The following is a 57,671-nucleotide window of genomic DNA, read 5'->3' as shown; positions in this document are numbered from 1 at the left end:
AACCGGCTCCGTGGCTGTACTGGGTCAGGCGAATCGGCTCGCTCATGGGGCACCTCGTCAAGTCTGGGACGGGGATTCTAGCAGAGCCCTCACGCCCCTGGTCGCGGCGTCCCCTGGTGGAACAGCATCTGCCAGCGCCCTTCGCGGCAGCGCCACAGCGAGCTGCGCCAGGCACTGCAGGCGGCCCGCCCGGGCGCTGCGGCGTTATGGCACAGGTAGGTGGCCTGGGCCAGGTCGGCTGCCAGCCGCTGCACGGTATGCAAGAATCCCGGGCTTTGGTTAGGCTTGCAGCACCCTGCCCGGGCCTGATTGCCCCACTACACACAAAAGCGCCACCCCAGGCCACCTCTGGCCGGGTAAGGCGCTGACGGAGCCACCATGAAGTTCAGCACCCAGTCCATCGCCCGCAAGCTCAAGTTCCACCAATTGGTGGTCTTCGAACAAGTGTTGCAAAGCGGCTCGCTGGTCCGCGCCTCCCAGGCCCTGAACCTCACCCAACCGGCGGTGACCAAGATCATCCATGAGCTGGAATCCTACTTCGAGGCGCCGTTGTTGATTCGCAGCAATCGCGGCGTGACTGCGACCGAACTGGGACACGTGGTGGTGCAGCGCGCCAAGTCCTTGCTGGCGGAATTGCGGGCCCTGACCGACGAGGTCAACGCCTTCCAGGAAGGCACCTCGGGCCAAGTGATGGTCGGCACCCTGATCTCGGCCTCCACCTCGTTGCTGCCCCGGGCCATTCAATTGCTCAAGCAACAAGCCCCTGGCGTGCTGGTATCGCTGCGGGTGGGGCAAATGGATCAATTGTTCCCGGCGCTCGCGGTAGGTGATGTCGACCTGGTGGTAGGCCGGGTCCCAGACGATTGGCAATGGCGCAGCGAAGCCCTGGAAGTCGAAGTGTTGTACCGCGAGGACCTGAGCATCGTCGCCGGTGCCCGGCACCCGATGCATCGCCAGGCGCCGGTCAGCCTCCAGCAATTGCACGCTTACCCCTGGGTGCTACCGACTCGCGACTCACTGCTACGCCGCACCTGTGATCGATTGTTTGCCGATAACGGACTGCCGACACCGGACAACGTCGCCGAATCGCTGTCGATCCTGACCAACATCACCCTGATGCAGGATCAGCGCACCGTGGCACTGATGCCATTCGAAGCCTCCCGACAATTCATCCAGGCCGGCATGCTCAAGGCCTTCGACCTGGGAACCGCGCTGCAATTCGGCGACATCGGCTGCTTCAGCTCCGCCCAGCGCAAGCTGGGACCCGCCGCCCGCTTGTTTCGCCAATGCCTGGATCAGGCCCGAAACGAATCCATCACCGAAGAGCACCCAGCCTGACCCAGTATTCCAAATACTAATACCCAATCATTTAATATTGATTATTCACTAATACCAGGTCTTCCTACACTCGCCCCGAAACCCACGTTTCGGAGGCTCAAGTGTCCACTCCCCTGCTGCGTCATTTCATCGACGGCGAGTTTGTCGCCAGCACCAAGACCTTTGCCAATATCTCCCCTGTAGACGGTCGCTTGCTGGGGCAGGTCTGCGAGGCCGACCGGCCCCTGGTCGAACGCGCGGTAGCCGCGGCCAAGGCTGCGCAATCAGGCCCCTGGGCACACTACAGCCCCAGCCAGCGCGCCGATCTGTTACTAGACATCGCCAACGGTATCCAGCGCCGCTTCGAGGCATTCGTCGCGGCCGAAGTCGCCGACACCGGGCGCCCGGTGCAACAGGCCCGGACCCTGGACGTGGCCCGCGCAGTACAGAACTTTCGCACCTTCGCCGAACTGCTGCGCCAGTCCGGTAGCGAACTCTTCGAAATGCGCAGCGCCGATGGCAACGACGTCTTCAGCTATAGCGTGCGCAAGCCCCATGGCGTGGTAGCGATCATTTCCCCCTGGAACCTGCCGCTGTTGCTGCTGACCTGGAAAGTCGCCCCGGCCCTGGCCTGCGGCAACTCGGTGGTGATCAAGCCTTCGGAAGAAACCCCATCCACGGCCACCTTGCTGGCCGAGGTGATGCAGGAGGCCGGAGTACCGGCCGGGGCCTTCAACCTGGTACACGGCTTCGGCCCGAACTCGGCCGGAGAATTCCTCACCACCCACCCAGACGTCGACGCGATCACCTTCACCGGCGAATCGCGCACCGGTGCCACCATCATGAAAGCCGCCGCCGAGGGCGTGCGCGAGGTGTCCTTCGAACTGGGAGGCAAGAACGCCGCAGTGGTGTTCGCCGACTGCGATTTCGACGCCGCGGTCGCCGGAGTGTTGCGCTCCAGCTTCACCAACTCCGGCCAGGTGTGCCTGTGCTCGGAGCGGGTCTACGTCGAGCGGCCGATCTATGAACGCTTCGTCGCCGCCCTCAAGGCTGGGGCCGAACAGTTGAAGATCGGTTATCCCGACGAAGACGGGGTGAACATGGGTTCGCTGATTTCCCACAAGCACCGGGACAAGGTCCTGGACTACTTCCAACTGGCCCTGGAAGAGGGCGCGACCCTGGTCAGCGGCGGCGCTGTTCCACAATTCGGCGATGCCCGGGACCAGGGCGCCTACGTCCAGCCCACCCTCTGGACCGACCTGCCGGATCACGCTCGCTGCCTGCGTGAAGAGATATTCGGCCCGGTCTGTCACATCGCCCCGTTCGACAGCGAGGAAGAAGTGCTGCGCCGGGTCAACGATTCGGCCTACGGCCTGGCCACGGCTCTCTGGACCCGCGACCTGAAGCGCGCCCACCAGCTGTCACGGCGTTTCCGCGTCGGCATGGTATGGGTCAACACCTGGTTCCTGCGCGATCTGCGCACCCCCTTCGGCGGCACCCGGCTCTCGGGCCTGGGTCGCGAAGGCGGCCGCCACTCCCTGGATTTCTACTCCGAGATCACCACCATCTGCGTCAACCCTTGAGGGCTTCAACATGCATGCTGACCTGATCGAAGCGGCACACCGCTTGCGCCAGGCCCAACTCGACGGCCAACCCTGCGCCCCGGTACGCGAGCTGATCGCCCGGGCCGCCGCGCAACAGCCGCAGTCCGCCCTGATCGACCTGGCCTACCAGGTACAGCGTTACAACAACAGCATGGCCATCGATGCCGGGAGTCGTCCGGTGGGCCACAAGATCGGCCTGACCTCCCGTGCCGTGCAAAAACAACTGGGGGTGGACCAGCCGGACTTTGGCCAGCTGTTCGCCGACATGGCGCGCGGCGACGGCCAACCCATCGCCTGGAGCGATACCTGCCAACCCAAGGTCGAGGCCGAAGTCGCCCTGGTCCTGGAGCGCGACCTGCCCCATGAGCGCCATACCCTGGCCGACCTGATCCGCGCCACCGCCTTCGCCCTGCCGGCCATCGAGATCGTCGGCAGTCGCATTGCCCAGTGGGATATCCAATTGAGCGACACCATCGCCGACAACGCCTCCAGTGGGCTGTTCGTCCTCGGCAGTTGCCCTGTGTCCCTGGACCGCCTCGACCTGGTGCGTTGCGGCATGAGCATGACCCAAGGCGGCGAACCCGTCTCGGTGGGCGTCGGCGCCGCATGCCTGGACAACCCCTTGAATGCCGCCCTGTGGCTGGCCGACACGCTGGTCCGTCTGGGCACGCCTCTGCGCGCTGGCGACATCCTGCTTACCGGCGCCCTCGGCCCCATGGTGGCGGTCAAGCCAGGACAGCGCTTCACCGCCCATATCCAGGGCCTGGGCAGCGTCAGCGCCGCCTTCGCCAGCGCCCAATAGACCGGAGCCCATCATGACCACAACCCTCAAGGCCGCGATCATCGGCTCGGGCAATATCGGCACCGACCTGATGCTGAAGATCCTGCGCCAGGCCCGGCACCTGCAACTGACCGCCATGGTCGGCATCGACCCCGCTTCCGACGGCCTGGAGCGGGCCCGGCGCCTGGGCGTAGCCACCACCCACGAAGGCGTCGAAGGGCTGCTGCGCATGCCCGAGTTCAGCGCCATCGACATCGTCTTCGACGCCACCTCGGCCGCCGCCCACCAACACCACGAGGCCGTACTGCGCCAGGCCAAACCCAGCATCCGCCTGATCGACCTGACCCCGGCGGCGATCGGCCCCTATTGCATCCCGGTGGTCAACCTGGAACAGCACCTGGACAGCCTTAACCTGAACATGGTGACTTGCGGCGGCCAGGCCACCATTCCCATGGTGGCTGCAATCTCCCGGGTCGCCCCCGTGCACTACGCCGAGATCGTCGCCTCGATTGCCAGCAAGTCTGCCGGCCCCGGCACCCGGGCCAATATCGACGAGTTCACCGAAACCACCCGCCACGCCATCGAAACCATAGGTGGTGCCGCCAGGGGCAAGGCCATCATCGTCATGAACCCGGCCGAACCACCCCTGATCATGCGCGACACGGTGCTGGTGCTATCGGCCGCCGCCGATCAGCAGGAGGTCGCCGCCTCCATCGCCGCCATGGCCGAAGCCGTGCAGGACTACGTGCCCGGCTACCGACTCAAGCAGCAGGTGCAATTCGACCCGGTCCCACCCTCCGCGCCGGTGCTGATCCCTGGCCTTGGGCACTTCAGCGGACTCAAGACCTCGGTGTTCCTGGAGGTCGAGGGTGCCGCCCACTACTTGCCCGCCTACGCCGGCAACCTCGACATCATGACCTGCGCCGCGCTGGCCACCGCCGAGCGCATGGCCCAGTCCATGCTCAATCGCTGAAGGAGCTTCGCCATGACCTCAACCCCCGGCAACAAGCTCTACATCTCGGATGTGACCCTGCGTGACGGCATGCACGCCATCCGCCACCAATACAGCCTGGATCAGGTCCAGGCCATCGCCCGGGCCCTGGATGCCGCTCGGGTCGACAGTATCGAGGTGGCCCACGGCGATGGCCTGCAGGGCTCCAGCTTCAACTACGGTTTCGGCGCCCATACCGACCTGGAATGGATCGAAGCCGCCGCCGACGTCCTGCATCACGCCCGCATCGCCACCCTGCTGCTGCCCGGCATCGGCACCGTGCATGACCTCAAGGCGGCCTATCGCGCCGGTGCCCGGGTGGTGCGGGTGGCCACCCATTGCACCGAGGCCGATGTCTCGCGCCAGCACATCGAATGTGCCCGGGAACTGGGCATGGACACCGTGGGCTTCCTGATGATGAGCCACATGACCAGCCCGGAGAACCTCGCGCTCCAAGCCCGGAAAATGGAAAGCTACGGCGCCACCTGCATCTACGTGGTGGACTCCGGCGGCGCCATGAACATGCAGGACATCCGCCTGCGCTTTCGCGCCCTCAAGGCCACGCTCAAGCCGGACACCGCCACCGGCATGCACGCCCACCACAACCTCGGCCTGGGCGTGGCCAACTCCCTGGTTGCCGTGGAGGAAGGCTGCCAGCGCATCGACGCCAGCCTCGCCGGCATGGGGGCCGGGGCGGGCAATGCGCCGCTGGAGGTGTTCATTGCCGCCGCCGACAAGCTGGGCTGGAACCATGGCACCGACCTGTATCGCCTGATGGACGCCGCCGATGACCTGGTACGGCCGCTGCAGGATCGTCCGGTGCGGGTCGACCGCGAAACCCTGGCCCTGGGCTACGCCGGGGTCTATTCCAGCTTCCTGCGCCACGCCGAAATGGCCGCCCGCAAATACCAGCTCAAAACCGTCGACATCCTGGTGGAGCTCGGCCGCCGCCGCATGGTCGGCGGCCAGGAAGACATGATCGTCGACGTTGCCCTCGACCTGCTCGCTGCCCGGGAGTCCCGCCCATGAGCCTTGATCTAGAACCCATCGCCCACGCCCTCGACCAGGCAGCGCGCACTGCCCGCCCGCTGCCCCAGTTCAGCCAGCACACGCCGTTCGACCTGGCGCAGGCCTATGACATCCAGCGCGCCTCCATGGCCCGCCGCTACGCCGACGGTGAACGCACGATCGGCCTCAAGCTCGGATTCACCAGCCGGGCCAAGATGGCCCAGATGGGGGTCGCCAGCCTGATCTGGGGCTGGCTCACCGACGCGATGCTGGAAGAAGATGGCGGCACCTTGGGCCTCGATCGCTATATCCATCCGCGAGCCGAGCCGGAATTGTGCTTCCTGACCCGTCGCGTCATCGACCGGCCCCTGACCCAGCTCGAAGCCGTGGACTATCTGGAGGCCGTGGCCCCGGCCATCGAGATCATCGACTCCAGGTACGAAGCGTTCAGGTTCAGCCTGGAAGACGTGATCGCGGACAACTGCTCATCGGCCGGGCTGGTGGTGGGCCCCTGGTCCCGGGATTTCTCGACCCTGGCCAATGCCGGGGTGCTGATGCGCCTGGACGGCGCGCTGGTGGAGGCCGGCTCCACCGCGGCGATTCTCGGGCATCCGCTGCGTAGCGTGGTGCAAGCCTCGCTCCTGCTGGCCCAGGCGGGTATCAGCCTGCCCGCCGGTAGCCTGATCATGGCGGGCGCAGCCACTGCCGCCGTGGCCTTGTCCCCTGGAGCCCATATCCAGGTGGAGATCGCCGGTTATGGCGAATGCGCCTTCAGTTGCAGCGGCCATTCCCGGGGAGAGCGCCCATGACCAGCAAGCGCGCCACCCTGGTACCCGGCAAGGCCCATCCCCGGGGACGTTTTCCCCATATCAAGCGCGCCGGCGACCTGTTGTTCGTTTCCGGCACCAGTTCGCGACGTCCGGACAACAGCTTCGAAGGCGTCGAGGTGGATGCCCTGGGCACCACCGCACTGGACATTCGCGCCCAGACCCGGGCCGTGATCGAGAACATCCGCGACATTCTCGCCAGCGAGAACGCCGGCCTGCAGGACCTGGTGGAAATCAGCGCATTCCTGGTGGACATGAACGACTTCGGTCCCTACAACCAGGTCTATGCGCAGTACTTCGACGAGCAGGGCCCGACCCGCACCACCGTGGCCGTGCACCAATTGCCGCATCCGCACCTGCGCATCGAAATCAAGGCGGTGGCCTATGCCCCGCTCAATCGCCGAGAACAATAACAATGGACAAACATCACTACAGCGCCCCACTTAACTTCAACCGCTGGCTCGATGAACACGCGCACTTGCTACAGCCGCCGGTGGGCAATCGCCAGATCTGGCAAGACGCCGACTTCATGGTCACGGTGGTGGGTGGCCCGAACCAGCGTACCGATTTCCACGACGACCCCATGGAAGAGTTCTTCTACCAGTTCAAGGGCAACGCCTACCTGAACATCTGGGATCGCGGCCGCTACGAGCGCATCGATCTGCGCGAAGGCGACCTCTACCTGATGGCACCCCACGTCATCCACTCCCCCCAGCGCCCGGAGCCCGGCAGCCTGTGCCTGGTGGTGGAGCGCCAACGGCCACCGGGAATGCTCGATGCGCTGCAATGGTCCTGCGCTCACTGCGGCACATTGATCCAGCGCCACGAGCTGCAGTTGCGGAGCATCGTCGACGACCTGCCGCCCCTCTACGAAACCTTCTACGCCAGCAGTGACCAGCAACGTCGCTGTACCGGCTGCGGCGAAATCCATCCGGGTCGCGACTGGCAAACCTGGCACCGCACGCTCAAGACAGTGACCTGCCCATGAAAATCGACATGCATTCGCACTTCTTCCCCGCCATCACCCAGGACGAGGCCGCGCACCTGGACCCGCTACGCGCGCCCTGGCTGCACAGGGATGGCGCCAAGGGCCAGATCATGGTCGGCGACAAGCCCTTTCGCCCGGTGCATGACGTGCTCTGGGACCCGGCCCGGCGTATCGAGCACCTGGATGAACAAGGCCTGGACATCCAGATCATGTGCGCCACGCCGGTGATGTTCGGCTACGACGCACCGATCGAACGGGCCCTGCCCTGGGCCCAGCGCATGAACGACCGGGCCATGCAGATGACCGTCGGCCATGAGTCGCGGCTCAAGGTCCTGGCCCAAGTGCCGCTGCAGGACCTGGAGGCGGCCTGCGCCGAAGCCAGCCGGGCACGGGCCATCGGTCATGTCGGCGTGCAGATCGGCAACCACGTGGGCAATCACGACCTGGATCAGGAGCACCTGGTGTCCTTCCTCGATCACTGCGGGCGCAACGACATTCCGGTGCTGGTCCATCCCTGGGACATGATGGGCGGCGAGCGCATGCGCAAATGGATGCTGCCATGGCTGGTGGCGATGCCCGCGGAGACCCAGCTGGGCATCCTCTCGCTGATCCTCTCCGGGGCCTTCGAACGCCTGCCTGAGTCCCTGCGTATCTGCTTTGCCCATGGCGGTGGCGGTTTCGCCTTTCTCCTGGGACGGGTGGACAACGCCTGGCGCCATCGCGACATCGTCCGCCAAGACTGTCCGCAGTTACCGTCGAGCTACGTCAAGCGCTTCTTCGTTGACTCCGCGGTATTCGACCCCGGCGCCCTGCAATTGCTGGTGGAGGTGATGGGCAGCGAGCGGGTGATGCTCGGCTCCGACTCGCCCTTCCCCCTGGGCGAGCAGCAGATCGGCAGCGGCGTGGCGCACCACCCGACCCTGGCCGAGGCCGACAAGTCGCGGATTCTCGGCGGCAATGCCCAGGCGTTCTTCAACCTGCACTGAGTCCGCGCCCCTCTCATTTCCGGCAGAACCTGCGTTACCGAGGAAGCCGGCACCAGCAGCCCTTCAACAGTGGCCCAGGGAACCTGCCAGGGCCAAGGGGCTGGCCATGGTCGAAAACCGGGTTGGCCGCAAGCCGGAGCCTGCCGTAGTGAGAGGGCTGCCTTAAAAAAATGCCCAAAAGCCCCATCCGGCGGTTCCCAGAGTCCGGGTTGGCGAGCGCTGCGCCCAGAACACCAACAATAAGGAGCCACCATGCACCAGCGTACGCAAAACCCTTGCGAGATCATCGATCGCAGCCCGGTTTCTGCCCTGCAGATACGGGTGTTGCTGTTGTGTTTCCTGATCCTTGTGATGGACGGTTTCGACACCGCGGCCATCGGCTATATCGCCCCGGAACTGATCCGGAACTGGGGCATCGAACGGGCGCAACTGGCCCCGGCCTTCGGCGCCGGATTGTTCGGCATGCTGTTGGGCAGCTTCTGCTTCGGGCCTCTGGCCGACCGCCTTGGGCGCAAGAGCGTGTTGCTGATCTGTGTACTGATCTTTGCCCTGGGCACCCTGGCTTCGGCCCTGTCGCCTTCGATCGAGGTACTGGCCGGCCTGCGCTGCATCACAGGCATCGGCCTGGGCGGCGTGCTGCCCAATTGCATTACCCTGAGTTCGGAATATTCCCCGACGCGACGCCGCATGCTGCTGGTGACCCTGAGCTATTCCGGCTTCACCCTGGGCCTGGCCCTGGGGGGTGGCGTGGCCGGGGCACTGCTGCCCACGGTGGGCTGGCAGGGCCTGCTGGTCATCGGCGGCATCGCCCCTTTGCTGCTATGGCCCGTGTTGTATTTTGCCCTGCCGGAATCGGTGTGCTTCATGGCCAACAACCCGCGCCATACCGTGGCCCTGCGCCGCATCGTCGAGCGGATCAGCGGTGAAACCGACTGGCAGCAGGTGCGCTTTGCCGGGGACGCTCCGGCCAGCCTGGGGCGCTCGCCATTATCGGCCCTGTTCAGCCAGGGCCAGATGCCCCGCACCCTGCTGCTCTGGCTGACCTTCTTCTGCTGCCTGCTGGTGTTCTACCTGCTGACCAGCTGGCTGCCCACGGTATTGCACGCCAGCGGCTATGACACCGCTGACGCAGCCCGGATCAGCGCGATGATTCCTCTTGGCGGGGTGCTGGGCGGTATTGCCATGGCGCTGCTGATGGATCGCATCGGCGCCCTGCGCATCCTGCCCTGGCTGTGCCTGGGCGCGGCGGCGGCCCTGGCCCTGACCGGCAGTCAACTGCACGGCGCTGTCGGCACCCTGGTCATCGTCTTCCTCGCCGGTTTCAGCCTCACCGGCACCCTGAACAATCTCAGCGTGGTGGCCGCTATCCTCTACCCCACCGCCTCACGGGCCACAGGCGTGGCCTGGGCCCTGGCGGCCGGGCGTGCGGGCTCGATTACCGGCTCGATGCTGGGGGGCTGGATCTTCAGCAATGCCGGGAGCCTGGAGCACTTCTTCCTGTGGATTGCCACTCCGGTCCTGCTGGCTGGGCTGGCGTTGGGGCTGATGAACCGCATTCGGCAAAAGCCACAAGCCGAGATCGAGCCCACGGCTTGAACCAGGCTCCAGCGGCCTCCTGGCCAGCGCCGCGATCAAGTCCGGCCCATGCTCGCGGCCGGTTCCAGCCATCGGCGCCCTGATAGCAAGATCCAGGGCTGTGCTGCGCGTAGAAATAGCAAGGCTGCGCTGCAGCATCACGGTCCGAGCAGTGCAAACCGGACTCGACCTGAGAATCGTGGCGGGGGAGCTCTGGCAAGGTGACCAGCATCTGGGCCTGGCCTCGCCAGAGCAGCGCAAGGACCTGCCCGAGATGTTGGTCATGGGTGCCGCGCTCGTCGAGAAAAAAGCCGCGGCAATCCCCTAGGCCCTCGCTGCGGCATCGACTCCAGGAGCCGACAATGCCGCGCTCCCTCGCGGGGCGACGGCATTGAGCGTTTCAGGTGTCTTCAGAAAATATCGATCGGGTAGTCGGTGATCAGCCGGAACTCATCCATATTGCCCTCGCCCTGGGCCACATTCGCCCGGTGCCAGGTCTGGCGCAGGCGCAGGCTCAGCTCCTTCCAGGGGCCGCTCTGCACCACATAGCGTGCCTCGACGTTGATCTCCCGGTGCACCCCATCCTTGCCATACATCCCGGCGTAGGCGCTGCCGGCCGGGGTGTGCGTGCCGTCGATCCCGGAGCCCCGCAGGTAACGGGTCATCAGGTTCAAGCCCGGCACGCCATAACTGGCCAGGGAGAGGTCGTAGCGCAGTTGCCAGGAGCGTTCGTTGGGCCCGTTGAAGTCCGAGTACTGCACCGAGTTGGGCAGGTAGATCGAGGCGCCCTGGTCGCGGCCGTTGCGACCGTTGCGATCCAGGTCACCGACCCCCAGGTAGTCGAACGGGGTGTTGCCATCGACGTTCTGCAAGGCAAGGGTCATACGGTGAGCGCCCAGGCCATAGAACACCGCAGCGCCCAGCGTGGTGTTGTTGATGGCCCCGGCCTTGGAGCGGCCAGTGTCGAGGGTGCGATACAGGTTGAGGTCGAAGCCGGCCTGCTGCCCTTCCCCCAAGTCGGTGCGGCCGTTGAGGTTGGCGTAGTACTGGTTCCAGATGTCCTGGAAGCGCGCAACGTAGAGGCTGGCACCCAGGTCCCGGGTGAACTGGTACTGGCCACCGGCGTAGTCCACCGAAGGGGTGGTGACACCGCTATAGAACGCCCACAGATCACCACTGCTGTTGGTGGTGACATGACCGGTGGCCGATGTGAAGTGCCCGGCCTGCAGCTTGAGCCGGTCAAGCTCCTGGCTATCCAGGGCAAAGCCGGTGGCGGTTTGCGGGATCAAGCGGTTGTGACCGATAGCGAACACCGGGGTATCCACCGATTGCTCGCCATAGCGCAGCACACTGTTGGAGACCTTGATCTTGAGCGCGGCACCGGCTTTGGAGTATTCGTCCGCCGGCTTGCCGTTGTCGTGGATCGGCAAATTGTAGGTGCCGGTCTTGCCGCCGGAGGCATCCAGCTTGAGTCCCAGAAAGGCAAAGGCATCCACGCCCACGCCAACGGAGCCCTGCGTGAACCCCGAACTGAAGCGCCCGATAAAACCCTGGGTCCAATCCTTACGATCCGCGCGACCATCCTGAATGCTGCGATTGAAATAGTAGTTGCGGGCCAGCACGCTCAGGTGACTGTCCTCGATGAAGCCCGGCTCGGCAGCCTGGGTTGTCCAGGGCAAGCAGCCCAATAGCGGCAACAGCAATGGCGATAGAGAACGCGAGACATGGGGCATGGCAAAACCTCTGGTGATTTATTGTTTTTGTCATGGGTGATGCAGTGCAGCCGCCCGGCTCCCTTGGGGGACATGGAGCCACCGGAACCGAGCGATCCAGGAAATGAAGGCTTGTGTGCCAGCGCGCTCGTCCAGCCGCTGCCCCTGGCCGCGTACGACTCGCAGGGCAACGGTGCTTTACAGCCTTCGCAGGTTCGCTAGCGTCTACAGAGGCAGTACCGCTCAGGGTTGTCGCAGCGGCAGCGGCTTGGGGGCTTGGGCGTCAACGGCCCGCTTGCCGCGAAACCGCAGGTAGTAGATCGACAGGATCAGCCCCAGGAAGGGCAACCCGCAGACCAGGGTCAGTAAGAACGGTTCGGTGAACAACGTCGTGACCATCACCGCCAACATCAGCAACAGGCCACCGAGGCTGGTCCAGGGATAGCCCCAGAGCTTGAAGGCCAGGGGTTCGCTGCCCAGCTGGCGACGGAAGCACAAGTGGGTGAGGAAGATCCCGGCCCAGGTGAACATGGCCCCGAACATCGCGATCGACATCATCAGCGTGAAGGCTTGCTCGGCATAGGCCAGGTACAACAAGGTGGCCAGGGCAATGCCCAGGGATGACAGCAACAGCGCTGCCAGTGGCACGCCATTGCGGCTCAGGCGACCAAAAATCGCCGGTGCCTGGCCAGCCCGGGATAGGCTGAACATCAGCCGGGTGGTGATGTACAACTGGCTGTTCATCGCCGACAGCGCCGCCACCAGGATCACTGCATTGATCACCCCACCGGCATAAGGGATGCCGCTGGCCGCCATGACCATGACAAAGGGGCTTTCCCCGCCGGTATTACGCGCCCAGGGCACGATGGCCAGGACCAGGGCGATGGTCAGCAGGTAGAACACCACCAGGCGCACCACGGTAATGCGAAACGCCCGCGTCACAGCGCGTTCGGGGTCCTTGGCCTCGCCCGCCGCTACCGCGATCATCTCGATGCTCAGGTAGCTGAAGAAGGCCACGATCACTGCGACCCAGGTACCCCAGACGCCATTGGGAAAGAAGCCCCGGTCATTACTGTAGTTGGCCAGGCCGATACCCGATTCCATGGGCGCGTCATACACCACCCAGGCCCCCAACAGGATGAAGGCAACGATGGCGCACAGCTTGAGCAGCGAGAACAGGTACTCGATGCTGCCAAATACCTTGACGCTGAAGGCGTTGGCCAGGATCAGCGCGAGGGAGAAGCCCAGCATCCAATAGCCTCCCGGCACATCCGGATACCAGAACTTCATGTACATCGCCGCGGCGGTGATTTCCGTGCCCACGGCGAACACGATGGAAGCCCAGTAGGCGTAACGCATGGCGAAGCCGAACCAGGGCGCCACATAAAACTCGGCGAACGAACCGAAAGACCCGGAAGTCGGGTGACGCACGGTCATTTCCGCCAGGCACCCCATCAGCAACAGCGCGATCACCGCGCCGATGCCATAGCTCACCAGCACGCTGGGCCCGGCGAAACCGATGGCAAAACTGCTACCCAGGAACAGCCCGGTACCGATGGCCCCGCCAATGGCGATCATCGACAATTGGCCGCTGCTCAAGGTTTGCTTGAGGCCTTTCTCACGGTCTGCCACTTGTTTGAAGGTGTGTGTTGTTTTTGTCATGACACGCTTGCTCCAAGGCTAGGCACTGGGGTCAGGTCACCGATTTACGGGCCAGGAACTGCGGCTGGTTCCACTCGCCGCTCACGAGGATTTCCCGCAGTGCCCCCACGCACTCCCACACCTCTTGGTAACGGTTGTACAGCGGTGCAAAACCAAAACGCAGGATGTCCGGTGCACGGAAGTCACCGACTATGCCCCGGGCAATCAGGGCCTGCATGACCGGATAGGCCTGGGGGTGGCTCAGGGAGACCTGGCTGCCGCGCTGTTCGGCCTGCCGGGGCGTGCACAGCGTCACACCCAGGCCCTGCAACTGCTGGTCGCAGAGAGTGATGAACAATTCGGTCAAGGCCTCGCTCTTGGCTCGCAGTACCTGCAGGTCGACCCCATCGAACGCTTCCAGGGCCGCTTCCAGGGCCAGCACTCCCAACTGTGGCGCAGTGCCCACCAGCATCCGGTCCAGGCTCGGATGCGGTTGGTATTCATGGGTGAAGTCGAAGGGTTTGGCATGGCCATGCCAACCTGTGAGCGGCTGGCGCAAATGAGGGATATGGCGCTCGGCCACAAAGACGAAAGCCGGAGCCCCGGGTCCGCCATTGAGGTACTTGTAGCCGCAGCCTACGGCAAAGTCGGCGCCCGCCGCATTCAGGCGGACCGGCATGGCCCCGGCGGAATGACACAGGTCCCAGACCACCAGGACCCCCAACTCATGGGCACGGGCGGTAATGGCCGCCATATCGTAGCGGCGGCCGGACTTGAAATTGACATGGGTCAGCGAGAGCACCGCCACTTCTTCACTCAGGGCCTCCATCACCTGCTCGGGATCGACGCACTGCAACTGGCACCCCGTCAATTCCGAGACCCCCTGGGCGATGTAGACATCGGTGGGGAAATTGCCGTTTTCCGCCAGGATCACCCGACGTTGCGGCTGCATGCGCAACGCGGCCACCAGCACCTTGAACAGGTTGATCGAGGTCGAGTCGGCAACGATCACTTCATGCGCCTGGGCACCGACCAGATGCGCAATGCGCGCTCCGGTGCGTTGCGGTGCCGGATACCAGTCGGCATCGTTCCAGGAGTTGATCAGCCCCTGGGCCCATTCCTCCTTGAGGACTTGCTCGATTCGCGCGGGCACATGGGCCGGCATCGCCCCCAGGGAGTTACCGTCCAGGTAGATCTTGTGTTGCGGCAAGGCAAAGCGCTGGCGACAAAAGGCCAGTGGATCGGACTCATCCAGTTGTTGGACCTGGTCCAGGCGACAGGGCGTGGAACTGCTCATGACTATCCCTCGGCATTTATTGTTGTGGCGCCTGGACGGCGACAACGGCCGCCAGGCTGCCCAGATCCTAGCCAGGGTTGCCATTACTGGATAATAGAAAAGAAGCCGGCGTGTATTCCTTAAGGTAATGGCCAGCCCAACGCGAGAATCATCATGAGCGGCGCCATCAGGTACGCCCCTGGCTAGCCGCAGCATAAGGCCGACTCGCTCGAGTGATAGCTAGCGGCAAGCAAGAACTCGTGGTCGTTCATTGCCACGGGTCGGCCCCATCCGGAACGTTGAGCAATCTCTCGGCGTTCGCACAGGTCTGCCCGGTTCAAGACTTGGCAAGCCAGCCGCGAGACAGTCTCGGCGGTACCGTATCCGTCCGCCCCCCCCCACACCGAACCCTGGCCCGTGCCTACTTGCCAGCCAATGAGAGCCTCAATGCCACCCGCAGCCCCTGCGCAGACCAGTTCCGCTCGATGCGCCCGCCAGCGACGATCGCTAGCTCATCGATCAGCTCGCAGCCATAGCCATAGCGAACCGGTGGGGCGGAAATCGCCGGCCCGCCCTTCTCCACCCAATCCAGGTTCAGCCAACCTTCCTGGCTGGCCCAACGTATGTCGACCCCGCCCTCGGCGATGCTGAGGGCGCCATGTTTCACCGAATTGGTCGCCAGCTCATGGAGCAGCAGCGCCAACAGGTTGGCCAGCGGCCCTGGGACGTGCTCGGCCGTACCGCTGAATCGGCATTGGCTGCCGAAAGGTTGCAGTACGGAACCGACAAAGGCCGCCATGTCCACAGCCTTGGCCCCCTCGCTATCCAGAACCAGGGTGTAGACCCTGGATAACGCCCGCAGCTTGTCGGCCGCAAGCTTGCCCAACCGGTCCAGGGCACCGGTGCTGCGGGCTTCCCTGTCAGCCATCATGACCACCGCATCGGCCACGGTGAAAAGATTCTTGATCCGGTGCAGCCTTTCACCCGTCAGCAGTTGTTCGCGCACCAGCGCCTGGTTCAGCTCCTGCTGCAGCAACACCTGTTCGGTCACGTCGCGAGACACGCACACGATGCTGTGCACCCGCCCCTGCCGATCAAGGGTGGGGGTCAGTACATTGTCCCAGTGGATGATCTTGCCGTGGGCATCGCTGTAGCCGGCAAAACGCGCGCAGAGCCCCGCCGCCGCCGAGGCCAGGGCCTCATGGGCAGCCTCGTGGGTCGCAGCAGGCAGCAGCGGTACCCAGGCCGTACCCCTGACCTGGGCCTGCGAGATCTGGAAGGCCACGCATCCGGCTTCACTCATGGCCAGGAGCACGCCATCGGGCGTCAGCACGTGGATGCAATCGCAAGAGGCATCCAGCATTGCCCGCTGTATATCGGCAACAGTGAGTTGCATGCCGGGAATTCCCTGCTTGTCCTGATCTTTCTGCATATACCTTGACTACCCGAACAGTGAACCTGGAGCAAAGCGCCAAGCTTTCACGCGACAGAAATATGACGAAGACTTTCCTGCAGCCAATCAATGTTCGAACAGCATTCACGGCATTTGCCGAAACTTGCTATAAGCAGCATTAATGTTGCCTGCCTGTAGTCCAGCCGATGAAACCACCACCTTCACTATAGTTAACCAATCCACCCCAAGGATATGGCGAGGGCAACTGAAAAACCGAATGAACACTCAAAAAAACTTATCCCGGAGTATCGAATAGCTCCAGGAGATGTCTCACCATCCAAATGCAGACTTGCATTTTTGACAGGCTACACCCGCCACAGAGCCATCCACGACAACTAAAATTCTTATATGTTGTCACTCGAAGTTCCCGAAAAACCCCTGGCCCGAGCACTTGATCGTTACAGGAAGACTTCGTGCACTTTAAAAATATGCGCTTTAAAAACATGCACTTTAAAAACAGCACCGAAAAGAGGGGGCATGGTGACGCCGGTATCGAGGTACCGACGATAACGGCCATCCGACGAGGCTGCCAGCCATGAAAATCCGCGTTCACAAGCAGGCGCGGAGCCTGGGGCCGTGCGGGCCGAAGCCTGGCTGGCCGGACTTTGTCCAAAGCAGGATCAGGCACGCCAACCCATATTCTGCGGGCGAGCATATTGCCGCTCTGCCAATAAGCGAATGAGTATTCGGGCCCTGTCTCTGGAACCGCTTGCAGCGATCAAATACTCAAATCCGACAATCGCTTGTCACGTCGCATCTGTGCCACCCACTTCATATCCTGGGCAGACTGTACCGAGAGTTGTCCTTCATCGAAGAGTCCATCGATATAACCATGGGCATAGGCCGCAGCCGCGCGGACCCGCATTGCATCAGGGGCATTAATTATCAGTTGCAGGACGGTCATGATCCTGACCTGACGCTGTTCATCACCCATGACTTCTATCCTGGCCACGCCCATGGCAAACCGGGGCTTATCATTAAACCCAACTACATTGCTTCGCAAATATCATATTCAAACTTAACCAGACCTGAATGAGTCCATCCCGGGCACACTCATCCTCCAGATATACTTACGCGCAGCTGTTACAATTTTATTTCAATACCAGGCAAGGTGATCGGAGCCCCCGACAACTTGCAACAGGTCAAGTCCAGCACACCAACGCTCAACTTTGGCGCTAGTTAATACCAATCAAGAACCAGTGCATTTTTAATATCGAGAAGAGCCTTCGGCCAACTAGCACGGCATATCAGCTTCGGCGCCGACAATGATTTCGGTCATGCCCGGCGAGCATGGCGACGCCCCGCAGCGTGCAAGAGCGCCGGCCCCCACCAATGGCGTCCCAGCGACAGTCGGCAACCCTGAATGGCCGCCAGGAAACGACAAAGCCGCCTCGCAAGGCGGCTGCCGAACACCCAAGACAGTCAGAAGTCGAGGGTGAAGTTGAGGGTCATGGCATGGTCCTTGGTTTTGTCGGACACCTGCCCCGAGTAACCGATGCCCAGCTTGCCGGCCGGGGTGATCTGGTAGTCCAGGCCAGCCTCCAGCAGCGCACTGTCCTTGGCGATCGGCACGCCCTGGGTGGTGAAGGAGGTGCCACCGTCGATGAAGGTCAGGTCGGCATCCGGCTTGGTGTCGCCATAGGCATGGCGCCAGCCCAGGCCCACCCGTGGCGTGAGCTGGTGCCCATTGCCCAAGGTGAGGCGCTTGCCGGCCCGTATGCCGACGGTGGAGAAGGTCACGTCCTGGCTGGCCTTGGCCTTGAGCGCCGCCGCACCGCCCTTCTCCTTGCCGGTGTTGCTGTCGTAGTTGACATAGGACAGCCCGACGAATGGCTCCAGGGCTACGCCTGCAGCGTCCATCGCATACCCCACCTCACCGAAGACCTGGGCGCTGCGGGCGTTGTAGTGCGCCTTGAGCCGATCGCTGTAGGTGCCGACATTGACGTCGCGCTTGGTCTCGATCCGATGCCAGCTGTAAGCCGCTCCCAGGCGTACGGCCACGGCATCGAACTGGGAGTTGAGGTAGGCACCCAGGTGCGTGCTGTCGACCTTGGCATCGGATTGCAGCCGGTGGGCCGACAGGTCGCTGCGGGTATAACCGGCAGCGACCCCGGCCCGCCAGGTATCGTCCAGCTGGCGGTCGCTGCCGAGCATGAAGCCCGAGAGGTTGCGGTCCAGCTTGGCGGTATTGCTGTTGCCGGCCATGTCACCCCAGGTGCCGAGTACCCGCATCCAGCCGACCATCTCGCCCTGGCAACCACTGCTGCTCAGGCGGTTCTCGCGGCTGGCCAGGACCTGCCGCGGGTCGTCCTGGGAGCTGGAGCAGCCAGGCTGGCGCATCCGGTCATTGAGGGCGTCGCGCACATACCGCGAGTCCTCCAGCAAGGCGCTGACGGTGCTGGCATGGATCTCCCCGGACAGGCTGTTGAACGCATCCACCGCCCCGGCGCGGTCCAGGCCGAGGATCTGGTCGTTCAACTGGTCGGCCGGATCGTCGTCATCCCCCGAGTAAGCCCCCAGGGCCGCGGCCACCGCACGCTGGTTAGAGGTCTGGGCGACGTCGACGAAGCTGGTCTGGTTGCGATTGACATTCAGGTTCACCTGGTTGGCGTCGTACACCAGCGAGGTGTCGAAGAACACCAGTTGCGGCAAGTTGCTGCCGCTGAAGGTACCGGTGATACCGCCACCGGCGTTGATCAGTGCATAGCTGGTGTTGGCGCCACCATAGTTCAAGCCAGTGACCTGCAGGTTGCCCGCCAGGTTGGCAGTGCCGCCGACCTGCAACGCCGGGCTGCTGGCCGAAGTCGGCGTCAACTGCAGGGTGCCGGTGCTGCCATTGCTGAAGTTGCCGGCGACCGCCAGCTTGCCGATTGGCCCGCCGGAACTCACCAGGCCATTGTTGACCAGCCCCCCGACGCTGCCGTTGCCAGCCAGGGTCGCACCATTGCTGACCACCACTTGCCCAGCCAGGGAAGCCGGGTCGTCGCCAATCTGCACGGTGCCCTGCTCCACCGCCAGGGTGCCGCTGAAGGGCTGGTTGCCATTGAGTTGCAACAGCCCCGCGCCTTGCTTGACCACGGTACCGGTACCACTGAGCAGGCCGTTGAACACGCCGTTGCTGTTCTGTGCGAACAACATCCGGGCGTTGACCAGCATCCGTCCCTGCAAGCTGGTGGTGTTGCCCGCCAGGGTGCCACCACTGACCGTGGTACCGCCGGTGTAGGTATTGGCGCCGGTGAGCAGCAACACCCCGGCATCGGTTTTCTCGATACCGCCGCTGCCCACCAGTGGTGCGTCGATCTGGGTCACCACCCCGCCGTTGATCCGCACCTTGGCCAGGCTGCCATCGCTGCCATTGGTGGGGCTCAGGCTGCCGTTGCTGCCAGCGACGAAATTGTAGCCGCTGTCGAGTACCTGCATGCCGGTGAAGCTCTGGTTGCCGGCCACGGTCACGGTGCCGCCCTGCCCGCCGAAGATCACGAACTGGTTGCCCGCGCCTTCGGTCTGGGTACCGGTGGGGTCGGTCCAGTTGGTCGAACCACCCCAGGTTCCGCTACCACCAGTGATGCTGCCGTTGGCCGTGGTCTGGCCGCCGTTCCAGAACTGCACCTGGCCTGGCGCACCCTGTACCAGCAGGTTGACCTGGTTGGCCAGGGCGGTCTGCAGGCTCAGGGAGCCCGGCAGCACGCTACCAGGCAGGGTGCCGTAGTCCAGGCCGTTATTGGTCAAGCTGCCGCCGTAGCGGAACAGCTGGTAGACGCCTACGCCGAAGTTTCCGGCATCGGTGATGTTCAAGGTGCCGTCCAGGGTCAGGTCGCCAGCCACGTTGACCACCGTGGTGGAACTGGTGGCCTGGCCCAGGCTGAAGTCCAGGTTGGTGCCGGAAGACAGCACCAGCCCGCCCACGGACAATGGCGTGGCACTGCCGCCGGCCTTGAGGCTGGCGCCATCGCCCAACTGTAGGGTGCCGTTGAGCTGGCCGCTGCCACCGATGCTGGCGCCATTGGCCACCTGCACATTGCCGCTGGCCAGGCTGCCGTCCACCAGCAACGAGCCGCCCTGCACCTGGGTGGTACCGGTAAAGCTGTTGTTGCCGGTCAGCAACAGCGTGCCGCTGCCTTGCTTGACCAGGGTGCCGTTGCCGCTGAGGTTGCCGGCATAGGTGCCATTGGCGTTCTGCTGGAACATCAGCGCGGCGTTGTTGAGGATCGAGCCCTGCAAGCTGCTGGCGTCGCCGCGGGTGGTGCCCGCGTTGAGCGTGGTGCCGCCGCTGTAGGTGTTGGCGCCGCTGAGCAGCAAATCGCCGCTGCCATTCTTCACCAGCGAGCCATTGCCACTGATCACGCCGCTGAGGGTCAGGGCCTGCTGGTTGGCCAGGTTCAACTGCGCGCCAAGGGTAATGGCGTTGGCCAGTTGCAGGGCCACCGGACTGTCGAGCTGGGCATTGCCGCCCACCGTCAGGGCTCCGGTGCCCAAGGCGCTGTTGTTGCCCAGGATCAATTGCCCGGCCTTGAGCAAGGTACCGCCCTGGTAGGTATTGACGCCGTTCAAGGTCAGGCTGGCGCTGCCGCTCTTCACCAATCCGCCGCTGCCACCGACCACGCCGCCCAGGGTCAGGGCATTGGAACCGCCGATGTTCAATGCGCCAGCCAGGTTCAGCCCATTGCCCAGGGACACTGCGGTATTGCTGTCCAGGGTGGTGCCATTGGCGGTGCTCAGGCCGCCTGTACCCAGGGCGTTGTCGGCCCCCACCACCAGGGTGCCGCCCTGTAGCGAGGTGCCGCCGCTGTAGCTGTTGTTGCCATTGAGCACCAGGGTGCCGCTGTCGAGCTTGGCCAGGGTACCGCCGCCAGTGAGCGTCACGCCGAGGGTAGCTGTGGCATTCGGATCGACCCGGATCGCGGTATTGCCGGTGCCGCCATTGACCAGGTTCAGCGCCCCGCCCACACCGCCGGCCAGGTTGTAGCCGTCGGTGACGAACTGCATGCCGGTGAGGTTCTGCGTGCCGTTCACGGTCACGTTGCCAGCGCTGCCCTGGAACACCGCGAAGCTGCCGGCCCAGGCCTGGTTCAGGCTGCCGTCGGCCAAGGTCCAGTTGCTGGTGCCACTGCCCCAGGTACCGGAGCCGCCGTCGATCACGCCGTTGCCCGTGGTTTGCGAGCCATCCCAGAACAGCACCGTGGTGTTGGGGGCGCTCACCAGCAAGTTGACCTGGTTGCCCACGGCGGTTTGCAATTGCAGGTCGCCCGGCACCACGCTGCCGGGCAGGGTGCCGAAGTTGAGGCCGTTGTCGGTGAGCGCCCCGGTGTAGTTGATCAGGCGATAGACGCCGGTGCCGAAGCCGCCGATATCGCTCACGTTCAAGGTGCCGTCCAGGGTCAGGTTGCCGCCGACATTGACCAGGGCATTGCCGCCTCCGCTGACTGGCGTGCCCAGGCCCACGTCCAGGTTGGAGTTGGCCCCCAGTACCAGCGAGCCCACCGACAGGCTGTTGCCGGAACTCAGCGCCAGGTGCCCGCCATCGGCCACGCTTAGGGCGCCGCCCAGGCTGCCGCTACCGGTCAGGGTCGCGCCGCTGTTGACCGTGACCGTATTGCTGGCCAGGGAGCCGCTGAGGTTCAGCGTGCCGGCGTTGACCTGGGTATTGCCGCTCAGGCTGCTGCTGCCGCCGAGATTGAGCGTGCCGCTACCGGTCTTGACCAGTTGTCCGGCACCGTTCAGGCCGCCGGCGAAGGTACTGCCCAGGTTGTCAGCGCCCAGGGTCAGGGTGTTGCCGCTGCCGATGGTCACCGCACCGCTGCCGCTGAGGCCGCCAAGGCTGGCGGAAGCGCCCAGGTCAAGGTTGGTTCCAGCCCCGAGGTTGACCCTGGCGTTGTTGCCCAGGGCCCCGCTGCCCTGGGTGATCAGGCTGCCGGACGACACGTCGAACAGGCCGCTGAAGCTGTTGTTGCCACTCAGGGTCAGGTTGGCCGCGCCGTTCTTGGTCAAGGTCCCGCTGCCGGCGATCACGCCACCCAGGGTCAGGTCGTTGGCCCCGGCCAGGGCCAGCCCGGCATTGACGTTCAAATCGTTGTTCAGCACCAGCGGCGCACTGTTGGCCAGGGTCGCGTTGCCGCCCACGGTCAGCGCGCCGCTGCCCAGGGCCGCGGCCTGGGCCAGGGTCAGGGTGCCGGCGTTGAGCAAGGTACCGCCCTGGTAGTTGTTGACGCCGCCCAGGACCAGGTTGCCCGGGCCATTCTTGATCAGCTGGCCGGCACCGCCGATGACTCCACCCAAGGTCAGGTCGTTACTGCCAGCCAGCGTCAGGTTGGCATTGAGGGTCAGGGCATTGGCCAGGCTCAGGGCACTGCTGGCGTCCAGGGTCGCGGCACCGCCCACGGTCAGGCCACCGGTGCCCAGGGCGCCGTTGTTGCCCAGGGTCAGGGTCCCGGCGTTGAGCAAGGTGCCGCCAGTGAAGCCATTGTTGGCGTTCAGGATCAGGTTGGCCGCACCGTTCTTGGTCAGGCTGCCTGCTCCATTGATCATCCCGCCAAGGGTCAGGTCGGCGGTACCGCCGATGCCCAGGTTGCCGGCCAGGTTGAGCACATTGGTGAGGCTGACCGCCGTGCTGGCGTCCAGGCTGGTACCCGCTGCTGCGTCCAGTGCACCACCGCCCAGGGCGGTGTTGCTGGCCAGGATCAGGCCACCGGCGTTGAGCGCGGTAGGCCCCAGGTAGGTGTTGTTGCCGGCCAGGGTCAAGCTGGCGCTGCCGTTCTTGACCAGGCTCCCGTTGCCGCTGATCACTCCACCCAGGGTCAGGGCATTGGAGCCGGCGATATTCAGTGCACCAGCCAGGGTCACGGCATTGCCCAGGGTCACCGCGGTGTTGCTATCCAGGGTGGTGCCATTGGCGGTGCTCAAGGCACCTGTACCCAGGGCGCTGTTGTTGCCCACCACCAGGGTCCCGCCCTGCAGCGAAGTGCCGCCGCTGTAGCTGTTGGCACCATTGAGTACCAGGGTGCCGCTGTCGAGCTTGGCCAGGGTCCCGCTGCCGTTGATCGCCACGCCGAGGGTGGCAGTCATGCCGGGATCGACGCGAATCGCCGTGTTGCCGCCGCTGCCATTGACCGCCGTCAACGAACCACCGGGGGCCCCCACCAGTTGATAACCGCTGGTGGTGAACTGCATGCCAGTGAAACTCTGCGCCCCGGCTACGGTGACCGTACCCGCAGCGCCCTGGAAGACCGCGAAGCCGTTGCCCCAAGTCTGGTTGAGGCTGCCGTTGACCGAGGTCCAATTGTTGCCGAGCGAGTCCCAGGTGCCGCTGCCGCCATCGACCACGCCGTTGGCCGTGGTCTGGCTGCCATCCCAGAAACGCACGTTGCTGCCGCTTCCCGACACCAGCAGGTTGACCTGGTTGCCGACGCTGGTCTGCACCACCAGGTCGCCAAGGTTGAAGCCCAATGGCACGCTGGCCACGTTCAGGCCCAGGTCCACCAGGCTGCCGGTGTAGTTGATCAGGCGATACACGCCCACGCCGAAACCACCGGCATCGCTGACGTTGAGCTGGCCGCCCAGGGTCAAGTTGCCGCCGACGTTGAGCAGCGAAGTGGTGGACGGCGCGCCAAGGTTGGCGTCCAGGTTGGCACCGCTGTTGAGCACCAGCGAACCCACCGACAAGGTACTGCCCGAGCTCAACGCCAGGTGGCCGCCGGAAGCGACATCCAGGGCGCCTTGCAATGAGCCGGCGCCAGCCAGGGTGCCGCCGCTGGCGACGTTGACCGTGCCGCTGGCCAGGGAGCCATCGACCTTCAGGGTGCCGCCGCTGACCAGGCTGTTGCCGGTCAGGCCATTGATGCCGCCCAGGGTCAGGGTGCCGCTGCCGACCTTGGTCAACTGCCCGCTGCCACCAAGATCACCGTTGAACACCGAACTGGCGTTGCCGCCGCCGACACTCAGCGCCACCCCGGGGCTGAGTTGCACCGAACCGCTGCCGGTCAACCCGCCAAGGCTGGCACTGGCGCCCAGGTTGAGGCTGGCGCCCGCGCTGAGGTTGGCCCCGGAACTGTTGCCCAGGGCGCCGCTGGAAAGCGTGGTCACACTGCCGGCCAGCACGTTCAAGGGTCCGCTGAAGGTGTTGTTGCCACTCAGGGACAGGTCCGCCAGGCCGTCCTTGATCAGCCCGGAACTGCCGCCAATCACCCCAGCCAGGATCAGGTTGTTGTTGCCGGCCAGGGTCAGGTCGGCATTGAGGGTCAGGTTGTTGCCCAGGGCCATTGGCGTGCTGTTGTCCAGGGTCGCGGCGCCGCCAACAGTCAGGGCGCCGGTGCCCAGGGCCCCGCTGTTGCCCAGGGTCAGGGTCCCGGCATTGAGCGCGGTGCCACCCTGGTAGGTGTTGATGCCGTTGAGCGTCAGGTTGGTGGTGCCGTTCTTGATCAACTGCCCCGTACCGCCGATGACCCCGCCCAGGGTCAGGTCGTTGCTGCCGGGCAGGGTCAGGTTGGCATTGAGGGCCAGGTTGTTGTTCAGGCTGATACCTGGTGCGCTGTCCAGGCTCGCCGCGCCACCTACGGTCAGCACCCCATTGCCCAGGGCACCATTGTTGCCCAGGGTCAGGGTCCCGGCGTTGAGCGTGGTGCCGCCCAGGTAGGTATTGACGCCGCTCAGGGTCAAGTTGGCGTTGCCGTTCTTGATCAAGCTGCCGATCCCGCCGACCACTCCGGCCAGGGTCAGGTCGGCACCGCCACCGATAGTGACCCCGCCGCCAAGGTTCACCTGGTTGCCCAGGCTCACTGCGGTGTTGCTGTCCAGGGTGGTGCCGGCGGCCGCATTCAACGCACCACCGCCCAGGGCATTGGCGTTACCGATGATCAACCGGCCGGCGTTGAGGGTGGTGTTGCCCAGGTAGGCGTTGGCGCCGTTGAGGATCAGGTCGGCGCTGCCATTCTTGATCAGGCCGCCGATCCCGCCGATCGCGCCACCCAAGGTCAGGGCATTGCTGCCGGCGATCGTCAGGTTGCCGCCCAGGTTCAGCCCATTGCCGATGCTGACCGCGGTGCTGGCGTCCAGGCTGGTGCCGTTGGCGGCATTCAGCGTGCCATTGCCCAGGGCGCCGTTGGCCCCCAGGATCAGCGTGCCGCCGTTGAGGGCGGTATTGCCCTGGTAGGTATTGGTACCGCTGAGGGTCAGGCTGGAAGTGCCGCCCTTGATCAGCCCGGCGCTGCCGCCGATGGTGCCGCCCAGGGTCAGGGCATTGCTACCACCCACCGTGAGGTTGGCGTTGAGGTTGATGGCATTGCCCACGTTCAGGGCACTGCCGGCATTCAGCGAACTGGCGCCGCCCACGGTCAGCGCACCGCTGCCCAGGGCCGTGGCGCTCCCCAGGGTCAGGCTGCCGGCATTGAGCAAGGTGCCGCCCTGGTAGCTGTTGTTGCCATTGAGGGTGAGGTTGGCGCCACCGTTCTTGACCAGGCCATAGGCACCGCTGATATCGCCATCCAGGATCAGCGGGTTGAGCCCGTCCAGGGTCAGGTCAGCGTTGAGCACTATGGCATTGAGCAGGTCCAGGCTGGTGCTGCCGGCGAGGTTCGCCGCGCTGCCCACGGTCAAGGTGCCGCTGCCCAGGGCGCCGCTGTTGCCCAGGGTCAGGGTGCCGCCGTTGAGCAAGGTTCCGCCCTGGTAGGTGTTGCTGCCATTGAGGGTCAGGTTGGCCGTGCCGTTCTTGGTCAGGCCCCCGGTGCCGGTGACCAGCCCGCCGAGGGTCAGCGCGTTGCTGCCGGCCAGGTTGAGGTTGCCGGACAGGTTCAGGGTATTGCCCAGGGACACCGCGGTGCTGCTGTCCAGGGTAGTGCCGGCGGCGGTATTGAGCACGCCCAGGCCCAGGGCCAGGTTGCTGCCCAGGATCAGCGAACCGCTGTTGAGGTTGGTATTGCCCAGGTAGCCGTTGTTGCCGGACAGGGTCAGGCTGGCCCCGCCGTTCTTGACCAGCCCGCCGGCACCGTTGATCTGTCCGGACAGGCCCAGGTTCTGGTTGCCGCCAATGGTCAGGGCCCCTGCCAGGTTGACGTTGTTGCCCAGGCTCAAGGCGGTGTTGGCATCCAGCGTCGTACCGGCCGCCGCGTTGAGGGTGCCGGTGCTCAGGGCGCCGGCATTGCCGACGATCAAGCGCCCGGCATTCAGGGCGGTGTTGCCCAGGTAGGCATTGGCCGAATTGAGGACCAGGTCGGCGCTGCCGTTCTTGACCAGGCCACCGGCACCGCTGACCAGGCCGCCCAGGGTCAGGGCATTGCTGCCACCCACCGTCAGGTTGCCGGCCAGGGCCAGGGCGTTGCCCAGGTTGATGGCGGTGTTGGCATCCAGGGTGGTGCCGCCGGCCGTACTGAGCAAGCCACTGCCCAAGGCATTGTTGTTGCCCAGGATCAGGCTGCCGGCATTGAGATTGGTGGTGCCGCTGAAGCCGGTGTTGTTGCCGCTCAGGGTCAGGCTGCCGGTACCGCCCTTGCTCAGCGCGGCACTGCCGCTGAGCACGCCGGACAAGGTCAGCGCGCCGACGCCACTGGTACTCAGGGCGTTGTTGAGCACCAAATTGTTGCCCAGGTTGACGGTACCCGGAGCGCTCAAGGTGGCCGCGCCGCCCAGGGTCACGGTGGAAATGCTGAAAGCCTGGTTGTTGCCCACCTGCACCGTACCGCCATTGAGGGTGGTGCTGCCGGTGTAGGTATTGGCGCCATTGAGGGTCAGTTGCCCGGCGCCGGACTTGACCAGCCCGCCGCCACCGGAAATCACCCCGCCCAGGGTGGTGTCGTTGCTGCCTTGCAGGGTCAGGCCGCCAGCACCCAGGGCGATCAGGTTGTTCAGGGTCAGGCCAGCGCTGCTGGCTTGCAGCACACCACCATTGGAGGTCAGCAGGCCGCTGCCGAAAGTCGCGCTGTTGTTGTACAGGGCCACCCCGCCATTGAGCGTGGTGTTGCCGCTGACCACCGGCCCCTGCAAGGTCCAGGTGCCGCTGTTGAGGGTCAGGTTGTTGAAGTTGACGTAGTTGGCGCTGGAAACCGTACCGCTGCCGGTGGTGCCGCCACCCACGCCCAGGGTGTTCTGCAGCAGCAGGCTGTTGGAACCACCAGCGCCGCCGTCGATCTGCCCGGTAGCAGCAAATGTCAGGTCTACCCCCAGCAGGCCGCCCAGGGCGATGCCGATCCCGCCGCCGCTGCTGACCGAGGAACCGGTCACTGCGGTGAAGCTGTTGGTACTGCCGGCCCCCAGGGACACGCCTCCGGTGATCTGCCCGGTGTTGGTGAAGTTGTTGCCAGCCGCCGAGGATTGGAACGCCACCCGGCCCACCAGGGTGCCGTTGTTGGTCATGTCGACCTGCGAGCCGCCCCGCACCGCCACCACCGGCGCATCGGCGGAGAGCAGGGTCAGGCCCAGCAATGCCGAGGAACCGATGCTGCCGTTGTTGACGATGGTAGTAACGCCGCCCGCGCCATTGTTGATGTTCAGCGCCATGCCGTTGAGCGTGCCCAGGTTCAGGCCGAGGATGCCGGAGGTGCCGTTGAGGGTACCGCTGGCTGCGTTGTTGATGTTGACGGTCGCGGCGCTGCCATTGCCGATGACCGCACCATTGCTGAGCAGGGTCACCAGCCCGAGCAGGGCCGGGTCGATAGTGCCACTGTTGTTCAGGGTGACGTTATGGCCGGTGAGGCTCATCGCCGTGCCGCCGAGCAGCGAGTTGAAGGTCGCGCCACTGTTGACGTTGACCGTCAGGTCGTCGGCCGAGGTGGCGAAAGCGTTGGTGAGGACCGCCGTGGCATTGCCGCTGCAAGTGACGATGCTGCCGGCGCTGGGGTTGGCCGGCGAACAAGCGGCCATGGCGGCCGGGCTGGCCAGCCCCCAGAGCAGGCCGGCCAGGCCCAAACGGATCGCCAGGGGCAAAGGCGAAAGACTGACCAGCACATCCTTGGCGCGAGCGTTCACATGCAGCTCCTTCCTTGAGAGCAGGCTTTTTCATTACGTAGGAACGCGTACTACCCGGAAGCTTCAGATCCCTCTACTACACGCAGCAACCCGCAAAAACCTGACCGATGGTTAAGTTTCCCTGGCAGTAACCTAGACGACGCCGCAAAGCTTGCCCAACCCAGGCGCACCATCAAATAGCATTAATACCTTGGTAAGGTGCATCGATTAATCTCGGTAAAAATCAGGGAAAAAGCGTTTATTTTCAGCGATCCTTGGTGTTTTAAAATTTTTACAACACTGCACAGGCCGCTGCGTCGCACCCTTAGGGTGCCCCCATTCACCCCTTCCTTCCCAAACAGGCCGGTCACGTCGATCCTGTAGCAAAAAGACCAGTTGGTACGACACATGCAAACGTTTGCGCACCAGGGAATCCAGGCCATTCGCCGATGATTACCCAAACCTGATCTCACCCCGCACGAACAAGGATTTTCAATGCTCGTTACCTCCAGGCGTGCCGCGCCTTCGTACCCACGCAGCGTTTCCCTGCTACTGGGCATCGTTACCGGACTACTCAGCCCTGCCCTGATGGCCCAACCCGCCACCCCGGACGAATCGGCCCAGGGCGAAGGCCTGAGCAAGGACGTACAACCGGCCAAGCCCGGCGCCTACCTTTCCGACTGGTACAACCAGGACCTGATGCTGATCGGCAGCAAGGACATCAGCTTCGGCCCACGCCCGGCGGACGACGTCTACCTGGAATACGAATACTTCGGACGCAAGGGGCCGTTCGAGCTGTATGGCTACATCGACCTGCCGAAGATCCTCGATATCGGCAACAGCCACGACAAGGGCATCTGGGACCACGGTTCGCCGCTGTTCATGGAACACGAACCGCGCATCTCCATCGACTACCTGGCCGGCCGCAGCCTGGCCATCGGCCCGATCAAGGAGTGGTACGTGGCCTTCGACTGGATCTACGACCACGGCAGCCGCACCGCCAACCGTGCCAACACCCTGTACAGCGGCCTGGGCACCGACATCGACACCCATTCGCGGGTCAACCTGTCCGCCAACTTCTACGGTCGCTACCAGTGGGAAAACTATGGCGCCAGCAATGAATACTCCTGGGACGGCTACCGCGCCCAGCTCAAGTACATCGTGCCCATCGACAAATTCAGCAACGGCGCCTCGCTGACCTACATCGGCTTCACCAACTTCGATTTCGGCTCCGAACTGCACAAGGACAACCCGGCCCGCACGGCCAATGCCACCGTGGCCACCAATGTGCTGCTGTACTCCTTCACCCACCTGCGCTTCACCCTGGTGGGCCGGTACTTCCACAACGGCGGCAACTGGGAAGACGGCAGCGTGCTGAATTTCGGCGATGGCGAATTCCGCGCCCGCTCCAACGGCTGGGGGTATTACGCCGGGGTCGGCTACCAGTTTTAGCGACAGCGGCAAGTTTCGAGCGACAAGCAGCAAGACAACCACGGTGTAACCTGGATCGAGCAGGATCAGCACCGATCAACGGCAATCATGGAGGTGTTATGCGTGGCATGCAGAAAGTTTCGTGGATAGTGGGCCTGAGTGCGGTGCTGGCCGGCGGGGCCTGGGCCAATGAGGCGCCGATCAAGCCCAAGGTGGTGCTGATCAGCATGTTCGCTCCGGAGGCACAGAACTGGATCGAGCGCCTGGAGCTCAAGCACAAGGTGCGCGTCCCGGGGTTGGCCGGAGAATACCCGGACATCAGTTGCACCAACGACCGGCAGGTGTGCCTGCTGACCACCGGCATGGGCCAGACCAACGCCGCGGCCTCGACCCTGGCCCTGGCGCTGTCGCCGCAGTTCGACCTGCGCAAGAGCTACTTCCTCATCGCCGGTATCGCCGGCATCAGCCCGCACCAGGGCACCATCGGCACTGCGGCCTGGGCCCATTACCTGGTGGAGTTCGGCACCCAGTGGGAGCTCGACTCCCGTGATGCGCCCAAGGAATGGCCCACCGGTTACCTGGGCATCAACACCAAGGGGCCCAATGAAAAACCGCCCCTGGACTACAAGACCGAAGTGTTCGAACTCAACCCGAAACTCCAGGCCAAGGCCTTCGCCCTGAGCCAGAAGGTGACCTTGAGCGAAAGCAAGGAATCAGCAGCCTGGCGCCTGAAGTATCCCCAGGCTCCGGCCAACCAACCGCCGGTGGTCACCCGCTGCGACACCCTGGCCGGCAACACCTGGTTCTCCGGCACGCGCCTGAGCGAGCGAGCCGAGGTCTGGACCCGCTTGCTCACCGACAACAAAGGCGTTTACTGCACCACCCAGCAGGAAGACAACTCCACCTACGAGGCGCTGCTGCGGGCCAGCCGCGAAGGCCGAGTGGACGTCCAGCGCCTGGCGGTACTGCGCGCCGGCTCGGACTTCGACCGCCCGGCACCCGGTGCCAGCGAAGTGGACAACCTGCTCAAGTACGCCGACCAGGGCGGTTTCGTGCCGGCCCTGGAAAACCTCTACCGGGCCGGCAACCCACTGGTGCAAGACATCCTCAAGAACTGGTCGGCCTGGGAGCACGGCGTCCCGCAATGACCCCGTGATCGGCCCTATCCAAACCTGTAGCCGCTGCTGAGCCTGCGAAGCTGCGCCAAGGCCCGCAGGGCCTTCAATGCCCCCCCGGCCCTGCCCGCCTCAAGGAATCAGGATCACCTTGTCGCCACCGCCCTGGTTGACCTCGGCATAGCGCTCCAGCCCCTGCTCCAGCGGCGACTCCAGCAAACCCTCGGGCAGTGGCAGCAAGCCTTCGTCGAAATAGCGGCCGAACTGCTCCAGCATCGCCGCGCATTCCTCGACGCCATACAGCAGCGAATTGATCCCCACCACCGAGCACCCCTTGCGGTACAGGGCCAGGGCCGGCAGCTGCACATGGCCATCCACCGGCGCGGCGATGATGGCGATCCGACCGAACGTGGCCAGGGCCGGCACCGCCGCCGGCAGCCAGAAGCCGGTAGTGTCGAAGATCACCTCGGCGCCGCCGGCATGATGCTCGCCCACCTGGGTGGCGAGGTTTTCCGGCTGCGCCAGTTGCAGCGCCGGATAGCCCTGGGCCTGCAACGCCTGCACCTGCTCCGGCCGGCGCGCCGCCGCCAGCACCTGGGCGCCACGAACCTTGGCCAGGGCCAGGGCCGCAGTGGCCACGGCGCCGCCGCCGATCACCAGCAGCCGGGTACCGGCGATCACGCCGCTACGTTCCAGGGCATCCCAGGCGGTGGTATAGGGCACGCCGAGGCTCGCGGCCTGGGCAAAGCTCAGGTGCCGGGGCTTGAGCGCCACGCCGCTGGCCGACAACACCACGTACTGGGCGTGGCTGCCGTCGGCGAAAAAGCCCAGGTCCCTGCCGGTGCCCCAGACTTCCTGGCCGATCAAGTCGTCCGGCCCCTGCTCCACCACCCCGGCAAAATCCCGTCCGGGAATCCGTGGCAGCGTGGTGTAGGGAAAACGCCCGAGGACATTCTTCACATCGCTGGGATTCAGGCCCGCCGCCTTGATCCGTACCAATACCTGGCCGGGCCCGGGGACCGGAGTCGGAACCTCCACCAGTTGCAGGGAAGCGAGGTCGCCGGTGGCGGAAAATTGCAGTGCTTTCATCAAAGACTCCATGGGTCGAAAAACAGTCGATATCAGCGATCAGGACAGCCACTGGCTGAACAGTTGGCGCCCCAGGGGCCACAGCTGTTCGCCACCGAGCATGCCCAGCAGCCCCACCAGGGCGATGGTTGGCGGTGCCGGGGAACGCACCTGCAGGGCACCGTAGAGCAGCCCGACCAGCAGGCCGGCCGCCAGGGACATCAGGTAATTCATGGCTCACTCCCAAAAGGCCGTGGTGCATGGGCTCGGCTGCAACTACAGCGTCGCTTCGTGTAGCCGCTGCCGCAGGCTGCGCATGGCCCGCAGGGCCACGGTCCTGCGGCCCCGAACGCAGCCTCACAGGCTCGGCAGCGGCTACAGGCATGGAGTGGATTCTAGAGGCAAGGAGACAGTGGCATCGGCCAAGTACTTCAGGCTATCGGCCAAAGCATCGGCGCTGGTCAGGCCGAGGGCTGGCCGGCGACATACTGCGAGGGGGCGACGCCCAGCTCGCGGCGGAACATGTCGCTGAAACTGCTGGGGGAATAACCCAGCTCGCGGGCGATCCGGCTCACCGGCACGCCCTGGATCAGCTCCGCCGCCGCGGTGGCCAGTTGCACCTGGCGCCGCCATTCGGCGAAGCCCAGGCCCAGGCGTTCCTTGAACAAGCGCGCCAGGGTACGCACGCTGGCCCCGACGGCCTCGGCATGCTGCTCGAAGGAAATCTCCAGGGACGGCGCTGCCATCACCGCCTGGCACAGGCTGCACAGGCGCCGGTCGGCGGCATCGGGCAAGACGATCTTCAACTCCGAGCGCCGCGCCCGTTGCAGCTCCAACAGGGCCAGGCCCACCAGGGCCTCGTAGTAGTCCGGCTGGGGCGGTTCGAGCTCCACCAGGCGCACGATCAACTCCCGCAGCAGGGTATCCACTTGCAGCACCTGGACCCTGGTATCCAGGGTCGCTGCCAGGGAGGGACGCAGGTAGATATTGCGCATCTGCAGGTCGCTGACCACGCGGATGCCATGGACCACGCCAGGCGGCAGCCACACCGCCCGCTGCGGCGGCACCACCAGGGCCTCGTGGGGAGTCTCGACCCACATCACCCCGCTCATGGCATACAGCAGCTGGCCCCAGTCGTGCTCATGGGGCTCGACGAACAACCCGCGCGGGTAGGTACGGGCCAGCGGCTGCACGGGAATCGCGGTGTCGGTGAGGTCGGGAGGAGCGGCTAGGGCCATGGCAAGGTCGCGGCGGGACGGCGGGCGACCATGGTAACCAGCCGTCGAGGCAGCCACCAGCCAGCACTAGCCAAATCGATGCCGTAGTGCTCGAGATCCATTCGTTTGGAGGGCCTGCCGGGATTTTTCGACAGCTCGCCGGCCCGCTGGGGCAATTCGAGTGAATTTTTCCGCCGCAGGGGGATCATTGCTGCATCACAGGGAGGATTGAACGCTTTATGAACAACGCAAAACTCTTCGTCATCGAATACACCCTGCACGGTGCCCCCAAGTCCTTCATCATCCGCCAGGACAAGATGGACAACGCCGAGGCCTGGCATTGGGCCAGCTGCGACGCGGGGGTGGGCCGCATCGGCCGCTTCGGGCGCGAACAAGTGAAGAAGACCAGCCGACCCACGGCGGAGAAGTTCGGTATCCACAACGTCACCTGGCGCCCTTCGGTCTAGCCGGTAAACCGGATGGCGCCACCCGGCGCCATCCCCAGCGCCGAGGCTCAATCCCAGCCTTGCAGGCGCAGCGTGGCCCGCACCAAGCGCTGCTCCTCCTCTTCGATCTCCTGCAGGTTTTGCGCGATGCCCTGGATATGCGCCTGTGCGGCCTTGCGCGCCTGTTCCGGCAAGCGACCGGTGACCGCGTGGTACAAGCGCGCATGCTGGCGGTCGATCTGGCGCTTGTGCAGTGGCCGGTGATAGAGGTTGTTGACCGAGGCGAACACCGAATTGAGCAACAGGCCGTTGAGCGAGCCCAGGGTCTGCACCAGCACCGGGTTGTGCGAAGCCTCGCAGATGGCCAGGTGGAAGGCATGGTCCAGGCGCGCCAGGTCGGCGGGCTCCAGGTCCTGGTCATGGGCGTCGAGCAGGGCCTGGTAGCTACGGCCGATGAGCACGAAGTCGGCCTCGGTGCCACGCAGGGCCGCCAGCCGCGCCGACTCGCCCTCCAGCAGGCCGCGGACCTCCAGCAAGTCGTAGAGAGTACGTGGCTGGGAGCTGAACAGGTGCAGCAGTGGCGAGTCCGCCGCCGGCGCCGACAGTTGCGCCACCTGCGAGCCACGGCCCTGCACCGTGTCGATGATGCCCCGGGCCCGCAACAGCTTCAGGCCCTCGCGCAGGGCCGTGCGCGAGACCCCGAGCTTGGCGGTCAGGCGCCGCTCCGAGGGCAACAGCTGGCCGGTCTTGAATACCCCGTCGACGATCAGGCGCTCGATCCGTGCGCAGACCCTATCGGCCACCTGCAAGCGCGGCTGTCCCGGTTTGTCCTGCATCTCGCCTCCCACTGGTATGACCAGTTCCTTGTCGATTCGCGCCCACTTCCTGGCTTGGCTGCAACTTGCTGAAATCAATCAGGTTTAATGGAGCCCGGGGCAAGTACCGGAAAACAAAGTGGTTCGACCACTGCCGGCGCACATGGACACTAAGGCGCCCCGGGCCAATGATGCCAGGCATGCGTGATGCAGTCGCGACCTGATAACAACGACACAAGGTCATTCGCCAGCCATGACGATTCTCTACGATGAACGCCTCGACGGCGCCCTGCCCGAGGTCGACCGCCAAGCCTTGATCCACGCGCTGCGCAGCCAGCTGCCGGACCTGGAACTGCTGGACCGCCAGGAGCAACTCAAGCCCTACGAATGCGACGGCCTGAGTGCCTACCGCAGCACCCCGCTGCTGGTGGCCCTGCCCCGGCGCCTGGAGCAAGTGCAGCAGATCCTCAAGATCTGCCACCAGCAACGGGTACCAGTGGTGGCCCGGGGCGCGGGTACCGGCCTGTCCGGCGGCGCCCTGCCCCTGGAAAAGGGCCTGCTGCTGGTGATGGCGCGATTCAAGGACATCCTCGAGATCGACCCCGCCGCGCGCTGCGCGCGCCTGCAACCCGGGGTGCGCAACCTGGCGATCTCCCAGGCCGCGGCGCCCTACGAGCTGTACTACGCCCCCGACCCGTCGTCGCAGATCGCCTGCTCCATCGGTGGCAATGTCGCGGAGAACGCCGGTGGCGTGCACTGCCTGAAATACGGCCTGACCGTGCACAACCTGCTCCAGGTGCGGATGCTCACCGTCGAGGGCCAACCCCTGACCCTGGGCAGCGAGGCCCTGGACTCGCCGGGCTTCGACCTGCTGGCGCTGTTCACCGGTTCCGAGGGGCTGCTGGGGGTGATCACCGAAGTCACGGTCAAGCTGCTGCCCAAGCCGCAGATCGCCAAGGTGCTGCTGGCGGCCTTCGACTCGGTGGAGAACGCCGGCCACGCGGTGGCGGCGATCATCGCCGCGGGCATCATCCCCGGCGGCCTGGAGATGATGGACAACCTGGCGATCCGCGCCGCCGAAGACTTCATCCACGCCGGCTACCCAGTGGATGCCCAGGCCATGCTGCTGTGCGAGCTGGATGGGGTCGAGGCCGATGTCCACGACGACTGCGAGCGGGTGCGCCAACTGCTGCAACAGGCCGGCGCCAGCGAAGTGCGCCTGGCCCGGGACGAGGCCGAGCGCGCACGGTTCTGGGCCGGGCGCAAGAATGCCTTCCCGGCGGTGGGCCGCTTGTCGCCGGACTACTACTGCATGGACGGCACCATTCCCCGGCGCCAACTGCCCGCCGTGCTGCACGGCATCGCCCGGCTGGCCGCCGAGCACCAGCTGCGGGTGGCCAACGTGTTCCATGCCGGCGACGGCAACATGCACCCGTTGATCCTGTTCGATGCCAACCAGAGTGGGGAACTTGAGCGAGCGGAAACCCTGGGTGGCAAGATCCTCGAGCTGTGCGTGGCGGTGGGCGGCACCATCACCGGCGAGCACGGCGTGGGCCGGGAGAAGATCAAACAGATGTGCGTGCAGTTCAGCGGCGACGAGCTGAGCCTGTTCCACGGCATCAAGCGCGCCTTCGACCCCCTGGGCCTGCTCAACCCCGGCAAGAACATCCCGACCCTGCACCGCTGCGCCGAGGCCGGGGCCATGCACATCCACCATGGGCAGTTGCCCTTCCCCGAACTGGAGCGATTCTGATGGCCGCCCCCACCGATTGCGACGCCAGCCAAACCCTGCTGGAGCAGGTGCGCGACGCCCTGGACAACGCCACCCCGCTACGCATCCAGGGCTCCAACAGCAAGGCGTTCCTGGGGCGCGACAGCGCCGGCGAAATCCTCGATACCCGGGTCCATCGCGGCATCGTCAGCTACGACCCCACCGAACTGGTGATCAGCGCCCGGGCCGGAACACCGCTTGGCGAACTGCAGGCGGTACTGGATGCCGCCGGGCAGATGCTGCCCTGCGAGCCGCCGGCGTTCGGTACCGGCGCCACCCTGGGCGGCATGCTCGCCAGTGGCCTGTCCGGGCCACGCCGCCCCTGGGCCGGAGCGGTGCGCGACTTCGTCCTGGGCACCCGGATCATCAGTGGCCTGGGCCAGCACCTGCGCTTTGGTGGCGAGGTGATGAAGAATGTCGCCGGCTACGACCTGTCGCGGCTGATGGCCGGCAGCTATGGCTGCCTGGCTCTGGTGACCGAAGTCTCGCTGAAGGTGCTGCCCAAGCCGCGCCACTGCCTGAGCCTGAGCCTGGAACTGCCTGCCGGGCAAGCCCTGGCCAGGCTCGCGCAATGGGGCCAGCAGCCATTGCCCATCAGCGCCGCCTGCCACGATGGCAGCCGCCTGCACCTGCGCCTGGAAGGCGGCGAAGGCTCGGTGGCCGCGGCCCGCGATCGGCTCGGCGGCGAGCCCCTGGACAGCCACTACTGGAACCGGCTCAACGAGCAGCAACTGCCGTTTTTCGACCCCGGCCTGCCGCTGTGGCGCCTGTCGCTGCCACACAACACCCCGGAGCTTGCGTTGCCCGGCACCCAATTGCTGGACTGGGGCGGCGCCCAGCGCTGGCTCAAGTCCGACGCTCCGGCCGAGCGCATCCGCGCCATGGCCAGCGCCGCCGGCGGTCATGCCAGTTGCTACAGCCATGGCCTGCTGGACAGCCCCTTCCAACCCCTGGAACCGACCCTGCTGCACTATCACCAACGCCTGAAAGCGCAGCTCGATCCCCAGGGCATCTTCAACCCCGGCCGACTCTACCCGGAGCTCTGATCCATGCAGACCACCCTCAGCCCCGAGGCCCGGCAGTTGCCAAGGGCCGCCGAAGCCGAACGTATCCTGCGCAGCTGCGTGCATTGCGGGTTCTGCAACGCCACCTGCCCCACCTACCAGGTCCAGGGCGACGAGCTAGACGGGCCGCGCGGCCGCATCTACCTGATCAAGCAGGTGCTGGAGGGCGCCGCGGTCACCCACCAGGCACAACTGCACCTGGACCGTTGCCTGTCATGTCGCAACTGCGAGACCACCTGCCCATCGGGCGTCGAGTACCACAACCTGCTGGACATCGGCCGGGCGGTGGTGGACGCCGCCCTGCCCCGGCCCGCCGGCCAGCGTCTGCTGCGCCAGGGCTTGCGGACCCTGGCGGGCAACCCGCAGCTGTTCAAGACACTGGTACTGGGCGGCAGTCGCTTGCGCCCGCTGCTGCCCCAGGCCCTGCAAGACAAACTGCCGCGCCAGATACCCGCCGCCGGCGTGCGCCCGGACAGGCTCCACGCGCGGCGCGTGCTGCTGCTCGAAGGCTGCGTGCAGCCGGGGCTGTCGCCCAATACCAACGCCGCCGCGAGCCGGGTCCTGGATCGCCTGGGCATCAGCGTGCAGCCGGTGGCCGGGGCCGCGTGCTGCGGCGCCGTGGACTACCACCTGGATGCCCAGGAGCGCGGCCGCCAGCGGGCCCGGCACAATATCGACGCCTGGTGGCCGCACCTGCAACAAGGTGCCGAGGCCATCGTCCAGACCGCCAGCGGCTGCGGCGCCTTCGTCAAGGACTATGGGCACCTGCTGGCCGACGATCCGGTCTATGCCGCCAAGGCGCAGCAAGTCAGCGCCCTGGCCCGGGACCTGGTGGAGGTGGTGCGGGCCGAACCTCTGGCAGCGCTGCAAGTACGCAGTGGGCAGCGCCTGGCCGTCCATTGCCCCTGCACCCTGCAACATGCCCAGCAACTGGGCGGCGCCGTGGAAAGCCTGCTGCAACGCTTGGGTTTCAACCTGACTTCGGTGCCCGACGGCCACCTGTGCTGCGGCTCGGCCGGCACCTATTCACTGACCCAGCCCGCCCTGGCCCGGCAACTGCGCGACGACAAGCTGCGGGCCCTGGAAAGCGGCAGCCCGGACGTGATCGCTACGGCCAATATCGGCTGCCAGAGCCACCTGGATGGCGCCGGGCGCACCCCGGTACGCCACTGGATCGAACTGCTGGAAGCCGCCCTCAAGCCTTGAACCCAATGGAGCCTGCCATGCACCACAAAGCCGTGTTGTGCCAAGACGACGTCAGCCGCATCCTCGCCGCCGCCCGCACCGAGGCCCACCGCCAGCAGTGGCCGGTGAGCATCGCCGTGGTCGATGATGGCGGCCATCCCCTGGCCCTGGAGCGCCTGGACGGCTGCGCACCGATCAGTGCCTACATCGCCTTGGAGAAAGCCCGCACCGCCGCCCTGGGCCGGCGTGAGTCCAAGGCCTACGAAGACATGGTCAATGCCGGGCGCAACGCCTTTCTCTCGGCGCCGCTGCTGACCTCCCTGGAAGGCGGCGTGCCGATTCGCGTGGATGGCCAGGTGGTCGGCGCGGTGGGCGTATCCGGCGTGCGCTCCGGCGAAGATGCCCAGGTGGCGCAAGTGGCCGCCAACTGCCTGGAAGGTTCCTGAGCCCTCAGCTGTGTGGAACGCCCCTGGGCCCTCAGCTACGGCGCAGGCTGCTGCGGTACATGAACAACAAGGCCAGGGCCAGGCACAGCATCGCCAGGATGCGGTTGCCGGAGAGTGCCATGGCCGGGTTGCCGAACCAGCCGAAGTGGTCGATCAACATGCCCATGCCAAACTGCCCGAGGATCACCGCCACCGTCGCCACGGCAGTCCCGACCCGAGGCACCGCGCCGACCATCACCAGCATGTACACCACGCCGAACAGCGCGCCGCTGAGCTGCCACTTGGGCGCCTGCAACAGGCTCATGGCCTGGGGCGGCTGGAAGAACACGATCAGCAGCGAGGTGACCAGGGCACCGACGGCGAAGGTCAGCAGGCTGCTGCGCAACACCCCCACGCTCTGTCCCAGGCGGCCGTTGATCGCCGCCTGCACACTGAGCACCGCACCTGCGGCCACCACGACCACCAGCAATGGAATCAGGTTCATGTTCAACCTCGGGCAATCAGGATCAGGGCGCCGACGATCAGCACCAGGGCCAGCCAACGCTCGGCGTTGACCGGTTTGCGGATACTGCCGAACCAGCCGAAGTGGTCGATCAGCACGCTCTTGCCGACCTGGCCGGAAAGAATCGCGATCATGGTCATGGCAATCCCGATATGCGGCGTGGCCAGGGTCAACACCACCACGTAGATCGGCCCCAGCACTCCGCCCAGCAACTGCCAGCGCGGCAACTGGCTCAAGGCCGGCCCCGGCTGCGGGCCACTGAACAGCAACAGCAAGGCCAGCAACGCCGCGCCGACGCCGAAGATGCTCAGGGTCGCCCACAGGTGGCCGACCTGGGCTCCCAGGGGGCCGAGCAAGCCGGCCTCCACCGACAGGCCCATGCCGGCCAGGATCACCAGCGGCAGCAGGGCCAGGCGTTGCCAGCCGGCAGTGGATACCGCAGGGGCCACTGGCGGTGGCAGCGTTGGGTCAAGGGTTTCGCAAGACATGGGGCACCTCTTGGGTTCATGGAGTAGCGAGCATTATTGGTTGCCCGTGCTTTGCGATAAATGGGAGCATGCCGACAACACTTTTGCGTAAAACGCACAGCAAGGACTTCCCATGCAAGGCTTCAACGACCTGGGTTTCAAGGCCCTGCGGCTGTTCATCGCGGTGCTCGACCAGGGCAGTTTCTCTGTCGTGGCCCGACGCGAAGGCCTGGCACCCTCCTCCATTTCGCGGCAGATCCAGCTGATGGAACAGGCCCTGGGCCAACAGTTGCTGTATCGCCATACCCGGGCGGTCAGCCCCACCGAGGCCGGGCGCCTGTTGGGGCACCATGCCCGGCGGGTGCTGGCGCAATGGGAAGAAGCCGAGCAGGCCCTGCAAGAACAGCAGGACCAACCGGCCGGGCTGGTGCGGATCAATGCGCCGGTGGTGTTCGGCCAGCGGCATATCTCGCCCTGGCTGGGCGAACTGCACCAGCGCTATCCCAAGCTGCAACTGGATATCCAGCAGACCGACAGCTACATCGACCCGTTGCAGGACGGCACCGACCTGCTGTTTCGCATCGGCGTGCTGGGAGACTCCTCGATGCAGGCCCGGTTACTGGCACCGCAGCGCTACCGGGTCGCCGCCAGCCCGGGCTACCTGGCCCGTCACGGCCACCCCCGTCATCCCGACCAGCTGCACCAACACCAATGCCTGGCCTACAAGGGCGAAAGCGGCCAGCAGCGCTGGTTCTTCCGCCAGGGCCAGGAATCCTGGACGCCCTACAGCGTCACGGGCCCGCTGACCGGCAACCACGCCGACACCCTGACCCAGGCCGCCGAACAAGGCCTGGGGCTGGTGATGTTTCCTTCCTGGCTGATCGGTGAGGCCCTGCACCAGGGACGGCTGGTGGCGCTGTTCGAGGATTTCGAAGTGGCCACCAGCCTCGAACCGCAACAGATCGCCGCCCTATGGCCGGGCAGCCGGCGCCTGTCGGTGAAGGTCCGCGCGGTGATCGATTTCTTCGTCGAGAAATTCGGGCCAGTACCGTATTGGGATCGCTAGCGCGATCAGCTCCAAGCTTCAAGCTGCAAGCGGCAAGTTGAAAGCCGGACGCGATCAGCCTTGGCTTGAGCGCTCTGGCTCTGGCTCTGGCTCTGGCTTGAAGCTTGAAGCTTGAAGCTTGCCGCTAAAGGCTAGCTATGAGCCAGGCATTGGCTGCGCTGATCACGGCGAACAGGCTCCAGGCCAGCCAGCGGGTCGGCCAGCGGTTGACGAACACGCCCATCAGGCGCGGGTCGTTGGTCATGCGGATCAACGGATACAAGGCGAACGGCAATTGCAGGCTGAGCACCACCTGGCTCAGCACCAGCAGCTTGCCCACGGCGCCGTCGCCCAGCAGCCAGACGCCGATGAACGCCGGGATCAGCGCCAGGCCACGGGTGATCAGGCGGCGCTGCCAGCAGGGAATCCGCAGGTTCAGGTAACCCTCCATGATCACCTGGCCGGCGATGGTCCCGGTGAAGGTCGAGCTCTGCCCCGAAGCCAGCAGCGCCACGCCGAACAGCACGCTGGCCAGGGCCCCGCCCACCAGCGGATCGAGCAGGTGGTAGGCATCCTGGATCTCCACCACGTCGCTGTGCCCGGTGTTGTGGAAGGCCGCTGCGGCAAGGATCAGGATCGCCGCGTTCACCAGCAGCGCCAGGGCCAGGGAACCGATGGTATCGATGCGCGCCAGGCGGATCGCATCGCTGCGGCTGGCAAGGTCCTTGCCCACTAGGCGGGTCTGGACCACCGAGGTATGCAGGTACAGGTTGTGCGGCATCACCGTGGCGCCGAGGATGCCGATCGCCAGGTACAACGGCGCGGCATCGCTGATGGCCGCCAGCGACGGGGTGAAGCCCCGGGCCACGTCTGGCCAGTGGGGCTTGATCAGCAGCAACTCGATGAAGAAGCACACGCCGATGGTCGCCACCAGCGCCAGCATGATCGCTTCCAAGCGGCGAAAGCCACGGTTCTGCAAAGCCAGCACCAGCAAGGTATCGAAGGCGGTAATGACGATTCCCGTACTCAACGAGACTCCCAGCAAGAGGTGGAAAGCCAAGGCGCAGCCCAGCACTTCGGCGAGGTCCGTGGCAATGATCGAGACCTCCGCCAGCAACCACTGGACCCGCGCCGAGCGTGGGCTGTAGCGCTCGCGGCAAAGCTGCGCCAGGTCGCGCCCGGTGGCGATGCCCAGGCGCGAGCAGAGGCACTGCACCACCATGCCCGCCAGGCTCGCCAGCAGCACCACGAACAGCAGGCTGTAGCCATAGCGCGAGCCGGCCTCGATGGCCGTGGCCCAGTTGCCCGGGTCCATGTAGCCGATGGACACCAATAGCCCGGGTCCGGCGAAGCGCAGCACGCGCTTGAACAGCGAGGCACGGGGGTCGACGGTGACGGAACCGGCCACCTCCGGCGGACAGAAAGGAGCGGTGGCGATTTTCGGCAGGCTGAATTTCACAAGGGGGATTCCACGGCGGCTTGAAGCAGGTGCCCAGCTTAGCAGGCCGGTGAACAACTAACTGCGTTGCCATCGCTGCGTTGAAAACAAGCTAAAAATGCTCATTTACCATCCGTAAACTGCGCTTTTTCGCCTGTTTTCGCCTGGCGCTAGCTGCCTCGCCTACGTTTTTCAACGGCCTGCGAGAGGTTTCGCCGCGGCCGCCCAAGCCTGAAATTCATCGGCCAAGACGAGTATGCTGCGCAGGTTCCGGCCCGGACCGGACGTCGTTCCACCCTTGCAAGGTTTTCTCCGTGGCTGACTCCGCAACGACTATGGCAGGCGATACCCTGCCGCCCTTCCTGCAACCTGGCGAGCGAGTGCTGCTGTTCGATGGCGTGTGCACAACTGCGAATTAGCATGTACTGACACTCACACCATCAGTTCATACCATGGACATCGTCGACAAGCGTGCAGCTCGAGATCGACTGTAGTGATCTAATTTAATCGCCCCCCATTGCGGACACCAGGACTGGAACACCATGAAGCCTGATGCCGACCTGGTGATCAAGGCTTTGGACATGGCGTATGAACGGCGTGACTGCCCCCAGAATGTGCTGTTTCACAGCGACCAAGGAAGCCAATACGGCAGCCGGAGCTTTCGCCAGCGTCTATGGTGTTATCGCTTCACGCAAAGCATGAGTCTGCGTGGAAACTGCTACGACAACGCACCGATGGAACAGTTGTTTCGCAGCCTGAAAACGGAATGGATACCGACCGAGGGCTACATGAGTGCATCGCTAGCACAGCAGGATATCGGTCGTTTTTTGATGCAGAGGTACAACTGGCAACGGCCACATCAATTCAACAGCGGGTTGGCGCCCGCAGTGGCCGAGGGAAAACCTAACGCAGTGTCCGGGATTAGTTGACCACTACACATTTGACGATACGTGTAACAAGGTACGTGGTCGGTGGTGAGGCCTATGTAAACGGCACCCCAGTGTTCGGAGAGACCTTCTCATATTGGTATGGTTTCCTCACCAACTCCTTCTTTGCTGACGGCGTAAAACAGGCCAAGTAGCCTACAATGTCAGGGGCTGCAGGATGCACCGGGCGTCTCGCACGATCCGCGTCACCATCTCCCTCTGGTGGGCCACCGCTTGCCAGTATCCCTGACGCTCCGCCAGTGCCATTGCAAGCTGAAAATCCTGCTGCCTGATGGCCAAGTCTGTGTACTTGCGCGCCACCTCAGGTCAGGCGGCAAACAAGGTTTCCTCTGCTGAACGAATTGCACCCTCCTCGTCCAGCACAATGGGATAGTCGCCGTCACCGTCAATGGTGTAACACCAGGAGGAGTTTTCACTGGGCGAACAATCTAGGCCGAAGCTGACGGCCAATAGTTCAACAAAAATGCCCACCTCTATGAATGGGAATCGTGGGTGGGGCCTGGCTTCTCGCATCATGATCTCTTACCGCCTCTAATGGTCAGCATCCGGCTCCGGTACCGGACTGTCGCTCTGATTTCAGTCTGCAGAGGGAGCAGAGCCAAACTCAAGGCTTAGCGGACTGAAACCTTCGAGGCCACATGTCCCTACTGCATAACCACCAAGAGTCGGCAGAGAATATCAAGCTCTGGGCGATCAAGAATGGCTGGCTGCCGAAAGCACCAGAGCGGCTGGAAACATCGGCTAAAAAGACGTTCGCTTTGAGTTCAAAACCAAAACTCGATAACCCTGATCATGCAAAGCAGAGCTACCCTAATCTCGTAGCACAATTCTACTGGCGATCCGGTTCAGTAAATTTTTCCGAGTGCCCCCTTCATCTGCCTGGCTTGGCCGCTCTCGAAAAATCCGTAAGAATGCCATTTGGCCATTACCAACTGTACGGAACACTTATATGCCACGGAAGCGCAAAGGGAGCGACGGCGGGACAATCGCTCTGTACGCCTTGTTATTCGTCGTTGCCCTCTTGGCACAAATTCCTAAACAGGCATGGATTGCCCTTGGGGTTATCTTGGGCATAGGCGTACTGGTATGGGTCGTCAGACGCGCTACCCAGCCAAAGCCCTACGCTCCTGAAGAGGATATTGCCGCCGAGATTGCAGCTTCATCTCGACAAGCAACATCCCCCACTGTAAGCGTTCAGCTCAGTGCAAGCACCCGCGAGCGTGACTTCCACACCATCCAAGTAGGTTCCCCCGGCGACAGCCAGAGCTACGCCATCCCAAAGCCAAGTGCAAAGCCCATAGGGGTTCGCTGGCTTGCGGAAGGTGAATCCATCAACGTAGCCGGCCTGGCAATCCCAGGCGGAATGTTCTACATCACCGAGCGAGCGACACAGTTCGGTCAATCTGAACCGTCCTTGATCGATGCCACGCTTCGAGTCGCGCGCTCACCTGTGAATCTAACCGAACGGCAGATGCCCTATTGGCCAAGCTACCGGAGCATCACGCCTGAGGCGCGACGAGCGTATCTGCAATGGTTGGCCGGAGGTCGTTGCCAGCCTGCTGATGCGGGATACGTGTTCCTGTTTTTCTATGGGCTTGAACGCCGCGCGTTGATCGATGCACCGACCGATCCTCAGGCCAAGGCGGAGATCCTGGCCATCAAAGCCGAGGTCAAGCGTTTGCTTGAACTCTACGGCGACAACAACTCTTTCCGAGGCTACGCTACCCGCTTGCTCGCCCATATCGACGCTGGTTCTGTTCAACCTCAAAGCTACATGAGTGAGCCCACCGCCAGCGCCGCAGATGGTTATGAGCTGCCTATGTCACTGCGCGTTGCGCTGGGTCAGATGGCCGTGGACAAGTATCCGCTCAACCCGGGCTGGGCATTAGCCTGGGCGCTCGCAGAGCCCAACATTTCCCGGCGTACACCGGTGACCCGGTGTCCTGAGCAATTCGCAGCGCTGTTCAAAAACGAATTCGCAAAGCGCTATCCCAACGGCATTGCTCTCCCTCAGAACAAGACCAAGCTCAAGATTGCCTATCGCCCTGCCTCTGCTGGATTGAGTATTCCGGCAATGGCCATAGGCGACCTCCCCGATGTCGCGGCAACCTCAGGAACCCGTAATAAGCTGCAGGTAATTGTCGAAGAGTGCACCACCGTACTCGACGCTTACAGTCGGTATCTGGGGCGCAACCCAGACGCTGGGAATAGCCTGGAAGCCATACTGCAGTTGCCAACCGAACTCTGGCCTGCTGATGCTAAAACGGAACTCGATCAGTTGGAGCAACGCGTCGGTGGCGAAACCATATGCATGAGCTTCGGGGAGTTGGCAGGTCGATTCAAATCCGCCGGCGCGCTTTCCCGCGACAAAGTGATCGCACTCGCCCGGGCTTTGGAAAGCAAGCGGATCGGATTGGAGCCCGATATCCTTTCCGGTAGCCGTACACCCAAGGCAGAAGACACCATCGCGCTGTTCGCTGCGGACTCTGACGAAGGCACGCTTCGCGTTACCGATGCCTACAGCGCTGCAGCAGTGACTTTAGACCTGGCCAGTGCAGTCGCTGCGGCAGACGGTGACACCTCGCTTGAGGAGATAAGTCTGCTATCAAGCCACATTGACTCGTGGGATCACCTTTGCGTTGCGCATCGTAAACGCTTGAAAGCGCACCTCCAAATCCAGCTGAAGCAACCGCCCACACTAGCAAGCCTTAAGAAGAAACTTGAGCCTTTGACCATCGAGGCCAAACGAAAAATTGCTAGCTTCCTGGCCCACCTGGCACATGCGGATGGTGAGGTGACACCACAAGAAGTGAAGCTGCTTGAGCGCGTGTACAAATCGCTCGCTCTCGATCCGCAGTTTGTCTACAGCGACCTCCATAGTGCAGCCGTTCACCCCTCTAATGTAGTGGAGGCAATAACTACGACTGCCGCGCCGAGCACGGCGGTTCCGACATCGGAAAGCGCTGGTTCAGACTTTGCGCTGGACATGACCAAGGTTGCTCGCCTGCAAAAAGAAACAGCAGAGGTGTCGGCGCTACTGGCCAGCGTCTTCAGTGCGGAAGCGCCCACTGAAACACCTAGCGCCCTTGAGCCCGAATCACCCCAACTGCAAGAAAACAGTACCGCCGAACAGCTTGCTACCGTACATGGCTTGGACGTTGAGCATTCTGCGTTCCTTCGACTTCTGGTTTCACGGCCTGAGTGGAGCCGTGCCGAGCTGGAAGACACAGCCAATGACATGGAACTGATGTTGGATGGCGCCTTGGAGCGGATCAACGACACAGCGTTCGAGCTGTTCGATATGCCCGTGACCGAAGGCGATGATCCCATCGAAATCAACCCCGACATTCTGGATGAATTAGCCCTATGAGTAAGATACGAGCCAAGGATCGCGACGCGGTCATTCAATCGCTGCGCGCAGGCGTTGTGCCCCGTGTTGGACAACATCTGATCCAGGTAGGTCGGGCGGGTGAACTCGATTCGCTGCTCAAGGATGTAGATCGTCTCGCGGATGGAGGCTCGGCATTCCGTGTCGTCGTTGGCGAGTACGGTGCAGGCAAAACCTTCTTCCTAAACCTGGTTCGCGGCATCGCCATGGAGCGCAAGCTCGTCACCATGCACGCCGATTTGAATCCTGACCGCCGTCTTCATGCTTCGGGCGGCCAGGCGCGCTCCCTTTACTCCGAGCTGGCCAAAAACATGGCCACGCGCACCAAGCCCGATGGCGGCGCGCTCCAGGGTATCGTCGAGAAATTCATCTCCCAGGCTAAAACGGAAGCCAAAGCCAAAGGTGTCGAGAGCGAGGTGGTCATTCGAGAGTACCTGGCGGAACTCACCGAAATGGTCAACGGCTATGACTTTGCCGACGTCATTGCCGCCTACTGTCGCGGCTTCGAGGAGGGCAATGAGCAGCTCAAGGCTGACGCCATCCGTTGGCTGCGCGGCGAATTTTCCACCAAGACCGATGCCCGTGCTGCGCTGGGCGTGCGTACGATTGTCGACGATGCCTCCGTCTACGACCAATTGAAATTGCTGTCACGGTTTGTGCGCCTGGCCGGCTTCGGCGGCTTGATGGTCTGTTTGGATGAGTTGGTCAACCTGTACAAACTGGCAAACACCCAGGCCCGCAATGCCAATTACGAACAGATTCTGCGCATCCTCAACGATTCTTTGCAGGGCTCCGCTGAAGGCTTGGGCTTTGTGCTAGGCGGCACACCGGAGTTTCTGATGGATACTCGTCGCGGGCTCTACAGCTACCCAGCCCTGCAATCGCGCCTAGCGGAAAACACCTTCGCGAAATCTGGCCTGGTCGACCTTTCTGGGCCTGTCATTCGGCTCAGCAGCCTGACCCCAGAAGACTTCTACGTACTGCTGCAGAAGCTTCGCAATGTCTATGCCTTCGGCGAACCTGAGAAGTTCTTGCTGCCGGATGAAGCCATTCCTGCCTTCATGGCGCACTGCAACCAACGCTTGGGCGAGGCGTACTTCCGGACACCACGCACGACCATTACAGCCTTCATCAACCTGCTCGCAGTAATCGAGCAAAACCCGACAGCGGACTGGCGAACCTTGCTGGGAACCGTGGAGCTGTCCAGGGATGAGGGTGGGCAACAAGATTTTGAAGTCGAGGCCGACGATGAGCTCGCCAGCTTCAAGCTCTGACTCTTCTTCGTTCGAACGTCTACACCCCGAGATTCAGCAATGGATCTGGTCACAGGGGTGGACGTCGTTACGTGATGCACAGGAGTGGGCGGTACCGGCCTTGGTGGACGCTGATCGCGATGTGATCATTGCAGCATCAACCGCCGCAGGTAAAACAGAGGCCGCATTCCTACCCATCCTGACCAACCTGCTCAACGACAGTGAGCATGGCGGCGCGGTGCTGTATATCAGCCCGCTCAAGGCACTGATCAACGACCAATGGGACAGGCTTAGCCGGCTATGTGAAAGGCTCGAGCTACCCGTCGTTGCTTGGCATGGTGACGTGGCAGCAAGCAAGAAACAACGGTTTCTGAAATCGCCTGAGGGTATCTTGCTAATCACGCCGGAGTCCCTCGAAGCCCTCTTCGTAAACAGAGGCTCGAGTTTACCTGGAGCTTTTCAGAACCTGCGCTACATCGTCGTAGATGAGCTTCATGCTTTCATTGGTAGTGAGCGCGGGAAGCAACTGCAATCGCTCATGGAACGGGTTGAAATCGTCGTCGGCAGAGCCTTGCCTCGTGTAGGGCTTTCCGCGACTCTTGGGGAGATGTCACTGGCCCAAAAGTTCCTGAGGCCACTTCGCCCCGATGACATTACCGTCATCGAATCGAAATCCTCTGGCCAGGAACTCCAGGTACAAGTACGTGGGTACATTGAACAGCCCATGCAGCAGCTAGTGGCGGAACACCAGGGAAGTGCGTCAACAGATGAAGAAACCGAAAAGGAAGACACCTCAGGTACCAAAGTGGCTATCGCAGGTCACCTGTACAAAGTACTGAGGGGGTATAACAACCTGATTTTCCCCAACAGACGCCAAGAGGTTGAATGGTTTGCCGACCGTCTGCGCTCACTGTGCGAGAACGATGGAGTGCCAAACGAGTTCTGGCCGCACCATGGCAGCTTATCCAAGGAACTGCGGCAGGATGCAGAACGGGCGCTGAAAGCGGGAGATCCTCCAGCTTCTGCCGTATGCACTACCACCCTGGAGCTGGGTATCGACATCGGTAACATCAGGACGGTCGCGCAGATCGGCTGTCCGCCCTCCGTGGCGAGTCTTAGACAACGGCTTGGCCGCTCAGGTCGTCGACCCGGTGAGCCTGCCATGCTCAGGGTGTACTGCCGAGAGCACCCCTTAACGGATCAGTCTGACCTCTCCGATCAGTTGCGTGAAGGCCTTGTCCAAACGGTCGCCATGATCCGCTTGCTGATCAGTGGATGGTTTGAGCCACCTCGGTCGGGAGGCTTGCACGCCTCGACACTGGTGCAACAGTGCTTGTCGTCTATTGCTCAGCTCGGCGGTGCATCGGCGGCGCAATTATGGGGAAATCTTATAGCAAGTGGCGGTTTTGCGAGCGTCACCAAGCCTGATTTCCTGTCTTTGCTCAAAGGTATGGGTGAGAAGGAGTTGATCGTCCAGGACAGCTCAGGACTTCTGCTGCCAGGCGAACTCGGGGAGCGGTTGATCAACCACTATGAGTTCTACACCGCCTTCACGAGCGATGAAGAGTTTCGTTTGCTCCGGGATGGCAAACCACTTGGCTCGCTGCCCGTCAGCAAACCCCTGACTAAGGGGCAACGCATCATTTTCGGCGGCAGACGCTGGCAGGTTCAGGATGTTGACCTTGAAGCGAAGGTTATCGTGGTCACGCCGGCGCGGGGCGGCGAGCCCCCTCAGTTTGATGGGCTCGGTGCGCAGGTGGATGATCGCGTCAGGCTTGAAATGCGAAACGTGTTGATGGAAACCACCCCCTGTCCCTTCCTGGACAAGCACGCTCAAGCCCTTCTGGAGGATGCTCGGAGTAACTTCCGTGCCCTCGGCTTGGGTAGCACGTCAATTGTTGGCTCCGCCAGTGTCAGCTACGTGGCGACCTGGCGAGGGGACTACACCAACGATGCGCTGGCATTACTGCTACGGCATGTGGGTATTCATTGTGAAAACACAGGGCTCTTCCTGCAAGTTGCATTCAGTGTGGAGGACACGTTGCGAGCGTTGCGCGTGGTCGGTCAAATGGACGTTTCGGATGTGGAGCCCATCCTGGAAAACGTTGAAAACATGATCCGAGAAAAATGGGATTGGGCCCTTCCCCGCTCGCTCCTAATGAAGTCGTTTGCCTCAAGCCATCTTGATCTCCAAGCTGCAGTCATCACAGCGCGACTTCTAAGTGAGGAAGCGAGGGCGAAATATCCGTGGCCTCCTCTCCTAGAATCTGTCCCCCATCCTGGTTAACCAAAAGCCCCTCGAAGGGCCCATTTTTAATCAAACCAAATTCACTTGGTCAGCCAGGAATCCACAGTTTCAGAGCCATACTGCGCCTTCCATTCCTTCAGCGTCTTGTGGTTACCACCTTTGGTTTCGACGACTTCGCCTGTATGCGGATTCTTGTAGCATTTCACTTGGCGTGGCTTGCGAATGCCGGCTTTCGACTCGGTGGCAGGAGCACGGCGACCGGCTTGTGGGTCAAGCAGGCTGATCACGCTCGGTAAGCTGTAGCTGTACTCGGCGAGCAAAGCGCGTAGCTTGGTTTCAAATTCGATTTCTTTCTTGAGGCCAGCATCGCTTTTCAGAGCTTCCAATGCTTGGAGTTGCTCAGCAAGGTGTCTTTCGAGCTGGCGGAATTCGGTGAGCTTGGACATAACAAATCTCGATTGGTAGGTAGCTAACAGTATATTGCAAATTGCTCATTGGTATTGCTTACCACAACAGAGCCTAAACGAAAAAGCCAAAAATTATGGCTGAGCCATAATTCGGGATAATTCAGTTTTGCCGTTTTCTCGACCGCCTCCAACGATAAAAAACTAGTATCACTTGCAGCACATCGTCTAACACAATAAGCCTGGCCAGTTGGCCGAAATCAGCGGCATCTCCTCTCGTCGATACGCTCCACTTTGCTTATTTCCAAATCTACACCTGGCGTGGGGCCAAGCAGGTTTTTTCAGCCCGTGGATGTTGAGACAGGCAACCGACGAGCTCCAACACCTGGCGTTCTTGCATTCCCAGATCCCAATCGACCAAGCTGGGACACTGCATCCCCAAGTGGCTAAAGGTGTCGAAACCACAAAAGCCTAAAAGCCGATGGACTGAGTCAATTCAGTACTGTCCGAGTTCTTACCGCTCTACATCAACCGAGGGCCGCCACTCGCATCGTTCCTGACCTGTCAGCCCACGAAGCAAATCTCACATCAGTTGTAATAACCGGATAATGCGATCGTAGCCACAGTTTTAATGAATCGCCGAGAACCAAAGCTGCAGGCCAGGCGTTCTATCCGCTATGATCGACCCCTTCAAAGATCCTCTCTAACGTTGCAACCAGTCGTAAAAATACGAGTCACCTCTTAAGTTAAAGGGAAGTCAATTACAATGGTGACATCAAGGAAGCACAAGGTATATTTCAAAGGGATATCCACTGCTATACTGACCACTTTTTCAGCGATAGCTATCGGAATGAATTTTGAAAATAATAAGGATACCAACGGAATGCAGAGCATTAAGTTTCAAAAAGTAATTGATCTAAGCCATATTATTAGTTCCACGATCCCGCTCTGGCCTAACGACCCTCCAGTGGAGTTTGACGTAATAGCCTTACAAGAAAAAGACGGCTATTACCTGCGCCGCTTCAGTATTGGCGAGCACAGTGCGACTCACATGAATGCTCCCAATAGTTTTTATCCTAATGCCATTGGAATAGACTCCTATAAACCAGAGTCTTTGGTACGCCCAGCCGTCGTAATTGATATACGAGCCAAGGCTAGAGATAACCCGGACTATGTGATTGACCTTCAAGATATTGAGAAATGGGAACAGGCCAATGGCCGTATTCCCCAAAATTCATTGGTTTTATTTTATACGGGATGGCAAGCCCTGTGGAATGATCCCAAGCGTTTTATCAATGAAGACGCGAAAGGCCCACACTTTCCGGGTGTGGGCGCTGCCACGACCAAGTTTCTACTCGAAGAGCGCAAGATAGCCGGTGTCGGCATAGATACGCATGGTGTCGATCCTGGCCAAGATACGGTTTATGCCACTAACCGCCAAATTTTGGCGGGAAATGGTATCGTCCTAGAGTGCTTAACTAATCTCGATCAGCTACCTACAAAGGGCTCAACTCTGGTCATTGGTGTTCTTAAACTTAAAGAGGGGTCAGGTTCTCCTGTCTCCGTAATGGCGTTTTTGCCCTAAGGGCTTTCAACCTGAAGCTCAACCCACTACCGAAGTACTGGCCCGCAATTGCTGGTAGTTGGCTGCATGCTGAAGTACTTGGGTCAGACTCTGGAAATTTGCCGGTTTGGTTAAAATATCATTGGCGCCGGCGGCCTTAAAGCGCTTTATTTCGCTAGAAAACGCGCTTGCAGTAAACGCAACAATATAGCAAGTATCGCCCAATGGTAGGTTACGAATTCTGCGGATGGCTTCTAGCCCATCCATAACAGGCATATTTATATCCATGAATATAATGTCTGGAGTCCATGTCATACACTGATTGACTGCCTCCAGACCATCTGACGCAAGCGTAGGTGCATACCCAAGCGCCTGCAGCATTTCCAAAGCAACTTTTTGGTTAATCGGGTGATTTTCCACCAATAAGATATTGAGACAATAATTTCTAGAAAAAGACGAGTCGAAGCTCACCACTAGCTTATGATCATTTTCGGAGGGGATTTCCGAAGCTGAAAAAGGCTCTATGGGGAGAGAGAAGGAAAATGTTGATCCAACCCCAGGTTCACTAGTAAAGGATAAAGTCCCTCCTTGCACCTCGACTAAATTCTTGCAAATTGAAAGGCCGAGACCGCTACCGGTAAAGCGTTGACTCGTCGATCCTTTGAATTGAGCGAAGGGCATAAATAGGTTGTCTTGCCTCTCCCTAGGGATACCTATTCCGGTATCAGATATGGAGAAGTCCAGTTGAGATCGAGAGGGAGAACTGCTGGTCTTGACCTGGAGTGAAACTGTTCCACTTTCGGTAAATTTTACTGCATTCCCCATCAAATTGATCAATATCTGACGAAGGCAGTCGATATCGATTTTTACCAAAGTTGGCACATTCGGTGATACCTGCGCCTCAATGATGATTGGCTTGCCCTGAACATTTTGCCTAATCATTTCAAGGCTGGAGGACACCAACTTTCTTACTTCAAATACGCTAGGCCTCAACTCAAGCTTTCCCGCTTCGATTTTTGCCAGATCGAGAATATTATCGATAAGAGACAGCAAGACTCGCCCACTAGTATGAATCGTGTTCACCAGACCACTTTGCTCGACACTTAAAGAAGAAGCGGCTAGTAACTCCGTCGCACCAATAACTCCGTACATAGGCGTGCGAATCTCATGACTCATAGTGGCTAAAAATCTAGTTTTTGAGCGATCAGCATCCTCGGCGGCATTTTTTGCATGATTCAAAACCTGTTCATTTACTTGCAATTGCTGGAGATGAGTCCGCATACGAAATAAGTCAACCACAAACAAAAGACTAAAGGCGAGAAATACCAGAATGGCAAGTATGATATGGTGCAAGGAATCCTTTTTAAGTTGCTGGTAGTAGTTGGCCAACAATATCTCCGCTCCAGCTACATAAATCGTGCCGTCTTGAGACTTCATTGGAATGAAGACCGCACGAAAATCCCCCCAATGATCCGTGTAATCAATCCAGGTCGGTTCCGTACGACCAAAACTATCGAGCAGAGCCTGACTAGCATCAGGATAGGGATCAAAAAAGCGTACAAAGTTCTGCTCTTGAATTTCCTTTTCCAATGCGCTTGAGCTGACCAGATAGGCTTTCCCTGACCGTTTTATTACACTGTAGACAAAGGTAGTACCCATTGACTCGTTGAACTGAGAAAGCCGCTGAATAGTGTTCCAGTCTTCAGCCTCCGATTTGGAATGCCTGTCTACCAAGTTATCATGGTAGCGGTCGCCGAGGATGGCCGCTCCCCCCAATGCGGCATGCCGCAACTTGTCATTAAGATTAGCCGTTAGAATTCCTTTAGTCTCAGCATAGAGGTAGTAAATATAGCCACTAACACCTACTATATAAACTAAGAGAAAAGCCCATGTCTTCCGTCTGATTTTGAACATTCATGACAGCCTCCATACCGTCATCTAGATCATAGTTTGCTTTTGAATATTTTCAAGCCTCGATGAGTTATAACTCACCTGACCGAGTATATGGTTCCTCTGAAGCTCCTTAATTTTCTGCCCTGAGAGACGTGCCTGACTGGATCAACTTGAGGGAAGGTCAGATTGGTCTGTCCCGGAACTGGTGGACAGGTAGTTAAGAGTTACTGCTCGCATAGCGCCGCTCAAACTCCATCGGGCTGAGATAGCCCAGCGTCGAGTGGTGGCGACGGTGATTGTAAAAGCGGATGTAGTCGAACAGGTCGGTTTTCGCCTCGTGGTGGCAGGCATAGCGCAGGTACACCCGCTCAGCCTTCAGCGAACGGAAGAAGCTCTCCATCGCGGCGTTGTCCCAGCAGTTCCCGGGACGTGAATGGCTGGGCACGATTCGATGTCGCCGAAGTAAGGCCTGGTAGTCGTACGCGCAGTATTGGGCGGATTCAACCGGTCGTCGCAACACTGGATTGTTGAATTGATTTTAGATACTTGTTTAGTGCTTCGGCAGGTGTTTTCCAGCCTAGTGTTTTTCGAGGCCTTGTGTTCAACGCATGGGCTACGGCTTGGATCTCTTGGGCATTCCAGCGAGACAGGTCAGTACCTTTCGGGAAGTATTGGCGCAGAAGACCATTCGTATTCTCGTTCGTGCCGCGCTGCCAGGGACTATGCGGGTCAGCAAAGAAGACCTTCACTCCGGATTCGATGGTAAATCGAGCGTGATCCGATAGTTCCTTTCCACGATCCCAAGTCAAAGATCGCCACAACTCGATGGGCAGGTCAGTCACCGTTTTCTTCAGGGCGTTGGCCATAGTGACAGCCCCGTAGCCGGCCAGCGCCGGGCCATTTTTCGTGCGAGGAGTTAACCCATAACCTTCCTCGCGAGGCAGGTGAACGAGCATGGTGAATCGAGTTGAGCGCTCAACCAGCGTTCCAATCGCAGATCGATTCAGACCAAAGATCAGGTCTCCCTCCCAATGCCCTGGGACAGCCCGGTCTTCCACCTCAGCAGGGCGACTGGAAATCATGACATCCTCGCTGACGTGCGCCCACGTTTTAGCCTGCGCCCTAGCCCTCGGCACACGCAACGCTCGTCCTGTGCGCAGGCAGCTCACTAGCTCGCGTTTAAGAGCTCCTCGCCCCTGAATATAGAGAGCCTGATATATGGCTTCGTGAGAGATGCGCATGGATTCATCGTCCGGAAAATCGATCTTTAGCCGGTTGGTAATCTGTTCGGGCGACCAGCCATTGACCCATTTACGATCACTGCGATGTGGTTTATTTCGGCCTTTGAAGGGAGCTTGTCGAGGCCCAATAATCTCGCGACCATTAGCGCCGTGAACTTTACCCTCCAGACGGTCTTGCACGTAGTGACACAGGCGCAGGTTAGCCAAAAGTTTCGCGGGCTTCGGTCTTTTGGCAACCAGTTCTGCCTTCCATTGTGCGACTGAAGCTCGATACTCAAGCCGACCGCAACGAGTTGCAGCATTACGTGAATCGCCCCGGGTTTCGTAGACACCTCCATGCCTTAAAATGAGGCCAATCAGGAGGTGCCATGAGCAACCCGCGTTATCCCGAAGAATTCAAAATCCAAGCGGTCAATCAAGTGACCGAAAAGAAGCTTCCCGTCGCTGACGTAGCGGCCCGTCTTGGTGTGTCGACGCATAGCCTCTATGCCTGGATAAAGCGCTACAGCAAACCTCAAGAAGAACGGCAGCAGGATGATGATCAGCACGCTGAGCTACGTCGTCTGCGAGCGGAACTCAAGCGCGTCACTGAAGAGCGAGACATCTTAAAAAAGGCCGCCGCGTACTTTGCCAAGGAGTGCGGCTGAAGTACGCCTTTATCAAGCAGCGCGCGGGCGACTATTCGATTCGACGGCTTTGCCTGCCGCTGAAAGTCCATCCCAGCGGTTATTACGCCTGGCTGTCTGAGCCGCAATCTGTACGAGCCAAAGACGACCAGCGACTGCTGGGTTTGATCAAGCATTCCTGGCTGGAGAGTGGCGGCGTTTATGGCTATCGCAAAATCCACGACGATCTGCGCGAGGTCGGTGAGGATTGTGGTCGTCATCGTGTGGCGAGGCTGATGCGTCTTGAAGGTCTGCGTTCTCAGACAGGTTATCGACGCCGCCCAGGGAAGTACGGCGGTAAGCCAGCGGTCGCCTCACCCAATTTGCTGAAGCGCCAGTTCGATGTTGTGGAACCCAACAAGGTTTGGGTAACCGACATCACGTACATTCGTACGTATGAAGGCTGGTTGTATTTGGCGGTGGTACTGGATCTGTTTTCTCGGCAGGTCGTTGGCTGGTCAATGAAGTCGCAGATGACCAGTGATTTGGCTATTGATGCGTTGTTGATGGCGGTTTGGAGGCGTAAACCGAAGCAAGAGGTGATGGTTCATTCCGACCAAGGCAGCCAGTACAGCAGCTCCGATTGGCGTAGCTTTTTGAAGGCAAACAATTTGGTTGCCAGCATGAGTCGCCGAGGCAACTGTCATGACAACGCCGTGGCCGAGAGCTTTTTCCAGCTTCTGAAACGGGAACGGATCAAGCGAAAAATCTACACCACGCGGGAAGATGCTCGTAGCGATGTGTTCGACTACATCGAGATGTTCTACAACGCAAAACGCCGTCATGGTTTCAACAATCAGCTGTCACCGGTAGAGTTTGAAAAGCGTTACGCAATTAGTTTGCAAGGTGTCTAGAGAATCTGGGGCGATTCATACAGTGTCGGAGCCATATTCACTCTTCCACTCCTTCAGAGTTCGGTGAGTACCACCTTTGGTTTCCACCACTTCACCATTGTGAGGATTCTTATAGACCTTCACTTGACGCGGTTTACGGACTGCAGCTTTCGGCTCATTAAGAGCGATACGACGGGCAGAGTGCGGATCTAGCAGGTTGATTACATCCCTCAGGCTAAAACCGTACTCGCTGAGCAAAGCGCGCAGCTTGCTTTCGAACTCCATTTCCATTTTTAAACCAGAGTCACTTTTCATGGATTCGAGTTCGGCCAGTTGGGCAGCCAATTGCTGTTCAAGTTTACGATATTCGGCAAGGCGAGACATGCTATATCTCCCGCAAGTAGGTTGACAAACCTATTTAAGCACACCATAGGGACTCCTGAAAGCGTTCGGTACGTTTTATGTAAATATATTTTTACCTAAAAACTAAAACATGATCGAAATTAAAATCTCGCCTACCCAACTAAAACCTGACATTGAAATCACCACTTAGAATCAAGCCCAACAGAGAAAGTTTCGAACCAATTAATCATAGTCATACCAGTCAGCGCATGCGCGACACATGTCAATTCACCTCCGCATAAAAATTAATATGTAATTAAAGAAAAACAGACACTGGACAACCAGATAATATTGAGCCCGCAGCAAGAAAATATTGTGCAAGCAACGAGTAACCAAACACAAAATACATACTTTATTTCTCATGACTTAACATAAAGCCTTGTAAGCTTTGAGAACAGCATGAAAAATAATTAATAAATTTAAAAAATCCGCTTCATTACTTATTCTCAAGAATTCAGGGTATACCTTAACTCCGTTGATTCAGCATGAGAAACTCCCAGACAGTGTGGGTAGCGCCTTATTTTTAAAAACGGACTTCTGCGCAAGAGCCTCGGAAGAGGTAGATCACCGTTAACCATTGATGAAACCATTACCCAATATCTACAAGATTTTTGCACAGCAGGTTCAGGTATTAGAGGCCTTGATTGAGAGTCTGCCCTCTTAAGCCCCCATGTCCATAATCTATTTTTCGACGACTCTGCAGCGATCTGTGTAGCCAAAACCATGATCATTC

The 57,671-nt window shown here is 61.8% G+C and carries 42 protein-coding genes and 3 pseudogenes (1 of these 45 running past the window's edge); 25 read left to right on the top strand and 20 right to left on the bottom strand.

What is annotated here, in order from left to right; all coding sequences use genetic code 11:
• Together selD and AC3WK8_RS27225 are read right to left on the bottom strand one after the other, a co-directional pair.
• Nucleotides 1-46: the 5' portion of a selenide, water dikinase SelD gene (selD, locus tag AC3WK8_RS27230; RefSeq protein WP_103323804.1), read on the bottom strand. The gene continues 989 nt to the left of window position 1, outside the view; only the first 46 of its 1,035 coding nucleotides appear in the window; it begins with the start codon at nt 44-46; its stop codon lies off the left edge, out of view.
• Nucleotides 47-89: 43 nt separating this feature from the next.
• Nucleotides 90-254 carry a hypothetical protein gene (locus AC3WK8_RS27225; RefSeq protein WP_207245141.1) on the bottom strand — a complete coding sequence of 55 codons (165 nt, stop codon included), beginning with the start codon at nt 252-254 and terminating at the stop codon, nt 90-92.
• A 124-nt stretch (nt 255-378) separates the two neighbouring features.
• Here AC3WK8_RS27225 and AC3WK8_RS27220 point away from each other — a divergent pair, with 124 nt between their 5' ends.
• From AC3WK8_RS27220 to AC3WK8_RS27170, 11 genes are all read left to right on the top strand, one after another.
• The gene (locus AC3WK8_RS27220) at nt 379-1,338 is read left to right on the top strand and encodes a LysR substrate-binding domain-containing protein (protein WP_103323803.1); all 960 of its coding nucleotides are present in this window, start codon (nt 379-381) and stop codon (nt 1,336-1,338) included.
• A gap of 101 nt (nt 1,339-1,439) precedes the next feature.
• A complete protein-coding gene (locus AC3WK8_RS27215) occupies nt 1,440-2,900 on the top strand; it encodes a 2-hydroxymuconic semialdehyde dehydrogenase (RefSeq protein ID WP_103323802.1) in 1,461 nt (486 codons plus the stop codon).
• A gap of 10 nt (nt 2,901-2,910) precedes the next feature.
• The gene (locus tag AC3WK8_RS27210; RefSeq protein ID WP_103323801.1) at nt 2,911-3,723 is read left to right on the top strand and encodes a 2-keto-4-pentenoate hydratase; all 813 of its coding nucleotides are present in this window, start codon (nt 2,911-2,913) and stop codon (nt 3,721-3,723) included.
• Between the two features lie 13 nt (nt 3,724-3,736).
• Entirely contained in the window at nt 3,737-4,675 is a 939-nt protein-coding gene (locus tag AC3WK8_RS27205) for an acetaldehyde dehydrogenase (acetylating) (RefSeq protein ID WP_103323800.1), read from the top strand.
• A 12-nt stretch (nt 4,676-4,687) separates the two neighbouring features.
• Entirely contained in the window at nt 4,688-5,722 is a 1,035-nt protein-coding gene (dmpG, locus tag AC3WK8_RS27200) for a 4-hydroxy-2-oxovalerate aldolase (protein WP_103323799.1), read from the top strand.
• Nucleotides 5,719-6,510, top strand: a complete 792-nt coding sequence (locus AC3WK8_RS27195; protein ID WP_103323798.1) for a 2-keto-4-pentenoate hydratase — start codon at nt 5,719-5,721, stop codon at nt 6,508-6,510. Before dmpG ends, AC3WK8_RS27195 begins: the two co-directional genes overlap by 4 nt.
• Nucleotides 6,507-6,941 (top strand): RidA family protein, encoded by a 435-nt coding sequence (locus AC3WK8_RS27190; protein WP_103323797.1) that lies wholly within the window; start codon nt 6,507-6,509, stop codon nt 6,939-6,941. Before AC3WK8_RS27195 ends, AC3WK8_RS27190 begins: the two co-directional genes overlap by 4 nt.
• 2 nt (nt 6,942-6,943) lie before the next feature.
• The gene (locus tag AC3WK8_RS27185; protein WP_103323796.1) at nt 6,944-7,516 is read left to right on the top strand and encodes a 3-hydroxyanthranilate 3,4-dioxygenase; all 573 of its coding nucleotides are present in this window, start codon (nt 6,944-6,946) and stop codon (nt 7,514-7,516) included.
• Nucleotides 7,513-8,502, top strand: a complete 990-nt coding sequence (locus AC3WK8_RS27180) for an amidohydrolase family protein (protein WP_103323795.1) — start codon at nt 7,513-7,515, stop codon at nt 8,500-8,502. Before AC3WK8_RS27185 ends, AC3WK8_RS27180 begins: the two co-directional genes overlap by 4 nt.
• A 252-nt stretch (nt 8,503-8,754) precedes the next feature.
• Nucleotides 8,755-10,098, top strand: a complete 1,344-nt coding sequence (locus AC3WK8_RS27175) for an MFS transporter (RefSeq protein WP_103323794.1) — start codon at nt 8,755-8,757, stop codon at nt 10,096-10,098.
• Nucleotides 10,099-10,198: 100 nt separating this feature from the next.
• Entirely contained in the window at nt 10,199-10,405 is a 207-nt protein-coding gene (locus AC3WK8_RS27170; protein WP_103323793.1) for a hypothetical protein, read from the top strand.
• Nucleotides 10,406-10,487: 82 nt separating this feature from the next.
• On the opposite strand, the gene AC3WK8_RS27165 is transcribed toward AC3WK8_RS27170, so the two are convergent.
• The 6 genes from AC3WK8_RS27165 to AC3WK8_RS27140 all read right to left on the bottom strand — a co-directional run bounded on the left by AC3WK8_RS27165 (nt 10,488) and on the right by AC3WK8_RS27140 (nt 28,111).
• Nucleotides 10,488-11,810, bottom strand: a complete 1,323-nt coding sequence (locus AC3WK8_RS27165) for an OprD family porin (protein ID WP_103323792.1) — start codon at nt 11,808-11,810, stop codon at nt 10,488-10,490.
• A 222-nt stretch (nt 11,811-12,032) separates the two neighbouring features.
• Nucleotides 12,033-13,451 carry an amino acid permease gene (locus tag AC3WK8_RS27160; RefSeq protein WP_103323791.1) on the bottom strand — a complete coding sequence of 473 codons (1,419 nt, stop codon included), beginning with the start codon at nt 13,449-13,451 and terminating at the stop codon, nt 12,033-12,035.
• A gap of 31 nt (nt 13,452-13,482) precedes the next feature.
• Nucleotides 13,483-14,727, bottom strand: a complete 1,245-nt coding sequence (gene kynU, locus AC3WK8_RS27155) for a kynureninase (protein ID WP_068578603.1) — start codon at nt 14,725-14,727, stop codon at nt 13,483-13,485.
• A gap of 400 nt (nt 14,728-15,127) precedes the next feature.
• Nucleotides 15,128-16,102 carry a PAS domain-containing protein gene (locus AC3WK8_RS27150; RefSeq protein WP_158091415.1) on the bottom strand — a complete coding sequence of 325 codons (975 nt, stop codon included), beginning with the start codon at nt 16,100-16,102 and terminating at the stop codon, nt 15,128-15,130.
• Nucleotides 16,103-16,877: 775 nt separating this feature from the next.
• On the bottom strand, nt 16,878-17,093 hold the full coding sequence (locus AC3WK8_RS27145) for a hypothetical protein (protein ID WP_085653195.1): 216 nt from the start codon (nt 17,091-17,093) through the stop codon (nt 16,878-16,880).
• 488 nt (nt 17,094-17,581) lie between these two features.
• Nucleotides 17,582-28,111, bottom strand: coding sequence for an autotransporter-associated beta strand repeat-containing protein (locus AC3WK8_RS27140; protein WP_404942584.1), 10,530 nt, complete (start codon nt 28,109-28,111; stop codon nt 17,582-17,584).
• Between the two features lie 474 nt (nt 28,112-28,585).
• Here AC3WK8_RS27140 and AC3WK8_RS27135 point away from each other — a divergent pair, with 474 nt between their 5' ends.
• Entirely contained in the window at nt 28,586-29,542 is a 957-nt protein-coding gene (locus tag AC3WK8_RS27135) for a nucleoside-specific channel-forming protein Tsx (protein ID WP_103323790.1), read from the top strand.
• A gap of 107 nt (nt 29,543-29,649) precedes the next feature.
• Nucleotides 29,650-30,669 (top strand): purine-nucleoside phosphorylase, encoded by a 1,020-nt coding sequence (locus AC3WK8_RS27130; RefSeq protein WP_404942585.1) that lies wholly within the window; start codon nt 29,650-29,652, stop codon nt 30,667-30,669.
• A 99-nt stretch (nt 30,670-30,768) separates the two neighbouring features.
• Here AC3WK8_RS27130 and AC3WK8_RS27125 read toward each other — a convergent pair whose 3' ends face one another.
• The 3 genes from AC3WK8_RS27125 to AC3WK8_RS27115 form a co-directional block, all read right to left on the bottom strand.
• Nucleotides 30,769-31,725, bottom strand: a complete 957-nt coding sequence (locus AC3WK8_RS27125; RefSeq protein ID WP_103323788.1) for a quinone oxidoreductase family protein — start codon at nt 31,723-31,725, stop codon at nt 30,769-30,771.
• Between the two features lie 39 nt (nt 31,726-31,764).
• Nucleotides 31,765-31,938, bottom strand: coding sequence for a DUF1427 family protein (locus AC3WK8_RS27120; RefSeq protein ID WP_103323787.1), 174 nt, complete (start codon nt 31,936-31,938; stop codon nt 31,765-31,767).
• 227 nt (nt 31,939-32,165) lie between these two features.
• Nucleotides 32,166-32,942 (bottom strand): AraC family transcriptional regulator, encoded by a 777-nt coding sequence (locus tag AC3WK8_RS27115; RefSeq protein WP_053138064.1) that lies wholly within the window; start codon nt 32,940-32,942, stop codon nt 32,166-32,168.
• 218 nt (nt 32,943-33,160) lie between these two features.
• Here AC3WK8_RS27115 and AC3WK8_RS27110 point away from each other — a divergent pair, with 218 nt between their 5' ends.
• Nucleotides 33,161-33,388, top strand: a complete 228-nt coding sequence (locus AC3WK8_RS27110; protein ID WP_085596394.1) for a DUF6555 family protein — start codon at nt 33,161-33,163, stop codon at nt 33,386-33,388.
• A 47-nt stretch (nt 33,389-33,435) separates the two neighbouring features.
• On the opposite strand, the gene glcC is transcribed toward AC3WK8_RS27110, so the two are convergent.
• Complete coding sequence (gene glcC / locus AC3WK8_RS27105; protein WP_053138062.1) at nt 33,436-34,203, bottom strand: transcriptional regulator GlcC; 768 nt, start codon at nt 34,201-34,203, stop codon at nt 33,436-33,438.
• A 232-nt stretch (nt 34,204-34,435) separates the two neighbouring features.
• Here glcC and glcD point away from each other — a divergent pair, with 232 nt between their 5' ends.
• The 4 genes from glcD to AC3WK8_RS27085 are packed head-to-tail and all read left to right on the top strand — an operon-like array spanning nt 34,436 to nt 38,648.
• Nucleotides 34,436-35,935, top strand: a complete 1,500-nt coding sequence (glcD, locus tag AC3WK8_RS27100) for a glycolate oxidase subunit GlcD (RefSeq protein ID WP_103323786.1) — start codon at nt 34,436-34,438, stop codon at nt 35,933-35,935.
• Complete coding sequence (gene glcE / locus AC3WK8_RS27095; RefSeq protein ID WP_103323785.1) at nt 35,935-36,999, top strand: glycolate oxidase subunit GlcE; 1,065 nt, start codon at nt 35,935-35,937, stop codon at nt 36,997-36,999. Before glcD ends, glcE begins: the two co-directional genes overlap by 1 nt.
• A gap of 3 nt (nt 37,000-37,002) precedes the next feature.
• Nucleotides 37,003-38,223, top strand: a complete 1,221-nt coding sequence (gene glcF / locus AC3WK8_RS27090; protein WP_103323784.1) for a glycolate oxidase subunit GlcF — start codon at nt 37,003-37,005, stop codon at nt 38,221-38,223.
• Between the two features lie 17 nt (nt 38,224-38,240).
• Nucleotides 38,241-38,648 carry a heme-binding protein gene (locus tag AC3WK8_RS27085; RefSeq protein WP_103323783.1) on the top strand — a complete coding sequence of 136 codons (408 nt, stop codon included), beginning with the start codon at nt 38,241-38,243 and terminating at the stop codon, nt 38,646-38,648.
• A 31-nt stretch (nt 38,649-38,679) separates the two neighbouring features.
• Here AC3WK8_RS27085 and AC3WK8_RS27080 read toward each other — a convergent pair whose 3' ends face one another.
• Together AC3WK8_RS27080 and AC3WK8_RS27075 are read right to left on the bottom strand one after the other, a co-directional pair.
• Nucleotides 38,680-39,132 (bottom strand): DMT family transporter, encoded by a 453-nt coding sequence (locus AC3WK8_RS27080; protein WP_103323782.1) that lies wholly within the window; start codon nt 39,130-39,132, stop codon nt 38,680-38,682.
• A gap of 2 nt (nt 39,133-39,134) precedes the next feature.
• Nucleotides 39,135-39,638, bottom strand: coding sequence for a DMT family transporter (locus AC3WK8_RS27075; protein WP_085596400.1), 504 nt, complete (start codon nt 39,636-39,638; stop codon nt 39,135-39,137).
• Nucleotides 39,639-39,750: 112 nt separating this feature from the next.
• Between AC3WK8_RS27075 and AC3WK8_RS27070 the strand changes: the two genes are divergently transcribed.
• Nucleotides 39,751-40,683, top strand: coding sequence for a LysR family transcriptional regulator (locus tag AC3WK8_RS27070; protein WP_103323781.1), 933 nt, complete (start codon nt 39,751-39,753; stop codon nt 40,681-40,683).
• Nucleotides 40,684-40,807: 124 nt separating this feature from the next.
• Here AC3WK8_RS27070 and AC3WK8_RS27065 read toward each other — a convergent pair whose 3' ends face one another.
• A complete protein-coding gene (locus AC3WK8_RS27065) occupies nt 40,808-42,121 on the bottom strand; it encodes an Nramp family divalent metal transporter (protein WP_103323780.1) in 1,314 nt (437 codons plus the stop codon).
• Between the two features lie 524 nt (nt 42,122-42,645).
• On the opposite strand from AC3WK8_RS27065, the pseudogene AC3WK8_RS27060 reads away from it, so the two are divergent.
• The 4 genes and pseudogenes from AC3WK8_RS27060 to AC3WK8_RS27045 all read left to right on the top strand — a co-directional run.
• Nucleotides 42,646-43,029, top strand: a pseudogene (locus AC3WK8_RS27060) (DDE-type integrase/transposase/recombinase); the annotation flags it as partial.
• A 967-nt stretch (nt 43,030-43,996) separates the two neighbouring features.
• Nucleotides 43,997-46,417, top strand: coding sequence for a tellurite resistance TerB family protein (locus AC3WK8_RS27055; protein ID WP_103323779.1), 2,421 nt, complete (start codon nt 43,997-43,999; stop codon nt 46,415-46,417).
• Nucleotides 46,414-47,709: an ATP-binding protein gene (locus AC3WK8_RS27050; protein WP_103323778.1), complete on the top strand. Its 1,296-nt coding sequence runs from the start codon at nt 46,414-46,416 to the stop codon at nt 47,707-47,709. Before AC3WK8_RS27055 ends, AC3WK8_RS27050 begins: the two co-directional genes overlap by 4 nt.
• A 43-nt stretch (nt 47,710-47,752) precedes the next feature.
• On the top strand, nt 47,753-49,975 hold the full coding sequence (locus AC3WK8_RS27045; RefSeq protein ID WP_178087982.1) for a DEAD/DEAH box helicase: 2,223 nt from the start codon (nt 47,753-47,755) through the stop codon (nt 49,973-49,975).
• A gap of 41 nt (nt 49,976-50,016) precedes the next feature.
• Here the strand turns inward: AC3WK8_RS27045 and AC3WK8_RS27040 are convergent, their stop codons facing one another.
• Nucleotides 50,017-50,382: a histone-like nucleoid-structuring protein, MvaT/MvaU family gene (locus AC3WK8_RS27040; protein WP_103323776.1), complete on the bottom strand. Its 366-nt coding sequence runs from the start codon at nt 50,380-50,382 to the stop codon at nt 50,017-50,019.
• Between the two features lie 808 nt (nt 50,383-51,190).
• Here AC3WK8_RS27040 and AC3WK8_RS27035 point away from each other — a divergent pair.
• A complete protein-coding gene (locus AC3WK8_RS27035) occupies nt 51,191-51,925 on the top strand; it encodes a cyclase family protein (RefSeq protein ID WP_241107330.1) in 735 nt (244 codons plus the stop codon).
• An 18-nt stretch (nt 51,926-51,943) separates the two neighbouring features.
• Here the strand turns inward: AC3WK8_RS27035 and AC3WK8_RS27030 are convergent, their stop codons facing one another.
• From AC3WK8_RS27030 to AC3WK8_RS27020, 3 genes and pseudogenes are all read right to left on the bottom strand, one after another.
• Entirely contained in the window at nt 51,944-53,818 is a 1,875-nt protein-coding gene (locus AC3WK8_RS27030; RefSeq protein WP_103323774.1) for an ATP-binding protein, read from the bottom strand.
• A 196-nt stretch (nt 53,819-54,014) separates the two neighbouring features.
• Nucleotides 54,015-54,236 (bottom strand): annotated as a pseudogene (locus AC3WK8_RS27025) (integrase core domain-containing protein); the annotation flags it as partial.
• A gap of 61 nt (nt 54,237-54,297) precedes the next feature.
• Nucleotides 54,298-55,344, bottom strand: a pseudogene (locus AC3WK8_RS27020) (IS30 family transposase); the annotation flags it as partial.
• Between the two features lie 62 nt (nt 55,345-55,406).
• Between AC3WK8_RS27020 and AC3WK8_RS27015 the strand changes: the two are divergent.
• Nucleotides 55,407-56,557, top strand: a protein-coding gene (locus AC3WK8_RS27015) for an IS3 family transposase (protein ID WP_103323772.1) whose coding sequence is annotated in 2 segments (ribosomal slippage) — nt 55,407-55,641 and nt 55,641-56,557 — 1,152 coding nt in all. Because the reading frame shifts where the segments join, the coding sequence is not laid out codon by codon here.
• 15 nt (nt 56,558-56,572) lie between these two features.
• Here AC3WK8_RS27015 and AC3WK8_RS27010 read toward each other — a convergent pair.
• Nucleotides 56,573-56,920 (bottom strand): histone-like nucleoid-structuring protein, MvaT/MvaU family, encoded by a 348-nt coding sequence (locus tag AC3WK8_RS27010; RefSeq protein WP_103323771.1) that lies wholly within the window; start codon nt 56,918-56,920, stop codon nt 56,573-56,575.
• Nucleotides 56,921-57,671 lie beyond the last annotated feature (751 nt).

The sequence above is a fragment of the Pseudomonas sp. FW507-12TSA genome, from assembly GCF_058781435.1.
This window is presented reverse-complemented; position numbering and strand designations above follow the sequence as displayed.

What these genes read in the sequence shown, in the direction of transcription:
- AC3WK8_RS27220 (WP_103323803.1), top strand. Translation starts at nt 379, where the DNA reads ATGAAGTTCAGCACCCAGTCCATCGCCCGCAAGCTCAAGTTCCACCAA.
- AC3WK8_RS27210 (WP_103323801.1), top strand. Translation starts at nt 2,911, where the DNA reads ATGCATGCTGACCTGATCGAAGCGGCACACCGCTTGCGCCAGGCCCAA.
- AC3WK8_RS27205 (WP_103323800.1), top strand. Translation starts at nt 3,737, where the DNA reads ATGACCACAACCCTCAAGGCCGCGATCATCGGCTCGGGCAATATCGGC.
- dmpG (WP_103323799.1), top strand. Translation starts at nt 4,688, where the DNA reads ATGACCTCAACCCCCGGCAACAAGCTCTACATCTCGGATGTGACCCTG.
- AC3WK8_RS27195 (WP_103323798.1), top strand. Translation starts at nt 5,719, where the DNA reads ATGAGCCTTGATCTAGAACCCATCGCCCACGCCCTCGACCAGGCAGCG.
- AC3WK8_RS27190 (WP_103323797.1), top strand. Translation starts at nt 6,507, where the DNA reads ATGACCAGCAAGCGCGCCACCCTGGTACCCGGCAAGGCCCATCCCCGG.
- AC3WK8_RS27185 (WP_103323796.1), top strand. Translation starts at nt 6,944, where the DNA reads ATGGACAAACATCACTACAGCGCCCCACTTAACTTCAACCGCTGGCTC.
- AC3WK8_RS27180 (WP_103323795.1), top strand. Translation starts at nt 7,513, where the DNA reads ATGAAAATCGACATGCATTCGCACTTCTTCCCCGCCATCACCCAGGAC.
- AC3WK8_RS27175 (WP_103323794.1), top strand. Translation starts at nt 8,755, where the DNA reads ATGCACCAGCGTACGCAAAACCCTTGCGAGATCATCGATCGCAGCCCG.
- AC3WK8_RS27165 (WP_103323792.1), bottom strand. Translation starts at nt 11,810, where the DNA reads ATGCCCCATGTCTCGCGTTCTCTATCGCCATTGCTGTTGCCGCTATTG.
- AC3WK8_RS27160 (WP_103323791.1), bottom strand. Translation starts at nt 13,451, where the DNA reads ATGACAAAAACAACACACACCTTCAAACAAGTGGCAGACCGTGAGAAA.
- kynU (WP_068578603.1), bottom strand. Translation starts at nt 14,727, where the DNA reads ATGAGCAGTTCCACGCCCTGTCGCCTGGACCAGGTCCAACAACTGGAT.
- AC3WK8_RS27150 (WP_158091415.1), bottom strand. Translation starts at nt 16,102, where the DNA reads ATGCAACTCACTGTTGCCGATATACAGCGGGCAATGCTGGATGCCTCT.
- AC3WK8_RS27145 (WP_085653195.1), bottom strand. Translation starts at nt 17,093, where the DNA reads ATGGGTGATGAACAGCGTCAGGTCAGGATCATGACCGTCCTGCAACTG.
- AC3WK8_RS27135 (WP_103323790.1), top strand. Translation starts at nt 28,586, where the DNA reads ATGCTCGTTACCTCCAGGCGTGCCGCGCCTTCGTACCCACGCAGCGTT.
- AC3WK8_RS27130 (WP_404942585.1), top strand. Translation starts at nt 29,650, where the DNA reads ATGCAGAAAGTTTCGTGGATAGTGGGCCTGAGTGCGGTGCTGGCCGGC.
- AC3WK8_RS27125 (WP_103323788.1), bottom strand. Translation starts at nt 31,725, where the DNA reads ATGAAAGCACTGCAATTTTCCGCCACCGGCGACCTCGCTTCCCTGCAA.
- AC3WK8_RS27120 (WP_103323787.1), bottom strand. Translation starts at nt 31,938, where the DNA reads ATGAATTACCTGATGTCCCTGGCGGCCGGCCTGCTGGTCGGGCTGCTC.
- AC3WK8_RS27115 (WP_053138064.1), bottom strand. Translation starts at nt 32,942, where the DNA reads ATGGCCCTAGCCGCTCCTCCCGACCTCACCGACACCGCGATTCCCGTG.
- AC3WK8_RS27110 (WP_085596394.1), top strand. Translation starts at nt 33,161, where the DNA reads ATGAACAACGCAAAACTCTTCGTCATCGAATACACCCTGCACGGTGCC.
- glcC (WP_053138062.1), bottom strand. Translation starts at nt 34,203, where the DNA reads ATGCAGGACAAACCGGGACAGCCGCGCTTGCAGGTGGCCGATAGGGTC.
- glcD (WP_103323786.1), top strand. Translation starts at nt 34,436, where the DNA reads ATGACGATTCTCTACGATGAACGCCTCGACGGCGCCCTGCCCGAGGTC.
- glcE (WP_103323785.1), top strand. Translation starts at nt 35,935, where the DNA reads ATGGCCGCCCCCACCGATTGCGACGCCAGCCAAACCCTGCTGGAGCAG.
- glcF (WP_103323784.1), top strand. Translation starts at nt 37,003, where the DNA reads ATGCAGACCACCCTCAGCCCCGAGGCCCGGCAGTTGCCAAGGGCCGCC.
- AC3WK8_RS27085 (WP_103323783.1), top strand. Translation starts at nt 38,241, where the DNA reads ATGCACCACAAAGCCGTGTTGTGCCAAGACGACGTCAGCCGCATCCTC.
- AC3WK8_RS27080 (WP_103323782.1), bottom strand. Translation starts at nt 39,132, where the DNA reads ATGAACCTGATTCCATTGCTGGTGGTCGTGGTGGCCGCAGGTGCGGTG.
- AC3WK8_RS27075 (WP_085596400.1), bottom strand. Translation starts at nt 39,638, where the DNA reads ATGTCTTGCGAAACCCTTGACCCAACGCTGCCACCGCCAGTGGCCCCT.
- AC3WK8_RS27070 (WP_103323781.1), top strand. Translation starts at nt 39,751, where the DNA reads ATGCAAGGCTTCAACGACCTGGGTTTCAAGGCCCTGCGGCTGTTCATC.
- AC3WK8_RS27055 (WP_103323779.1), top strand. Translation starts at nt 43,997, where the DNA reads ATGCCACGGAAGCGCAAAGGGAGCGACGGCGGGACAATCGCTCTGTAC.
- AC3WK8_RS27050 (WP_103323778.1), top strand. Translation starts at nt 46,414, where the DNA reads ATGAGTAAGATACGAGCCAAGGATCGCGACGCGGTCATTCAATCGCTG.
- AC3WK8_RS27040 (WP_103323776.1), bottom strand. Translation starts at nt 50,382, where the DNA reads ATGTCCAAGCTCACCGAATTCCGCCAGCTCGAAAGACACCTTGCTGAG.
- AC3WK8_RS27035 (WP_241107330.1), top strand. Translation starts at nt 51,191, where the DNA reads ATGAATTTTGAAAATAATAAGGATACCAACGGAATGCAGAGCATTAAG.
- AC3WK8_RS27030 (WP_103323774.1), bottom strand. Translation starts at nt 53,818, where the DNA reads ATGTTCAAAATCAGACGGAAGACATGGGCTTTTCTCTTAGTTTATATA.
- AC3WK8_RS27010 (WP_103323771.1), bottom strand. Translation starts at nt 56,920, where the DNA reads ATGTCTCGCCTTGCCGAATATCGTAAACTTGAACAGCAATTGGCTGCC.